Annotated in this window: 60 protein-coding genes and 1 pseudogene (2 of these 61 only partly in view); 23 read left to right on the plus strand and 38 right to left on the minus strand. The window is 66.2% G+C overall.

The genetic code is table 11. From position 1 onward, the window contains the following. The 3 genes from ABD301_RS33535 to ABD301_RS33545 form a co-directional block, all read right to left on the minus strand. On the minus strand, positions 1 to 734 hold the 5' portion of the coding sequence (locus ABD301_RS33535; protein WP_344314233.1) for a benzoate-CoA ligase family protein. The gene continues 811 nt to the left of window position 1, outside the view; 734 of the gene's 1,545 nt are visible here — the first part of the coding sequence; the start codon lies at positions 732 to 734; its stop codon lies off the left edge, out of view. A 189-nt stretch (positions 735 to 923) separates the two neighbouring features. Next, entirely contained in the window at positions 924 to 2,147 is a 1,224-nt protein-coding gene (locus ABD301_RS33540; protein WP_344314293.1) for an amidohydrolase family protein, read from the minus strand. A gap of 16 nt (positions 2,148 to 2,163) precedes the next feature. Then, complete coding sequence (locus ABD301_RS33545) at positions 2,164 to 3,249, minus strand: PucR family transcriptional regulator (RefSeq protein WP_344314234.1); 1,086 nt, start codon at positions 3,247 to 3,249, stop codon at positions 2,164 to 2,166. Between the two features lie 109 nt (positions 3,250 to 3,358). On the opposite strand from ABD301_RS33545, the gene ABD301_RS33550 reads away from it, so the two are divergent. Continuing rightward, positions 3,359 to 4,300, plus strand: a complete 942-nt coding sequence (locus ABD301_RS33550; protein WP_344314235.1) for a TerC family protein — start codon at positions 3,359 to 3,361, stop codon at positions 4,298 to 4,300. 50 nt (positions 4,301 to 4,350) lie between these two features. Here the strand turns inward: ABD301_RS33550 and ABD301_RS33555 are convergent, their stop codons facing one another. After that, a complete protein-coding gene (locus ABD301_RS33555) occupies positions 4,351 to 5,001 on the minus strand; it encodes a TetR/AcrR family transcriptional regulator (RefSeq protein ID WP_344314236.1) in 651 nt (216 codons plus the stop codon). Positions 5,002 to 5,183: 182 nt separating this feature from the next. Here ABD301_RS33555 and ABD301_RS33560 point away from each other — a divergent pair, with 182 nt between their 5' ends. The 4 genes from ABD301_RS33560 to ABD301_RS33575 all read left to right on the plus strand — a co-directional run bounded on the left by ABD301_RS33560 (position 5,184) and on the right by ABD301_RS33575 (position 8,828). Then, positions 5,184 to 5,783 (plus strand): TetR/AcrR family transcriptional regulator, encoded by a 600-nt coding sequence (locus ABD301_RS33560; RefSeq protein ID WP_344314237.1) that lies wholly within the window; start codon positions 5,184 to 5,186, stop codon positions 5,781 to 5,783. Next, positions 5,780 to 6,595 carry an SAM-dependent methyltransferase gene (locus ABD301_RS33565; protein ID WP_344314238.1) on the plus strand — a complete coding sequence of 272 codons (816 nt, stop codon included), beginning with the start codon at positions 5,780 to 5,782 and terminating at the stop codon, positions 6,593 to 6,595. Before ABD301_RS33560 ends, ABD301_RS33565 begins: the two co-directional genes overlap by 4 nt. 249 nt (positions 6,596 to 6,844) lie before the next feature. Continuing rightward, entirely contained in the window at positions 6,845 to 8,185 is a 1,341-nt protein-coding gene (locus tag ABD301_RS33570; RefSeq protein WP_344314239.1) for a sensor histidine kinase, read from the plus strand. Continuing rightward, entirely contained in the window at positions 8,157 to 8,828 is a 672-nt protein-coding gene (locus tag ABD301_RS33575; protein WP_163572405.1) for a response regulator, read from the plus strand. The genes ABD301_RS33570 and ABD301_RS33575 overlap by 29 nt, the downstream gene beginning before the upstream one ends. 139 nt (positions 8,829 to 8,967) lie before the next feature. On the opposite strand, the gene ABD301_RS33580 is transcribed toward ABD301_RS33575, so the two are convergent. The 4 genes from ABD301_RS33580 to ABD301_RS33595 form a co-directional block, all read right to left on the minus strand. Continuing rightward, positions 8,968 to 9,120, minus strand: coding sequence for a hypothetical protein (locus ABD301_RS33580; protein WP_163572406.1), 153 nt, complete (start codon positions 9,118 to 9,120; stop codon positions 8,968 to 8,970). A gap of 65 nt (positions 9,121 to 9,185) precedes the next feature. Then, positions 9,186 to 10,130: a hypothetical protein gene (locus ABD301_RS42630; RefSeq protein ID WP_279582426.1), complete on the minus strand. Its 945-nt coding sequence runs from the start codon at positions 10,128 to 10,130 to the stop codon at positions 9,186 to 9,188. A 1-nt stretch (position 10,131) separates the two neighbouring features. After that, positions 10,132 to 11,400: a molybdopterin-dependent oxidoreductase gene (locus ABD301_RS33590; protein ID WP_344314294.1), complete on the minus strand. Its 1,269-nt coding sequence runs from the start codon at positions 11,398 to 11,400 to the stop codon at positions 10,132 to 10,134. 238 nt (positions 11,401 to 11,638) lie between these two features. Beyond that, a complete protein-coding gene (locus ABD301_RS33595) occupies positions 11,639 to 11,944 on the minus strand; it encodes a trypco2 family protein (protein WP_344314240.1) in 306 nt (101 codons plus the stop codon). A gap of 102 nt (positions 11,945 to 12,046) precedes the next feature. Between ABD301_RS33595 and ABD301_RS33600 the strand changes: the two genes are divergently transcribed. After that, a complete protein-coding gene (locus tag ABD301_RS33600; RefSeq protein WP_279582428.1) occupies positions 12,047 to 12,925 on the plus strand; it encodes a hypothetical protein in 879 nt (292 codons plus the stop codon). A gap of 29 nt (positions 12,926 to 12,954) precedes the next feature. On the opposite strand, the gene ABD301_RS33605 is transcribed toward ABD301_RS33600, so the two are convergent. From ABD301_RS33605 to ABD301_RS33620, 4 genes are all read right to left on the minus strand, one after another. Continuing rightward, positions 12,955 to 13,971, minus strand: coding sequence for a hypothetical protein (locus ABD301_RS33605; RefSeq protein ID WP_344314242.1), 1,017 nt, complete (start codon positions 13,969 to 13,971; stop codon positions 12,955 to 12,957). Next, positions 13,968 to 14,600 carry a hypothetical protein gene (locus tag ABD301_RS33610; RefSeq protein ID WP_163572409.1) on the minus strand — a complete coding sequence of 211 codons (633 nt, stop codon included), beginning with the start codon at positions 14,598 to 14,600 and terminating at the stop codon, positions 13,968 to 13,970. Before ABD301_RS33610 ends, ABD301_RS33605 begins: the two co-directional genes overlap by 4 nt. Before the next feature lie 131 nt (positions 14,601 to 14,731). Further along, positions 14,732 to 14,926: a DUF397 domain-containing protein gene (locus tag ABD301_RS33615; RefSeq protein WP_163572410.1), complete on the minus strand. Its 195-nt coding sequence runs from the start codon at positions 14,924 to 14,926 to the stop codon at positions 14,732 to 14,734. Beyond that, a complete protein-coding gene (locus tag ABD301_RS33620; RefSeq protein WP_163572411.1) occupies positions 14,923 to 15,849 on the minus strand; it encodes a helix-turn-helix domain-containing protein in 927 nt (308 codons plus the stop codon). The genes ABD301_RS33615 and ABD301_RS33620 overlap by 4 nt, the downstream gene beginning before the upstream one ends. Positions 15,850 to 15,988: 139 nt before the next feature. Here ABD301_RS33620 and ABD301_RS33625 point away from each other — a divergent pair, with 139 nt between their 5' ends. The 3 genes from ABD301_RS33625 to ABD301_RS33635 all read left to right on the plus strand — a co-directional run bounded on the left by ABD301_RS33625 (position 15,989) and on the right by ABD301_RS33635 (position 18,397). Beyond that, positions 15,989 to 16,315, plus strand: coding sequence for a hypothetical protein (locus ABD301_RS33625; RefSeq protein WP_344314243.1), 327 nt, complete (start codon positions 15,989 to 15,991; stop codon positions 16,313 to 16,315). Between the two features lie 8 nt (positions 16,316 to 16,323). Continuing rightward, positions 16,324 to 17,031, plus strand: a complete 708-nt coding sequence (locus tag ABD301_RS33630; protein WP_163572413.1) for a hypothetical protein — start codon at positions 16,324 to 16,326, stop codon at positions 17,029 to 17,031. A 64-nt stretch (positions 17,032 to 17,095) separates the two neighbouring features. Then, positions 17,096 to 18,397, plus strand: coding sequence for a cytochrome P450 (locus ABD301_RS33635; protein ID WP_344314244.1), 1,302 nt, complete (start codon positions 17,096 to 17,098; stop codon positions 18,395 to 18,397). Between the two features lie 3 nt (positions 18,398 to 18,400). Here the strand turns inward: ABD301_RS33635 and ABD301_RS33640 are convergent, their stop codons facing one another. From ABD301_RS33640 to ABD301_RS33650, 3 genes are read right to left on the minus strand one after another with little or no spacing between them, the layout of a single operon-like run. Next, entirely contained in the window at positions 18,401 to 18,988 is a 588-nt protein-coding gene (locus tag ABD301_RS33640; protein ID WP_163572416.1) for a TIGR03086 family metal-binding protein, read from the minus strand. Between the two features lie 54 nt (positions 18,989 to 19,042). Beyond that, positions 19,043 to 19,705 (minus strand): response regulator transcription factor, encoded by a 663-nt coding sequence (locus tag ABD301_RS33645; protein ID WP_344314245.1) that lies wholly within the window; start codon positions 19,703 to 19,705, stop codon positions 19,043 to 19,045. Further along, positions 19,684 to 21,000 (minus strand): sensor histidine kinase, encoded by a 1,317-nt coding sequence (locus tag ABD301_RS33650; RefSeq protein WP_344314246.1) that lies wholly within the window; start codon positions 20,998 to 21,000, stop codon positions 19,684 to 19,686. The genes ABD301_RS33645 and ABD301_RS33650 overlap by 22 nt, the downstream gene beginning before the upstream one ends. Positions 21,001 to 21,161: 161 nt before the next feature. Between ABD301_RS33650 and ABD301_RS33655 the strand changes: the two are divergent. Further along, positions 21,162 to 21,743, plus strand: a pseudogene (locus ABD301_RS33655) (DUF998 domain-containing protein); the annotation flags it as partial. 10 nt (positions 21,744 to 21,753) lie between these two features. Here ABD301_RS33655 and ABD301_RS33660 read toward each other — a convergent pair. Further along, positions 21,754 to 22,710, minus strand: a complete 957-nt coding sequence (locus tag ABD301_RS33660) for a dihydrodipicolinate synthase family protein (protein WP_344314247.1) — start codon at positions 22,708 to 22,710, stop codon at positions 21,754 to 21,756. Positions 22,711 to 22,883: 173 nt separating this feature from the next. On the opposite strand from ABD301_RS33660, the gene ABD301_RS33665 reads away from it, so the two are divergent. Both ABD301_RS33665 and ABD301_RS33670 read left to right on the plus strand, forming a co-directional pair. Next, positions 22,884 to 23,060, plus strand: coding sequence for a hypothetical protein (locus ABD301_RS33665; protein ID WP_163572418.1), 177 nt, complete (start codon positions 22,884 to 22,886; stop codon positions 23,058 to 23,060). Positions 23,061 to 23,238: 178 nt separating this feature from the next. After that, positions 23,239 to 24,009: a glycosyltransferase gene (locus ABD301_RS33670; RefSeq protein WP_344314248.1), complete on the plus strand. Its 771-nt coding sequence runs from the start codon at positions 23,239 to 23,241 to the stop codon at positions 24,007 to 24,009. Here the strand turns inward: ABD301_RS33670 and ABD301_RS33675 are convergent. From ABD301_RS33675 to ABD301_RS33695, 5 genes are read right to left on the minus strand one after another with little or no spacing between them, the layout of a single operon-like run. Continuing rightward, the gene (locus tag ABD301_RS33675; RefSeq protein WP_344314249.1) at positions 24,006 to 26,354 is read right to left on the minus strand and encodes a polysaccharide lyase 8 family protein; all 2,349 of its coding nucleotides are present in this window, start codon (positions 26,352 to 26,354) and stop codon (positions 24,006 to 24,008) included. The two genes, ABD301_RS33670 and ABD301_RS33675, sit on opposite strands and share 4 nt — an antisense overlap. A 24-nt stretch (positions 26,355 to 26,378) precedes the next feature. Then, positions 26,379 to 27,830, minus strand: coding sequence for an aldehyde dehydrogenase (NADP(+)) (locus ABD301_RS33680; RefSeq protein WP_344314250.1), 1,452 nt, complete (start codon positions 27,828 to 27,830; stop codon positions 26,379 to 26,381). Then, entirely contained in the window at positions 27,827 to 29,008 is a 1,182-nt protein-coding gene (locus tag ABD301_RS33685) for a hypothetical protein (RefSeq protein WP_163572423.1), read from the minus strand. The genes ABD301_RS33680 and ABD301_RS33685 overlap by 4 nt, the downstream gene beginning before the upstream one ends. 2 nt (positions 29,009 to 29,010) lie before the next feature. Continuing rightward, positions 29,011 to 30,267, minus strand: a complete 1,257-nt coding sequence (locus ABD301_RS33690) for a glucarate dehydratase family protein (protein ID WP_344314251.1) — start codon at positions 30,265 to 30,267, stop codon at positions 29,011 to 29,013. Further along, the gene (locus tag ABD301_RS33695; protein ID WP_344314252.1) at positions 30,264 to 31,175 is read right to left on the minus strand and encodes a 5-dehydro-4-deoxyglucarate dehydratase; all 912 of its coding nucleotides are present in this window, start codon (positions 31,173 to 31,175) and stop codon (positions 30,264 to 30,266) included. The genes ABD301_RS33690 and ABD301_RS33695 overlap by 4 nt, the downstream gene beginning before the upstream one ends. Positions 31,176 to 31,388: 213 nt before the next feature. Between ABD301_RS33695 and ABD301_RS33700 the strand changes: the two genes are divergently transcribed. Next, positions 31,389 to 32,192, plus strand: a complete 804-nt coding sequence (locus ABD301_RS33700; protein WP_344314253.1) for an IclR family transcriptional regulator — start codon at positions 31,389 to 31,391, stop codon at positions 32,190 to 32,192. A 25-nt stretch (positions 32,193 to 32,217) separates the two neighbouring features. After that, positions 32,218 to 33,042 (plus strand): NAD-dependent epimerase/dehydratase family protein, encoded by an 825-nt coding sequence (locus ABD301_RS33705; RefSeq protein WP_344314254.1) that lies wholly within the window; start codon positions 32,218 to 32,220, stop codon positions 33,040 to 33,042. A 190-nt stretch (positions 33,043 to 33,232) separates the two neighbouring features. On the opposite strand, the gene ABD301_RS33710 is transcribed toward ABD301_RS33705, so the two are convergent. Both ABD301_RS33710 and ABD301_RS33715 read right to left on the minus strand, forming a co-directional pair. Further along, positions 33,233 to 33,451 carry a hypothetical protein gene (locus tag ABD301_RS33710; protein ID WP_344314255.1) on the minus strand — a complete coding sequence of 73 codons (219 nt, stop codon included), beginning with the start codon at positions 33,449 to 33,451 and terminating at the stop codon, positions 33,233 to 33,235. A gap of 48 nt (positions 33,452 to 33,499) precedes the next feature. Next, the gene (locus ABD301_RS33715) at positions 33,500 to 33,826 is read right to left on the minus strand and encodes a hypothetical protein (RefSeq protein ID WP_344314256.1); all 327 of its coding nucleotides are present in this window, start codon (positions 33,824 to 33,826) and stop codon (positions 33,500 to 33,502) included. Positions 33,827 to 33,832: 6 nt separating this feature from the next. On the opposite strand from ABD301_RS33715, the gene ABD301_RS33720 reads away from it, so the two are divergent. Beyond that, positions 33,833 to 34,015: an SbtR family transcriptional regulator gene (locus ABD301_RS33720; RefSeq protein WP_344314257.1), complete on the plus strand. Its 183-nt coding sequence runs from the start codon at positions 33,833 to 33,835 to the stop codon at positions 34,013 to 34,015. 117 nt (positions 34,016 to 34,132) lie between these two features. Here the strand turns inward: ABD301_RS33720 and ABD301_RS33725 are convergent, their stop codons facing one another. The 4 genes from ABD301_RS33725 to ABD301_RS33740 form a co-directional block, all read right to left on the minus strand. Then, positions 34,133 to 35,323: an NAD(P)/FAD-dependent oxidoreductase gene (locus ABD301_RS33725; protein WP_344314258.1), complete on the minus strand. Its 1,191-nt coding sequence runs from the start codon at positions 35,321 to 35,323 to the stop codon at positions 34,133 to 34,135. Positions 35,324 to 35,421: 98 nt separating this feature from the next. Then, positions 35,422 to 35,853: a sigma-70 family RNA polymerase sigma factor family protein gene (locus ABD301_RS33730; RefSeq protein ID WP_344314259.1), complete on the minus strand. Its 432-nt coding sequence runs from the start codon at positions 35,851 to 35,853 to the stop codon at positions 35,422 to 35,424. Beyond that, positions 35,778 to 36,398 carry a sigma-70 family RNA polymerase sigma factor gene (locus ABD301_RS33735; protein ID WP_279582128.1) on the minus strand — a complete coding sequence of 207 codons (621 nt, stop codon included), beginning with the start codon at positions 36,396 to 36,398 and terminating at the stop codon, positions 35,778 to 35,780. Before ABD301_RS33735 ends, ABD301_RS33730 begins: the two co-directional genes overlap by 76 nt. A 237-nt stretch (positions 36,399 to 36,635) precedes the next feature. After that, complete coding sequence (locus ABD301_RS33740) at positions 36,636 to 37,838, minus strand: glycoside hydrolase family 5 protein (protein ID WP_344314261.1); 1,203 nt, start codon at positions 37,836 to 37,838, stop codon at positions 36,636 to 36,638. 457 nt (positions 37,839 to 38,295) lie between these two features. Here ABD301_RS33740 and ABD301_RS33745 point away from each other — a divergent pair, with 457 nt between their 5' ends. Together ABD301_RS33745 and ABD301_RS33750 are read left to right on the plus strand one after the other, a co-directional pair. Then, positions 38,296 to 39,135 (plus strand): NmrA family NAD(P)-binding protein, encoded by an 840-nt coding sequence (locus tag ABD301_RS33745; RefSeq protein ID WP_344314262.1) that lies wholly within the window; start codon positions 38,296 to 38,298, stop codon positions 39,133 to 39,135. After that, entirely contained in the window at positions 39,132 to 39,716 is a 585-nt protein-coding gene (locus ABD301_RS33750) for an HD family phosphohydrolase (protein WP_344314263.1), read from the plus strand. The genes ABD301_RS33745 and ABD301_RS33750 overlap by 4 nt, the downstream gene beginning before the upstream one ends. Before the next feature lie 121 nt (positions 39,717 to 39,837). On the opposite strand, the gene ABD301_RS33755 is transcribed toward ABD301_RS33750, so the two are convergent. Continuing rightward, positions 39,838 to 40,914, minus strand: a complete 1,077-nt coding sequence (locus ABD301_RS33755; protein ID WP_163571865.1) for a DUF5937 family protein — start codon at positions 40,912 to 40,914, stop codon at positions 39,838 to 39,840. Positions 40,915 to 40,980: 66 nt separating this feature from the next. On the opposite strand from ABD301_RS33755, the gene ABD301_RS33760 reads away from it, so the two are divergent. Then, positions 40,981 to 42,177 (plus strand): MFS transporter, encoded by a 1,197-nt coding sequence (locus ABD301_RS33760; RefSeq protein ID WP_344314264.1) that lies wholly within the window; start codon positions 40,981 to 40,983, stop codon positions 42,175 to 42,177. 45 nt (positions 42,178 to 42,222) lie between these two features. On the opposite strand, the gene ABD301_RS33765 is transcribed toward ABD301_RS33760, so the two are convergent. The 7 genes from ABD301_RS33765 to ABD301_RS33795 form a co-directional block, all read right to left on the minus strand. Then, the gene (locus ABD301_RS33765) at positions 42,223 to 42,954 is read right to left on the minus strand and encodes an amidohydrolase family protein (protein ID WP_344314265.1); all 732 of its coding nucleotides are present in this window, start codon (positions 42,952 to 42,954) and stop codon (positions 42,223 to 42,225) included. After that, entirely contained in the window at positions 42,951 to 44,078 is a 1,128-nt protein-coding gene (locus ABD301_RS33770) for a mandelate racemase/muconate lactonizing enzyme family protein (protein ID WP_344314266.1), read from the minus strand. Before ABD301_RS33770 ends, ABD301_RS33765 begins: the two co-directional genes overlap by 4 nt. Further along, positions 44,075 to 44,836 carry an amidohydrolase family protein gene (locus ABD301_RS33775; RefSeq protein ID WP_344314267.1) on the minus strand — a complete coding sequence of 254 codons (762 nt, stop codon included), beginning with the start codon at positions 44,834 to 44,836 and terminating at the stop codon, positions 44,075 to 44,077. The genes ABD301_RS33770 and ABD301_RS33775 overlap by 4 nt, the downstream gene beginning before the upstream one ends. Then, complete coding sequence (locus ABD301_RS33780) at positions 44,833 to 45,558, minus strand: creatininase family protein (RefSeq protein WP_344314268.1); 726 nt, start codon at positions 45,556 to 45,558, stop codon at positions 44,833 to 44,835. Before ABD301_RS33780 ends, ABD301_RS33775 begins: the two co-directional genes overlap by 4 nt. Then, positions 45,555 to 46,535, minus strand: coding sequence for a Gfo/Idh/MocA family oxidoreductase (locus ABD301_RS33785; protein WP_163571872.1), 981 nt, complete (start codon positions 46,533 to 46,535; stop codon positions 45,555 to 45,557). Before ABD301_RS33785 ends, ABD301_RS33780 begins: the two co-directional genes overlap by 4 nt. Before the next feature lie 77 nt (positions 46,536 to 46,612). Continuing rightward, complete coding sequence (locus tag ABD301_RS33790) at positions 46,613 to 47,416, minus strand: IclR family transcriptional regulator (protein ID WP_163571862.1); 804 nt, start codon at positions 47,414 to 47,416, stop codon at positions 46,613 to 46,615. A 240-nt stretch (positions 47,417 to 47,656) separates the two neighbouring features. Next, positions 47,657 to 48,385 (minus strand): zf-HC2 domain-containing protein, encoded by a 729-nt coding sequence (locus tag ABD301_RS33795; RefSeq protein ID WP_344314269.1) that lies wholly within the window; start codon positions 48,383 to 48,385, stop codon positions 47,657 to 47,659. 160 nt (positions 48,386 to 48,545) lie between these two features. On the opposite strand from ABD301_RS33795, the gene ABD301_RS33800 reads away from it, so the two are divergent. The 5 genes from ABD301_RS33800 (at position 48,546) to ABD301_RS33820 (ending at position 52,843) form a co-directional block, all read left to right on the plus strand. Further along, entirely contained in the window at positions 48,546 to 49,118 is a 573-nt protein-coding gene (locus tag ABD301_RS33800; RefSeq protein WP_344314270.1) for a sigma-70 family RNA polymerase sigma factor, read from the plus strand. A gap of 183 nt (positions 49,119 to 49,301) precedes the next feature. Then, entirely contained in the window at positions 49,302 to 49,484 is a 183-nt protein-coding gene (locus ABD301_RS33805) for a hypothetical protein (protein WP_163571860.1), read from the plus strand. 118 nt (positions 49,485 to 49,602) lie between these two features. Further along, positions 49,603 to 50,898 carry an aspartate aminotransferase family protein gene (locus tag ABD301_RS33810; protein ID WP_344314271.1) on the plus strand — a complete coding sequence of 432 codons (1,296 nt, stop codon included), beginning with the start codon at positions 49,603 to 49,605 and terminating at the stop codon, positions 50,896 to 50,898. Beyond that, a complete protein-coding gene (locus ABD301_RS33815) occupies positions 50,895 to 52,391 on the plus strand; it encodes a CoA-acylating methylmalonate-semialdehyde dehydrogenase (RefSeq protein ID WP_344314272.1) in 1,497 nt (498 codons plus the stop codon). The genes ABD301_RS33810 and ABD301_RS33815 overlap by 4 nt, the downstream gene beginning before the upstream one ends. Next, positions 52,391 to 52,843 (plus strand): GNAT family N-acetyltransferase, encoded by a 453-nt coding sequence (locus ABD301_RS33820; RefSeq protein WP_163571858.1) that lies wholly within the window; start codon positions 52,391 to 52,393, stop codon positions 52,841 to 52,843. The genes ABD301_RS33815 and ABD301_RS33820 overlap by 1 nt, the downstream gene beginning before the upstream one ends. A gap of 387 nt (positions 52,844 to 53,230) precedes the next feature. Here ABD301_RS33820 and ABD301_RS33825 read toward each other — a convergent pair whose 3' ends face one another. The 3 genes in view from ABD301_RS33825 to arfB are tightly spaced (at most 27 nt apart) and all read right to left on the minus strand, a layout consistent with a single transcriptional unit that may run on beyond the window. Further along, the gene (locus ABD301_RS33825; RefSeq protein ID WP_344314273.1) at positions 53,231 to 53,962 is read right to left on the minus strand and encodes a methyltransferase domain-containing protein; all 732 of its coding nucleotides are present in this window, start codon (positions 53,960 to 53,962) and stop codon (positions 53,231 to 53,233) included. A gap of 7 nt (positions 53,963 to 53,969) precedes the next feature. Next, positions 53,970 to 54,881 (minus strand): bifunctional Delta(1)-pyrroline-2-carboxylate/Delta(1)-piperideine-2-carboxylate reductase, encoded by a 912-nt coding sequence (gene lhpI / locus ABD301_RS33830; RefSeq protein WP_344314274.1) that lies wholly within the window; start codon positions 54,879 to 54,881, stop codon positions 53,970 to 53,972. 27 nt (positions 54,882 to 54,908) lie between these two features. Next, on the minus strand, positions 54,909 to 54,935 hold the end of the coding sequence (gene arfB / locus ABD301_RS33835; RefSeq protein ID WP_344314275.1) for an alternative ribosome rescue aminoacyl-tRNA hydrolase ArfB. The gene runs 402 nt beyond the window's last position; only the last 27 of its 429 coding nucleotides appear in the window; the start codon falls outside the window, past its right edge; it ends in the stop codon at positions 54,909 to 54,911.

The following is a 54,935-nucleotide window of genomic DNA, read 5'->3' on the forward strand; positions in this document are numbered from 1 at the left end:
ACACTCTCCGGCTTCGGCCGGCCGCGCATCAGGACGGACGATCCGCCGGCCCAGTACGGAAACGACATTCCGTTGCCCATGCCGTACGCGTGATAGAGCTTGGTGGACGAAAAAGTGATGTCGTCGTCGCGAATGCCCAGCACTTTGTCCGCGTACGTCTGACAAGTGACGAGCAGGTCGCCATGCGAATGGACGACCCCTTTCGGGTGGCCGGTGGAACCCGAGCTGTAGAGCCAGAAACCCATGTCCTGCGCGTGCGTGTCGACCGGCGAGGTTTCGCCGGCATGTTCGCCAAGCAGTGCCCGCAGGGACAGCGCGCCGTCAACCGGCTCACCGGCGACAATCGCTCGTACGCCCACTTCGTCCAGCACTGGACGGATGTGCTGGTAGCGAGCCGATTCGACAACCACGACGTCGGCATAGCTGTCGGCAAGGAAGAACCGGTAGTCGTCGATATTCAGCGCCGGATTCACCGGCACCGGCACCGCACCGATGCGGGCGGCACCGAGAAAAACCGTCGGAAAGTCCGGCGAATCATCCAGAATCAGCAACACCCGCTGTTCGCGGCGCACCCCGAGCGTGGTCAGTGCCGTTCCCATCGCACAAATCCGGGCGAACAGTTCCGCGTACGTGACCTGTTCGGCACCGGCGTAAATCGCCACCTTCGCGGCCCGGCCGGACAGGCAGTTGCGATCGACCAGGGTCGAGATGTTGAACCGTTCCGGCGTTGTCATGCCGCCCTCCCGAGCCGACTCGCTGGAGACTGGGGCGAGACTACCCTGAACGGTCGGTCAGTGCGCAACCCCCGTTTTGCTCATTGTGTGCCTGACCTGCTATCTTTGCCTGAACAGCCGGTCAGGGCTGTCAGACAAGCTACCCCGGTCGCGGCTGACACAGGTCGTCGCGTCCGGGGTTTTTGACGTTTAGTGGAGCTTTGCGACAATCCGCTGATAGTCCGCGGCGACCTGATGAGCATCGACCCGTACGGGATCACCGTCGCGCAACACCCAGTGGCCGCCCACCATCACCTCACGAACCAGTCCCGGGCCACCCTCGGCGAAGATCGCGAACGCCAGCGTCGAAAGATCCGCGCGGTGCACCGACGGCCGCAGCCGCGCGGCGTCCAGAAAGACCAGATCGGCCGCACGACCAGGCGCGATCTCGCCGAGATCCGCCCGGCCATAACCGACCGCGCCACCACGGGTCGCCATCCGCAACACATCCTCGCGGGTCGCCAGCGGCCGCGAGCCCGTTTGCTGCAACAACCAGGCCGTCCGAATCGTGCCCCACATGTCCACATCGCCCCAGTCCGTGCCCAGCCCGACCGTGACGCCCGCGCGGAACCAGTCGGTGGCCGGCGCAATGCGGCCGTGGATCGAGAGATTCGAGACGGGACAATGCATGATCGAGGCGCCGGCTTTCGCGACCAGTTCCAGGTCGTCGGCGTCTATTTCGCAGCCGTGAAAGAGAACCGTACGGGAGCTCAACAACCCGCGGTCAGCCAGCAGTCGTACGGTCGAACGCCCCCAGTTCTGCTGCACAATCGCCCGCCGCTTGACAGTTTCCAAGCAGTGCAAAGCGAAAATCGGTGCATACTTCACCAGATATCCGGTCGTACGCTCCAACACCGCGGCCGTCAGATCCTCTTCGGAGTCGATGTTGACCGTGTAGCGGGCGGGATCTTCGACCTTGCAGATCCAGTCGTCGTACGCCTGAACCAACGCACGTACGCCAATTTCATCGCCGACATCGGCCAGCACTCCGGGCGGGCATTCGGAAAATCCGCAGTCCGCAACGAAAGTGACGCCCTGGCGCAGCATCGCCACATACTCATAGCGGGCGAGCGCTGCCACGTCGTCAAGATGGGCCGGGTCATCCAGCCATTCGCCGATCTTCGACTGCATCCGACCACCCGGGCTGTCCCCGAACCAGTCAAAGAGCTCCAGCCCGGTGTCGAGCCCACGCACCACCGAGGTCTGGCTGTGGAAATGGCCGTTTACCAACCCTGGCAACACAACATAGCCCGAGCAGTCCATAGTGGACTGTTGCGACCCCGGGTCGGTCACCTCGGCGATCAGGCCACCCTCGACGGCGAGATCCGCGACCCCGAAAGTGCCGTCCGGCCGCAGATGGCACACGTTTGTCATCCACACCGGCCGCACGCTACCGGCCCACCGCGGCGACCACCACTTCTTTACCCCCGGGCGAAAGTTGGGCGGCCATCGCCGCGCAATAGAGCGTGAAGCGATCGGCAGGCTCGTCCAGGCTGCGACCGGTCAGCTCAGCGAGACGCTCCAACCGGTAGAGCACCGTTCGTACGCTCACATGCAAAACGCGGGCCGCCGCCGTGTTGCCGCCGTGGTCCAGCACCGCGAGCACGGTCGAAACAATTGGCTCGGCACCACCTCGTACGGCGGCAAGCGGCGCGAAGACCTCCTCAGCCAGCCGGGTCGCGCCAGCGGGGTCCTGAAGAAGCAGTCGGTACGCGTCGAGCCGCCCGGCCGGCAGCACCGGATCGGGCAGCCGAAGCCGGTGCGCGAGGTCCAATGTCTGGCGCACCTCCTGCCAACTGGTCGCCACCGCGGCCGCCCCGGGCCGTGGCCGGCTGCTCGCGACCTGCCAGCCGGCCGTCGGCTCAGCCCTTTCCACCAGCGCATACGCCAGATCCGCCAACTCCGGCACGCCGATCGTCGGCCGGGTCAGCGCGACCCGCGATGGCACCCCGCCGTCCGAGACGACCGGCAGCAGCACGACCAGCAGGCCGTCCTTGGCGGCCGCCAGCACCGGCTCACGCGTCCGCCGGTGCAGGCCATCGCGTACCACCCGGCCGGCTGGGTCCGCGTCGGTCAGCTCTCGAAGAGCCGCGACGGCGAGCAGGGCGTGCGGCTGCGCCAGCCGGAACCCGAGCGCCTCGGCGCTGCCGGTGGTGTGGCCGGTGACGCTGCCCGCCAGCAGGTCGTCGACCAACTCGCGGCGACGCGCCTCGACCTGCCGCGACCAGGTGGCGCCCGCGGCGACATAGCCGGCGGTCACCGTGGAAACGATGTCGTCGATGATCCGCAAAGTCAGCTGACCTGCGGAAACACCACGCCAGGCGGTCGAGAGATAGAGATCGACCAGCTCCGCGAGCGGCACGCCCGCGTCGCTGGCCCGACGCCCCAGCTCCCCGTACCGACGCAGCGTCGCGGCCGACGGCCGGCGCTCGGCCGTCAAGTCCTCCCGGAAGTCTCCCAGCGCCCAAGCATTCATTGCGTGATCCACGCAGTGAAGGTGGCATTCAACGTCACAGTTCGACTCTACTCTGCGCGATCCAATCCACGAAAGATGGGAGTCACCAAGACAACGAAAGGACAAGCCGATGACCACAGCGCCGCTCTGGGCCTGGGGAGCCGTGCTGGTCGCGATCTTCGCGATGCTCGCGGTCGACCTCTTCCTGCACCGCAAGGACCGCGAGATCAGCATCCGCGAAGCCGCCGTCACCAGCGGCGTCTGGATCGCGATCGGACTCGCCTTCGGTGGCATCCTGTGGCTGACACTCGGCGCCGAACAGGGCGCCGCGTATTACGCCGCTTATGTCGTGGAGAAATCGCTCTCGGTCGACAACGTCTTCGTTTTCGCGCTGTTGTTCACCTATTTCGCCGTACCGAAGCAATACCAGCACCGCGTGCTGTTCTTCGGAGTGCTAGGCGCGCTGGCCATGCGGGCGGTTTTCATCTTCGCCGGCAGCGCGTTGATCGGTCAGTTCCACTGGATCATCTACATCTTCGGCGCTTTCCTGGTCTACACGGGCATCAAACTGGCCCGCTCGAAGGGTGACGACGAGGTCGATCCGGAGAAGAACATCGTGCTCCGCTGGACGCGCCGGCTGGTGCCGGTCACTTCGGACTGGCGCGGCCACAAATTCTGGGTACGCGAAGGCGCGAAGTGGATAGCGACGCCGCTTTTCGTCGTGCTGATCGCGGTGGAGACCACCGACCTGATCTTCGCGGTCGACTCGATCCCGGCGGTTTTCGGTGTCACGAACGACGCGTTCATCATCTTCACCTCGAACGCTTTCGCGATACTGGGGCTGCGGGCGCTCTACTTCCTGCTCTCCGGCGCGATGAAACACTTCGCGTACCTGCAGCTGGGGCTCGCCGCGGTGCTGACGTTCGTCGGCGCCAAGATGCTGCTGACAGATCTCTTCCCGATCAACATCTGGGTTTCGTTGGCGATCATCGTCGCGCTGCTGACGGCCGCCGTGGTGGCCAGCCTGGTGAAAGTACGGATGGAGAAGAAGAAGGAACTGATCGACGCCTAACTCCAAGAACAAGCAGCCCGGGCCGACAAAGATGTCGGACCGGGCTGTTTCTATTTGATGTTGAGCAACCGGAGCAAACCGTTCAGTGCCATCGCTCGATAGCGCGGATAGGCCGCTCGCCAGTCGTGTTGTTGCAGCCAGTTCACGAAAACGCCGTCGATGTGGGCCCGCATGGTCGCCGCGGCCTCGTCCACGTCGGTGATGTCGAACAACCCGCGCGACTGGCCCTCACGCAGGATTTCCGCGTAAAGACCATTGATGATCGTCGAGGTCAGCACCGAGAGGTCGCTGAAAGACGGCGCCCGGGCGGCGTGCTCGACCAGATCCAGATAGAGCAGGTAGAAGTCACGATTCTGTTGTGCGCCAATGAAAACCGCGTCGATCAGCGCCTCGACCGCGCCAGCGGGGTGGTCATCGACCTGGGCGATGTTCTCCCGGATCCGCGAAGCCGTCCGCAGCAACGCCCACCGCATGGTGGTCAGCAGCAGTTGGTCTTTGGACTTGAAATGGTAAAGCAGCAGCCCTTTGCTGACATCGGCGTCGTCGGCGATGTCCTGCAGGGACGTACGATGCACACCCTGCCGGCTTATCACTCGATAAGCACTGCCGACCAGCGCGGCTTCCCGGCCGGACAGCTGGATCTCAGCACTCGAAGGGTCGGTGACCATCGATGGCGTCTCCAGTGGGTGTGCGACTCGCATTCGAGCCGCTCATTGTAGCGGAGTTGGCTGACCGGTCAGTCGTATGCCAGTTCCGGCCGAGCCAGTTTGGCCCCTCTCGCCCCGTACGCCCCGTCCGCCACGCCGCGCCCGAGTCGACCGTTAAAGTGAGTGCTACGTCGCGTACAGTTGTATAGAGCGAATGTTCGTTCTATATTGGCCCGATGGCCCGAGTCTCGCAGGCACACCTCGATGCCAGGCGGCAACAGATTCTGGACGCCGCCCGGCGCTGCTTCGTACGCAACGGATTCCACGCCACCTCGATGGCGGACCTGCTGGCCGAGGCCAAAATGTCGGCCGGCGGGCTTTACCGCTATTTCAACAGCAAAGACGAGATCGTCACGGCGATCGCGGCGCAGGCGCTGCACGGCGTTTCCGGCGCGATCGAAGCGGTCATCGGCGCGCAAACGCTGCCGCCGTTGCACACCATCGTCCGCCGGCTGGCCGGCGAGGGGTCGCCACTGTGCGCGGACCGCGACGCGGCCCGACTGCTGGTGCAGATTTGGGCCGAGGCGGCCCGATCGCCGCGGATCCAGGAACGTTTTCAGGAGGCATTCAGCGGCGCCGAGGCAGTTATCGGCACCCTGATTGCCGAATACCAGCGGCGCGGACTGATTTCCCCTGAGGTGAACCACACTCAGGCCGCCCGGCTGCTGATCGGCCTGCTGCACGGCTTTGTCGTACAACGGGCGCTGTTGCCGGACGCGCATCCAGACACCTTCAACCCCGGCCTCGCCGGACTGATTTTCGGGGGAACTTCATGAGTACGATCAACCCCATCGGCACCACATCTCTCGGGGTGGCCGCGCTGCGCGCGATGGAGTCGATGCGCCCGGACAAGCTGATCGACGACCCGTATGCGATGGGTTTCGTGGCCGCCGCCGGTGGCGGAATGGCACTGCCCGGCGACAAAACCGGATTCATCGCGATCCTGGGACCTGTTGTCGCCGTACGAACGAAATACTTCGACGAGTCGATTCTCGCGGCGGCCCGCGGCGGCTGCCGCCAAGTGGTCATGATGGCATCCGGGATGGACAGTCGGGCGTACCGGCTGGACTGGCCGGCGGACACCGAGCTTTTCGAGCTGGACCAACCCGAAGTGCTGGCGTTCAAGAACGGGGTGCTGGGCGACGCGAAGCCCAAGGCCAACCGGCACCCGGTCGGCGTCGACCTGGTAGGCGACTGGACGGCCACGCTGCGGGTCGCCGGATTCGACCCGGAGGTGCCGACCGCTTGGCTGACCGAGGGCATCATCTACGCGCTGACGCCTGAGCAGGCCGACCTGCTGCTGGAGCGGATCACCAGCGTGAGCGCGCCCGGCAGCGTGATCACCGTCGACCAGGTGCAGGACCACGAGGACCTCAAAGCCGCCCGGCTCGCGGTCAGCCCCGATCTGGTCGAACTGTGGGTGGGCGGCCCGACCGGGCATCCGGCGGACTGGTTGCACAGGTTCGGCTGGAAGGCGGAGGTTACCGAGACCGCGGACCTCGCTCGTACGTACGGGCGCGAGGTTCACAAGTGCTACGACCCGGCCGCCGGCGGCGCACACTGCTGGCTCGCCACCGCCACCCGCTAACCCACTCTCCGTAGTGTCTGTTTGACCGCATCGACGCGATGCGTGCGCCGGTGGGGCTGGGTTTTCGTCGAGTGTGGGATTTTGTACCGCTCTCAGCGTCGAGTGTGGGTTAAAGTCCCGCACTCGCCGTCGGGTCTGTCGCTGGCTGGGTGACGGAGAGTAGTAGGGGGAGCGACCAGAGAGCTAGCCCGCGGTTGGCTCGTACGGTGCTCCCGCGGCCGGCCACACCCCGCTTACGCTGGGCACATCATGAACACCATCGCTGTTGCCGGTACGGGCAACCTCCTCCAGTCGACCGCCCGTACGCTGCTTGTTTCCCGCGAGGAGCTGCGCCGCCCGATATCGTGGCTGCCGTTCTGGCGGACCGGGAAGCGCCGCTGGTTCTCCATCTCCCTCATGGTGATCTTCGTCGGCGGAATGGTCGGCGGCATCATCGGCCAGACCCTGGGCGGCTTCGAGCCGCCGGTCGGTTTCGCGCTCCCGCTGGCGTACTTGCAGGCTCTCCCGCTGCTGCTGGCCTGGCGGATGCCGCTGATCACGTGGCGGGTGCTGGCGATCGCCGGCGTGATCGCCGCTATCGGCAATCCGCTGTCGCACTGGACCTGGCCCTGGGCGGCATGCGCATGTGTCGTTTATGGGGTCTCGATCCTGATTGTGTCGATCCGCTATCCGCGGCCGCTCTCGCTCGGAGTTTTCGTTTGTACGATGGTGATTGGCGTGGTCGCGCATTTCACCACCGGGCTGGATCCGATCGCCCTCACGTTCATCGCGATCGGCATGACGGTGATCATGGTGGTCGGCGACAGCATTCGGATCCGGATCGATGCTCAGCGGGATCTGGTCGAGCAGCAGGCGTTGCGCGAGCAGGATCTGGTCCGGCAGGAGCTGCTGGAAGCCCGTCAAGCCGTGTTGACCGAGCGGTCTCGGATCGCCCGCGAGCTGCACGACGTGGTCGCGCACCACATGTCGATGATCGCGATCCAGGCGCAGGCCGCGCCGTACAAGATCCCCGACCTGCCGCCGCCCGCACTGGAAACCTTCGCCGCCATCCGCGGCGCCTCGACCACCGCGCTGACCGAGATGCGCCGGGTGATCGGGCTGCTGCGGGACGAGTCGGAGGACGCCGAGCGAGTGCCGCAACCCGGTCTGGATGGGCTGGATGAGCTGGTCAAAGGGGCTCGGGCTGCCGGCATGTCGGTGGAGCTGACGATCACCGGGCCGCAGGAGGAGGTGCCGCTCGGCGTCGACGTGTCGGCCTTCCGGATCGTCCAGGAGTCGCTCAGCAACGCCAGCCGGCACGCTCCAGGCGCGCGTACTTTCGTGGAGGTCGCCTACGGACCGTCGACTCTGCTCGTACGAGTGACCAACGATCCGGCTCCGAGCGGTCCCCAGCACGTGGGCACCGAGGATCTCAAGCAGACCTCCGGCGGTCACGGTGTCGTCGGAATGCGCGAGCGGGTGGCTATGCTCGACGGCGAACTGGAGGTGGGCCCGACCGAGACGGGCGGCTTCGAGGTCCGGGCAGTTCTTCCAGTGGTACGAGAAACCGAAGGTGGCAGGCGTGACGATCCGAGTAATCCTGGCCGATGACCAGGCCATGGTGCGGGACGGCCTGTCGGCGGTGATCTCCGCGGCCGAGGACATCGAGGTGATCGGCGAGGCCGCGAACGGCAAGGAGGCGGTCGAGCTCGCTCGACAGCTCAACCCCGACGTGGTCGTTATGGACGTACGGATGCCGGTTATGGACGGCCTCGCCGCGACCGGCGAGATTGTCTCCCCGGACGCCGTGGACGGCCCACGAGTACTCATGCTCACCACGTTTGACCTGGACGAATACGTCTACGAAGCGCTGAGTCTGGGCGCCAGCGGCTTCCTGTTGAAAGACGCCTCCACCGAAGAGCTGGTCAACGCCGTACGAGTGGTGGCCGCCGGCGACGCGCTGCTCGCGCCGTCGATCACCCGCCGGCTGATCGCCGACTTCGCCGGCCGCCGCCGGCACGAACGACCCCGCCCGGAGGCCACCTCCGCGCTGACCTCCCGCGAAATCGACGTGCTGCGCCTGATCGCCCGCGGCATGTCCAACATCGAGATCGCCAAGGAACTCTTCCTCGCCGAGCAGACCGTCAAAACCCATGTCGGCCGCATCCTCGCGAAGCTCCAACTCCGCGACCGCACCCAAGCCGTCGTCTTCGCGTACGAAAACGGCGTCGTCGCCGACTCCCCGCCTCGCTAGCCGGCGCGGAACGTCCACACTTGACTCACGGCGACTGGGCCGCTGACCTCGATCGAGTTGCGACGCGGTTTTGTCGGAGCCGCCGAGGACCCTCGATTCGGGGGCGGCATCTTTCGTTCAAGCGCCGCCTGCGTGCGAATCAGCAGCGACTAGGGGCGGCCGGACGGCTCTGCAGGAGCTTGTCCGCCAGTTTCTGTGCGGTCTGTTGGAGGGACGCGGCGGGCTCGCCGGGCTTGCCCTCCGGGTCCGGTCCTTGCGGGCACGACGACTGGCCGTGGTCGGCGGTGCACATCGGTCCTCCTTCGGTGCGATCGGGAACAGGTCCACTGCACGGAAGGTATCCAGCGCGGCCGCGTTCTAAACCCCCACTTCGTGCCAAGGTCCGGCCGGTATGCCAAGGTTCTGGGACAGCTCGTGGATCGCCTGATCGACGGTCTCCGCGCTGGTGGGGGCATCCAGACGCACCTGCCAGGCCACCCGGCCGGTGTGCGCGTTGCGGGCCACCCGCAGCTGCACATGCTGGCCGACCCGTTCGGTCGCGAGGTGACTGGCCGTGATTTCGGCGGTGACCAGGTCCGGCAGGTTTCGCGGCGCGGCGAGGCTCAGCGTCGTACGCTCCGCGTAGTCCTGCACCACCAACTCGCCACGATCAGCCTGCCATCTCGCGCTGCGCAGGTCCTCCCACCCGATCCGCCGCCATTTCTCTTCGGCCACAGGAAAATACAGCCCGCCACTGCCGCCGACCGCCTCCGGCGCCGCACCCGGGACGGCCGCGAAGGTCAGCACTCGCTCCCCCGGCTCGACCACCGACCGGGCCAGTTTTTGGCTGTGCCGCAGCGGTCGGGTCGCGAACCACACCCGGATCGCGTACACGCAACCACTCACCGCGAAAGCCACTAAGACGAAAATGAGCCAGCGCCGCAAATATGGCTGCTGCGTTTGCCCAGTGGCGTTGAGATACGTCTGCGCGCCCTGCTGAATGATGCCCGGCAGGAAGAGAATCAAAGTGAGACCGGACGCGAGCGCTGGCAGCCGGACGTAATTCACCACTGGAATGGGCAGCCACCGATGCGGGTGGTGCCAACGCCGCACGGTGTGGGCGAGAATAACGTCGGCGAGCGCGTAGACCGGGAAAAGCAGCAGATCATGCCCGATCACCGCGCCGAGAAACCACGCGCCAATCACCCATGCCGCCGGGTCTCCCAGCACCTGACCGACCACATAGCCAACCAGCGAAAAACACAGCAACACCAACGCCAACTGCCAAAGGTCAGCGCCATAAAGCTCGCGTGCTCTGCGCATCTCACGACCTCCGGAAGTCGATGGACGCGACCCATTTCGTGCAATGGACTCCCGGCAACGCCGGCACGATGATACGAGCCGGAAAGCCGTGGTCAAGGCTCAACGGCACGCCATTTACCCTCAACGCCAACAAAGCATCCGGATCAAGCACTTGGTTGGATTGTAAGGTCGCCTGCCCGAACAACCCGTTCTTCTCCACTGACCGGACATGCGCGGACCCCGGCGCCGGCATCCCAGCCAGCCGCGCCAAATCCCGCAGCCGTACGCCCGACCACGACTGGACGGTCGACCATCCTTCCACGCAGGCGAGCGGAAGATCAGCGGTGTGTTGGCTCATCGAACGCAAGGTGGCCAAGTCCAGTTGTACGTCCCTTTCGCCGCCAGTCAAGGAAAGTCGCCAGGTATTGTCGACTTTCACGCCAGCCGCCACCGCCGTACGGTTAATCTGAAAGCTGGTTGGACCATTCCCGTACGATCGGCCGCGTGGCAACAGGAACGCGCCCCACCGGGAAATCCCACCGACGGTCTGGCCCGCGGTGATCGCCGCGACGAAAAGCGCACCACCAGCCACCAACCCGAGCGCTCCCCGTCGACTGATGGTCGCCGGCCGCGGATTCACCGCTACCAGCCCCTCTTCGTCAAGTGGTTCGGGTTTGGTATCGGCTTTGGCAATCTTCAACTCGGCCCACAGCGAACGCGATCGCAGCGCCTTCACCATCGTCCGGAATTTGAAGGACACATGGACGACGAACCCGCCGATAAACACCCAGGCGCCGTAATAGTGGCCCTCGTAAAAACTGAACCCGAAAACATAGTCGTACTGGATGTTCAACACCCCAGTCGCGACCTCGAAAAGAATCCCGCCGACCAACAGCAGCAGCGAAAGGCGTTCCAGGATGTTCGCGAGCGACCGGGCCGGCGGCCAGGCGAAGAGTTTCGGTACGACAGACCAGAGTTTGGCCAGGATGACCGGAACCAACACGATCCCGAGCCCGACATGCAACCCCTGCGTCAGCCGGAAAAGCCACGCCGGCCTCGTCGGCCAGTCGAAAAACGGGAGGTGCAGCCAGCCAACATCGCCCGGGAATGCCTGACCGAACTGCGGCCCGTACGCGATGAAGTCCAACAGCCCGGTGACAGTCACCAGCGGCAAACAGACCAGCAAGGTAACGCCGAATATCGAGGTCAACCAGGGTCCCCGCAGCGGACTCCGCCACCGATTCAGCTGGTCAAGACCGGGCGGCGGGTGCTCCTCGACCGTCTTCCACAGCCGCTGCGGAAAACCGTGACGGGGCACTTGCGGCCGTCCAGTACGCTCCTTCAATGCGGGCACGCTGCCACCGTACGACAACGCCGTGCCCTAACGACCCCTACGCAACCATCGGTAAGATACTCGCAAGATCTCCCGAATCACCCTGAATCAAGTCGTTAGTCGAGCTCGCGAAACCACCATTTCTCGATTTTCGCCATACCAAACCCATCGCGCGGACCAGTTCGCACTTGTAGTGTCACCGCTCGCCGGCCACCTCGGCACCGGAGATGAGGGCCCGTTGGGTCGGGTCGGTGGCCTTGCGCGGATCGAGTGTCAGCTTGATCCGCTGGGTGGTGGCCGTCGCGGCCCTCGCGTCGGCGCCGGCCTCCACGACCCAGAACCGCACTTTCGCGCCGGGTGCTATCGATTTCTCCACGACAATGCTCAGCTCCAGCTCCACTGGCCCGACCTCGAACCGCAGGTCCGCCTGCTGGCCGGCATTCATCGCGGTAGTCAGCTCAGCCCGCAACTGCCCGATCAGCTCCGCCAGCTCTACCGCCATCGGCCAGATCCCCTCGTGAGGTCGACTTCGTCCGCCCCATTGTTCCAGGTAAACAGCCTACGCATCCCCCCATTCACGATGCGGATGGCGCACAATCGCGAGATGGCAGCAGGTGGGTACGAATCGTGGTTCGTCAGCGCGCGCGAACCCGGCGGCAGGCGCGCTTTATGGATCCGGCACACGCGGCACGAGCCGGCGAGCGGCGCACCGTCGGCCTCTTACTGGTGCACGACCTTCGACCCGGAACCCGCGGCGGTCAAACAGATTCTGGCCACCGACGACACTCCCGGCAACCCGGATTCCTTTGAGGGCACCGCAACTTGGGGCGGTCACCGCAGCTCCTGGTCGCTGCGCGTCGCGTCCGACGAGCCGACGCTGCGACCCTTGCGGCCATCCGTGCTTTATCGTCTTCCTTTGCCACGTACAAAAGTGGAGGTGCCTGTTCCGGACGGCACGATCAGCGGCACGGTCGACGTGGACGGCCGGCGCTGGGCGATCGACCGATGGAGAGCGACCGTCGGCCATAATTGGGGAACGGAACACGCCGAGCAATGGATTTGGCTGCATGCGGCGGAATTCACCGGACCGGTGACCTGGGTTGACCTCGTGTTGGCCCGGGTACGCGTCGGCGGCCGGCTCACCCCGTGGGTTTGCTCGGGTTCGGTGCGGATAGGCGCCCACATCTTCGCGCTCGGCGGCCTCGGCCGACGGGCCCGGGTCGAAACCCTGACCGACAGCGGCGCGACGCTCGCCATCCCCACGCCCGGAGGGCACCTCGACATCGAAGTCGCATTGAAGCACACGGCCGCGTTGACATATCGCGACCCGTCCGGCAGCACCCGCCATGTGCGACACACGGCCAGCGCCACCATGGAAATCCTTACGAACGGAAGACAGTCGACCACCACGACCGGCGCCGCTTTCGAGGTGGGCTCCCGGGAAACAGACCTGCCAACGCTTGATCTTCCGTTGGAGGACTGAGAAATCACCCTCCTGAAGCAAAGTGCGAGCTACTGCCGGGGCCGGTGTGGGCTGGGTGGCGCGGGCGGCTGGTTGTACGGCTGACCTGGCGTCGGCGGATTCACCGAGGGCGGAACAGCGCGCTGCTCGTCGCGGCTCCGCCGGGCGTGATTAAGCAAATCCTGACCACGCGCCACATCCGCCGGCGGCAGCAAGGGCGGTGGCTGCTGACGAGCCCGCTGCTCCAACTGATCAATCCGCGCAGCATTCGTGTTGTGCCCAGACTGCGCCAATCCAAGCCCCGAATCATGCCGATCCAGCCGCTCATCCGCTCGATCAAGCCGACTCCGCACACCACTGGTATGCGCATCAAACTCACTACGCACCCGCCGCTCCCCAGCCGCGAACCGTGCCTGAATCGTATGATCCTGCTGCGCCAACCGCCCCTCAAAATACTGCCGCTGAGCAGCCAACTGACTCTGAGATTCCTGCCGTACGGCCGCCAGCTCCGCCGCGAACTGCGCCTGCAGCGCGTCGACGCGCTGATTCGTACCGGTGAGCCGCTGGCTCAGAGCGCGGATCGCCCGGGACGTGACGCCCAGCAAACCTCGGTGCTTGCGCGCTTGGGCGGCGATTGCGTCATCGTGCTGCTTGAACTTGTCCAGCGGCTCGGTGTCGGGATCCTTGCCCTCAGCGCGATCCTTGACCGCCTGCTTGCTGGCCTTGCGCACTTCTCGATATTTGCTGAAAAGTGTCTGCGCTACGCCAACCGCAGAGCCGACAACCACCCCCGGAGTGGCGCTGATCGCTGCGTCAATGAGCTTCTCATCGAATGTCTGAGGGTTCAGCGCTATCCAAACGCCTATTGATGTCAAGGTGCCAGCAACGACGTTGACCGGCGTAAAGATCGCCGTGGACAACCCCGCGTTCTTGGCCTCTTCAACGAATTGCTTCTGGTATTTCGGCTCGGTGACATTGCCACGCTCAAGGGCCCGAACCACCATGCTCTTGTGGCCATTGCCCTGTCTTCGGCCACCATAGCGGCTGCCGCTCGGGCCGCTGGTCATGACTGCTGCAAGTACGCGCAGCGATTGGCCACGATCGCTGGAAGCGACCGCGCGACAAGCACGCCGATTTGCTCGGCGGTCATCTGCGGATCATCCAACCCCGCGTGGAACTGACTGACGCCGTCCCAGATCGACGAGTCGTAAACACTCCTCGACCAGATCGTGTAGATGTCGGAGTAGACCTTGAGCAGAACCCGGCCTTCGCGGCCGATGCGAAAGTAGAGACGGTCGTCAAGACTGTTACCGAGAGCATCGCCAGTGGGGAACAGCCGGTGCGATCGAAGGAACTCAAGCCCGGATTCGGTCTCGGGATCGAACTCCGCCAGCGTGCCCCACTTCGACAGGTTGTCGACAACAGCCGGAACGTCGACTGGTGGTTTGTCGGGCGCCTGCGTTGCCACCGTCTCGAGGGTAGCCAGCTCTTCCAGGGTCGAACGGCCAAACTCACAGCGGCTCGATGCCTCCGGGTCAGCGTAGGTGAGCTGCCAGATCGTGTACTCGTCCTTGCTGAGCGTAACCGTGTCAGTTGCTGTCACGACCTCGTACTCCGCGATTTCGGAGTCGGCGTCCGGGGCGGTGTCATACCAGGTCCCGCCGTCGAAGCCGATGGGGACGATGACCTTGGGCACGAAAGAACCTCCGTGTGTGTACGCGGCAGCGAGGCCTCAGCGTACCAAGTAAGCGCGCGTTAGCGGAGGGTTATGAAAGCCAGCAACCCCGCACCGGAGTAGGCCGGGCGGGGTGCTGATAAGACGGACCGTCAGGCCGTGAAGCCGTGGGCCTTGGTGCTGGAGACAAATGTACGCCACTGCTCTGGGGCGAATCGCAGCACGGGTGAGGACTCGCCGAGCTTGGTGTCCCGTACCGCTACAACCGCGCTCGCGTTGCCGGCTTCCACGCAACTCGCGGTGTTGCCGCTGCGACTGCTCTTGCGCCAGTTACTGACATTTGTCATGTGTCGACTCCTTGAATGAGCTCGATGGATTTCTCCGGGCTCAAAGACACTTGGAAAATCCGGTCCCACAGAACTTCGTACCGCTGGACTTGGCTCTTGTCGGTAACCGTCAGTTCATTGGTCTCAGCTTCAACGACCGCCACGCGCTCCGAAGCCCCCACATCGAAGAGAAAGAAGGCGGTCAAGGGAGGCGAGTACTGGCTGAACCTGACATTCAACGGAACCACTCGCAGGTCGACTGTCGGCAGCGACGCCATCTCTACGAGGTATCGAAGCTGCTTGGTCATAACACGCGAAGGAGCTGTTTGCCGCCGGAGTAGACCTTCGTCGAGAATGGCCGTGTATTTGACCCGATCGCCTTCCCGACGAAGGATCTCCTGCCGCTTAACGCGTCCGGCTGCCGCTGCTTGCCCATCGACCGCGATCGCCGACTCCCTGTCCGCATATCGGATCTCGACATATTCAGGACACTGCAGCAATCCGGGAAAGAACACCATTGAATACTCGCAGATTCGGCGAGATGTTCCTTCCAGTTCAGCGAAAGCAGCCTGACGCTCGGGCATTCCGCTGGTCTTCCACCACATTTGTTCGTTGGCTTCGCGGGCGACCAAAATCAGCGTACTGGTGAGTTCCTTGTCGACCTTCAGGGCTTCCAGGATGTTCATGACGAGGGCGAGGTCGGGGGCGGTTTCGCCGGTTTCCAAGCGGGAGATGCGGGCGCCGGAGGCACGTACGAGCTTGCCGAGTTGACCCTGCGACAGCATCGCCTCATTGCGCAGCCGGCGGATCTCCTCGCCGACCCGCTTGCGGCTGAACTTCGGTCCCCCGCTGCTCGGCAAGCTGCCCTCCGTTGTGACCGTACGGTCCCGTAAACGTTCCGGTGGCGTAAAGGCTACCTCATCCGACTGGCCGCCGTTTTTCATGACCCAACCCTCCCGTGCTGGCGCGGCGGATAAATCCGCCCGAACTGGTTGCAGAGCGCGGCCGACTGTGCCATCGTCCGGATGGTAGCGCAAACTTACGCGGCCTTACGATACCGCAAGCGCATATTTGCTTCTTATTATGAGCACACAGGAGGGCGAGATGCAGCTGTACGAGCACCGGCTCGACGGGCCTCTGTCCGTACGTGGGATGCGGGCGATGTTCGCCGTCGCGATCACCCGGCCGATCAGCGAAAGGGCTCGGGCCGAGCTTTTCGACCGGTGGTGCACGGGGCTGCAGCGGCAGGCCGCGGCGCGCCGGATCGTGTGGATGCCGGCGAGCGGCGAGGCGTACACGGCGGCCGAAGTCCCGACGACCCGCGTCGAGGCCGTTTTGCTTCGAATCCTGGAGCAGTCGCCAGTGCTGCCGCCATCGCCGCGGCAGCCCGCCGACGCGCAGACCCGATAGGGAATCCGATGCCGTACAAGGAAAGACGCCTGCCCAGCATCCGTATCCAAACCGCGAGCGACCTGTGGACGTGGGCCGGCGAAATCTCCGTCACTACTCAACTGCTTCGCCGCGCGGAGAGCACGTGGGGCGCCTCCCTACCCAACGCCCGGTCGGCACGTGTGCTGCTCTTCAAGGCGAGCGACCTGCTCCGCGAACGCGCGCATATCGAAGCCGGCGAGTGGAATCGGCGCTGGCGACCTCTCCGGCACATCGTGCTTGGCGTGCTCGGCGGTCCGATCGTCGTGCTGGCGGGCAGCTCTCTCCCGCTGCCGATCTACCTGGGCGTGCCGATCGTGCTCGTGCCCGCGTTGCTGGCGAGTGTGACGATCGGCTGGCTCGCGATGACCTGCCGCTTCCGCCGCCTCGACCACACAGCCACACCTTGCGAGGCCGCCGACGCCATCCTGGCCCAGACCAGCCCGATCGGCGATGAATCGGGGCGATCGGAAAGATCGCGGCTGGACACCCGCATGAACGTCCTCATGGCCGGACGCAGAGCCGGCGCGATGCGTACGAAGGTGCGGCTGCTCGAAGAGCCAGAACGCATAGCGGCCGCGCGTTTCCCTTCAGCGTTGCTGAAAGACTGCACCGACGCGAAGTCACATCTGTACGCGGCAATGGTTTTGCTTGAAGAGTTGGAAAACAGCCTGCGCAAATTCCCCAAGCGACCCTGACCCGGTTCGCCGGCGAAACTGGAGGGTAGTCTGGGCTTCGCAGCGCAAGGCGAGGAGGAAGTCGTTGGTACGAGCGAAAACCGGGCTCGGGGGGATGGCCGACCGGCTCGGTGGGATGGTGGACCTGGCCCGCGACCAGTTCAGCGGCTTGGAGGGGCTCTACCGGCGGTTCGGGCCGGTGTGCCGGCTCGGCGGCTACACCTACTTGCTGGGCCCGGAGGCCAACCAGTTCGTCTTCGCCCATTCCGAGCTTTTCAGCTGGCGCGAGGCCTTCGACGTCCTCGTGCCGGTCGACGGCGAGACCGCGATGATCGTCAGTGACGGCGACGATCACCACCGGCGCCGCCGGCTCGTGCAACCGGCCTTCACTCGGCGGCGGATCGACGGCTATGTCGCCATCATGGCCACGCATGCCCGTAAGACGGTGGATTCTTGGCACCCCGGCAGCGAAATCGACCTCTACCAGGAATTCCGGCGGGCGATCCGGCATGGCACGATCACCGCGCTCTTCGGCGAGCGGTTGGCCGCCGATGAGCCGGTTTTCGGTGCACAGCTGCAGATCGCGCTGGACCTGCTCGACCAGAGCCCGCTGCTGCTGCCCATCCGGAAGAACCTTCCCGCGTACAAGCGGGCGATCACGGCCCGCGAGAAGGTCCGTGACCTCGTCCAGACCGAGGTGGACCGCCGGCGGTCCGCCGACGAGGACTCGGCGGACGTGCTCACCGCTTTGGTGCGCGGCCGCGATGAGGACGGTTCAGGGCTGTCCGACCTGGAAATCGCCGACCAGGTGATCAGTCTTATCGCCGCTGGCTACGAAACCACCAGCGCCGCGATGGCCTGGGCCACCCGAGCCGTGCTGGTCGACCCGGCGATTTTCGAGCAGGCGCGAGCCGAAGTCGCCGCCGCCGTGCCGGCCGGCCGCGACCTGACCGCCGACGACCTGCCGCAACTGTCCTATCTGGACAACGTGGTCAGTGAGACTCTCCGGCTTTATCCACCTGGGCCGATCGACCTGCGCAAATCCATCAGCGCCTTCGATTTCGAAGGCCACCACATCCCGGCCGGCACCTCGATCATCATCAGCCCGTACGTGACCCATCGGCTGCCGGAGCTCTGGCCAGAGCCCACCCGGTTCGATCCCAGTCGCTGGTCTCACCAACGCAAGCCCGCACCGTACGAATATCTGCCCTTCGGCGGCGGCACCCATCGCTGCATTGGATCGATGTTCGCGACAACGGAAGTGAAAACGATGCTGGCTCACTTCGTACGAGAGCGCCGCGTCGAGCTTCTCAGCACGTCCGACGCGGCCGTTGGGCTTGCGACGATGCGACCCAAACACGGAATTCCCGCACGCGTTCTTTCTTGAAGCCTACGGATGCCGGCCGACGAAACAGAGGAATTCGGTCTGCAGGTCGGCGTCCGGCGGCGGCGTGACCTTCGGGCCGAAAGCCCAGGGCTGGCGCAAAAACTCGTCCATTGGCTTGAAATGCTCGTACACGTGCGCGACCACTTCCGGGTCCAGTTTCTCGTCGCCGCCGGTGGCGCGGGCCAGATCCCAGGTGTGGATCAGTACGTCCTCCGGCAGCGCTTCGAGGCTGTCCTTGAAAGGCAACGGACCGACCGGTGTCGGCAGCGCGACCTTCAGGCAGTCCGGATCGTCGATCGCGACCGTCATACCGGCGCTGATCCGTGCCCAAGCGGCCGCCAGATCGGCATCAGGCCGCACTTGCGGCAGCTTCCCCATGTCGGCCACCGGCACGCCGTACACCTGCTCCGGCTCCAGGCCACGCACGGTCGCGAGCACGCGGCGGGCCTCGTTGATCACATGCGCGACCACATCCCTTGCCGTCCAGTCGGGGCACGGCGTCGGCGCCTCCCACCGATCCGCCGGCACCGCCTCAACCCGCGCCTGAAACCCGTCGGCGGCCCGCCGGAACCGCTCCGCCTGCTCGGACATCGTCATCCTCGTCCCCCTCTGATCTTGGTGACTCCAGTTTAGGTAGGAGAAATCCTACCTGTCAATTGTCCGGAGGTACGCGAGGACCGCGAGGACGCGGCGGTGGGAGTCCTCGGTGGGCGGCAGGTCGAGCTTGGCGAAGATGTTGCCGACATGCTTGCCGACGGTGGCCTCGGAGACGACGAGCAGCCGGGTGATCGCCGCGTTGGAGTGGCCTTGCGCGATCAACCCGAGCACTTCCAGCTCACGGGTGGACAGTCTGGCCAGCGGGTCCGAGTTGCGGCGCAGCAACTGGCGTACGACCTGCGGATCGACGACGGTGCCGCCGTCCAGGACCTGGCGCAGCGAGCCAATGAAGTCCTCGATGTCCACGATCCGGTCCTTGAGCAGGTAGCCAACCCGCTGGCCACCGGCCGAATCGAGCAGCTCAGCGGCATAACTCTGCTCGACATACTGGCTGAGCGCGACCACCGCGAGCGTCGGGTCGGCTTGGCGCAGGCGTACGGCCGCGCGCAGGCCCTCGTCGGTGAAACCGGGCGGCATCCGGATGTCGGTCACCACCAGATCCGGCCGGTACGCGGCGACCGCACTTTCCAGCGCCTCGGCGTCCCCGACGGCGGCGACCACCTCGAAACCGAACCGGGTGAGCAGGCCCGCGAGGCCTTCGCGCAGCAGCACGCCGTCCTCGGCAAGGACTACTGAGCCGCTGGAAGGCACGGGATCTCCACGCGTACGAGGGTCGGACCGCCGACCGGACTGGACAGATACATTTTGCCGTCGGCGACCGCGACCCGGTCGGCGAGCCCGGTCAGGCCACTGCCGCCGCGCGGGTCTGCGCCGCCATGACCATTGTCGACAATGTCGATTTCGACGACGTTGTTGTTCAACCGTAGGAAAACTTCCGCTCTCGTGGCGCCGCTGTGTTTGACGACGTTGGTGAGGGCCTCGGAAATCACGAAATAGGCGGCGCCTTCGAGGTGCGCCGGCAACCGGCCGGGCAGGGCCGCGTCGACGCTCACCGGCACCGCCGTACGATCCGCCAGCTCGGCCACCGCGGCCGGCAGCCCGCGGTCAGTGAGCACCGGCGGATGAATGCCGCGGATCAGCTCCCGGAGCTGTTGCATCAGCTCTTTGGCCTGGTCATGGGCATCGGCGACGGCCTTGCCGGCGGGTGAGTCGGGTGCCGTGTCGAGCTTGGCGAGGCCCAGCTGCATGGTCAGACCCAGCAGCCGCTGCTGCGCGCCATCGTGCAGGTCACGCTCGATCCGCCGGCGCTCGGCCTCGAAAGCGTCCACCAACCGGGCCCGCGACCGGGACACCTCCACCAACTCCGCCCTGAGCTGATCGGTGTCCGCGCCCTGCAACAGCGCCCGCGCCACGATGGCGTGCAGTGCGGCCAAAACACTCCACGCGTACGGTACGAGCGGCAGCAGGATCAAGCCAAGGAGCGCGTACGGTAGCGCCTGGCCGGCGCTGGTGAGCTGCCCCAACCCGAAGGCGATCGGACCTTCGCCGGCGCCCACCAGGAATGGGCAGAAAAGCAGGATCGCCTCGACCCCGATCAGCAGCCAGACACTGCCGTACGCGAGCGGGATAACAGTGACGAACAGGGCCGCGTACGCGCATTCGCGCCAGGTCGCGGGATCGGTGTAGAGGTTTCGCAGCCACTGCCACGGATCGGCCCGCCAGGCCTTTTTGGGTAGTGGACGGGAATCCACCAGGGCGAGCCGCCGGCGCTCCACCCATCCCAGCGGCGCGGCGACCAGCGGTCCACCGGCCGCGAGCATGATCGCGCCGATCAGGAACCAGATCGCGATCGCAGGGACATTGCCTTGACCGCTCACATGCACGGCGACCAGCCAGGGAATGGCCAGGAACCCGAGCGGAACGGACGCGAAAGCGACCAGGATCGGGGTCGTCACGAGATATGCCAGCGCGCGCCAAGGCCAGCTGGTGAGCAGGAAACGCTTCGAGAGCAGCGCCTGCGCGACAGTTGTCGGTTGAGTTCGCATACCGGTCACGCTAGCCATCCTGCCCTTAACCGACATCGGGGCAAAACGTAATCCTGTGGGTATAGCCAGCCCTACCTCGCGATGGTGGTCCAGCGTAGTGCGGCCTGACCTCGCTTTTCGGTTGGCTGCAGATGCCCAACGCGTTTCACCGAAGGAACCCCATGAAATCTCGCATTGCAGCGGTGGCCTGGATCGTCGGCGCCGCCCAGTTTTTCGTCGCACATATCGTCACCCAGCTCGACTGGCCCACCCCGTACAGCTGGGCCGGCAACAATATCAGCGACCTCGGCAACCTGCATTGCCAGATCTGGGACGATACAAGGCCGCGGTATGTCTGTTCTCCTGCGCATGCCGTCATGAACACGGGTGTTTTCGTCGAAGGCGCGCTCGTCATTCTCGGCGTTCTGTTGACGGTTTCACTTTGGAAACGTGGTCTTCTTTCGTGGACAGCTCGGATTCTGCTGCTGATCGACGCCGGTGGCTATTTGCTGGTCGCGCTCAAACCCGCTGACCTGGACGAAAACCTGCACTTGTTGGGCGCGTTACTGATCATGGGCGCCGGCAATCTCGGCCTACTGCTGGCCGGGTTTTCCCTTCGTACGCGCGCCCTGCGACTCTTCACGTTGGCGACTGCCGCGGTTTCCAGCACGGCCGGCGTGCTGTTCTTTGGCCAGGTCGATCTGGGAATCGGGCTGGGCGGGACCGAGCGGGTCGCCGTTTTCGCGCTGGAGATCTGGACCGTAGTCGTCGCGATCAGTCTACTGCGGGCAGAAAGTCGGAGAATTCGACGAGAAAACAGTCGATCGTACGCACCTCTTCCGCATCCAACTGGCGGCGCGGGGCGCGACAATATGCGCTCTCAAACCACCCACGGCGTACCGAAATCAGCTTTTCGGCGGCGATGATCAGCTCGATGTCGAGCATCCAGTACGAAATGTAGGGCAGCAGCCGGCGGTGCAGATCCCACGCGCCGGGCTGGTCGCCGGCGGCGAACCGGCGCCAGATTTCCACATAGATCTCGGTAAAGGAGCAGCCTGGCTGGGTGCCGACCGCGCCCCGCCGGGCCGCGTCGGGCAGCTGTACGCCGGCATAGCCCTCCAGCGCCGGCAGCGCCGGATCGCCGGCCGCGAGCTCGCTGATCAGCTGGCCAGGCGGGCTCGACTCGACCTTGACGAACCGTAGGTTGCGATGGTCGCGGGCGATCGCGGTCAGGTCGGCGGCGGCGAGGCTGCTGCCGGTCTCGGTCGGCGCGTACTGCAGCACCACCGGCGTCGGGGCGACGGCGGCCAGGACGGCCCGGATGTGGTCACTGACCGCCGCACGCGACGGGGACAGGAAATGCGGCGGTAGCAGATTGATCAGGTCCGCGCCGGCCTCGACGGCCCGCTGGGCGCGCTGGACGGCGAGCCGGGTGGCGTGGTCCTGGACCGCCACGATCGCCGCCACACCCTTGTTGTGGCGCGTCTGCGCCAGCAGCACCTCGGTCAGCGTGGCCCGCTCCGGCTCGGAGAGCTTGTGATATTCGGACGCGAAGCCGGGGAACATCACGCTGCTCACGCCGGTGCCGAGCACATGCCGGACGACCCGGCCGAACCCGGCCACGTCGATCGCGCCGTCCTGGGTGAACGGCACCTCCAGGACCGGGCTGACGCCTCGTACCAGCGCTTCCGCCGTCTCGGGCGCGGCCACTTCCGCTTCAGTAGTGGTCAATCCAACCCGCCCCCGCCATTGGTCTTCCGGGATTTCAATGTCATGTTCGGTATCCCGAAGCATAACTCATGCGGCCTGCGTGTTGAAGCAAGTCTTTGGCTGTTCGATATGCCATGCTTGCCCTGATTCAGCATGTTTCGTACCCCGCGGCAACACCCGGGAGGTATGGCGAAATGCCAGAACGTACGCAGACGGCCGAGCTCATCCGGTCGGAGCTGGCCCGCGCGCTCAGCTCGGACCCGCAGACCGCTCACCAGCGGCTCGCCGCCCTGATGGCCACCCTCGACGACGAGGGCCGCCAGGTCCTGTTGGAGATGTTCAACTCGACCTCCGCCCTCGTCGACACCTAGCCGCCCCACCCCGCGTGACGGGACCTCAGCGCAGAGCGAGCGGACAAAGAAGGGCGTAACGCCGGGGCGAAGATCGACGAACCAGGGAAGGGACTGGTTCGTCGGCAGTGAGGATGATCTTGAATCGGCAGGCGCGTGGTGACTGGGCAAGGGCGCCCCGGCGGGGTCGGCGGCAGCCATGCCGCTGATCTCCGTGCTGACGGCGGCGCATGGCGACCGGGCCGATTTTCTGGTCGAGGCTGGCGAAAGCCTCGCCGCGCAGGTGCTGCCGGCCGGCTGGGAAATGGAGTGGGTCGTCCAGGAGGACGGTGAGAAACCGCAGCTAGCGGACGCGGTCACCGCCTTCGGCTTCGCCCGCCACGAGGCGCATGGCGCGGCGCTGGGCGCGGCCGCGACGCGCAACCTGGCGTTGGCCAGGGTCGGCGGCGAGCTCCTGCACGTGCTCGACTCCGACGACCTGGTGGTGCCCAACGGACTCGCGGTCTCCATCGAGGCGTTCCGCACCCGGCCCTGGCTGCACTGGGTGTGCGGGCAGGCCGACGACCTGATGCCCGATGGCACCCGGGTGCCGGTTTCGGCCATGCTGCCGCCCGGCCTGATCGAGCCCGGCATGGTCAGCGACCACCTCACCGCGTACGAGCTGCCCCCGATCCACCCGGCTGGCATGACCATGCGCACCCTGCTCACCCGGGCCGTCGGCGGCTGGGCCGGCATCCCACGCAACGAGGACAACTCGCTGCTGATCGCCGTCACCGAGCTGAGTTTTGGTTATCTGCTGCCGGAAGTGACCTGGCTGCATCGCAAACACGAAGGCCAGATCACCACCGGACCGCTCTATTCCGATCTGGTGCCGACCTCACTTTTGGTCGTGAGACAACGCATCGCCGCCCTGCGCGAGATCGGCCTGCAGTTCCCGCCGCCCCCTCCCGAGAAAAAAGCCGCCGGTTAACCGACTGTCACCCGGTGGGTGGCGCCCTGCGTGCCACCCACCGCAACGTCAACGACAAGCGGACGCAACGAAACCACCTGCACCGCTGGATCCGCGTGCACGATCCGGCGGGCATGGGATCGTACGGTGACCCGCACGGTTGACCCGAGCTGACTGGGATCGGCGACGGCCAGCGTGCCGTTTCCCCAGCCCACCGCCGAAGGTGCCGACGCGGTCACCGATCCGGCCGTGCCAGCACCGAAAAACACCGCCAACTCCTGGCCGGTGATCGTACGAACGGCCTGCACGTCAGCGGTGTTGGTCAGCACTCGGGTCAGCCGGGCGATGGCCAGCCCGGCCACCGTCGGCGCGGGCACCACGCCGTACGCATAATGCGCGCCAACCGGATTCGTGCCGTGGTCAAGGAAAACGCTCTGGTAGTGCCGGGTGTACGGGTCGGTGGAGCCCTTGGTGTTCGCGCCGGTGTCCACATCTCGCCAGGCTCCGGTACGAGATTCTCGCTTCAGCGCGACTTTCCCCTTTTCCAGCAGGAAATATCCAGCCACTCCCGGAAGGTCCAGCCACCGCGGGTCCGACGCGGTCCAGGAGCCGTCTGACGCGTACGAGCGGCCGTCGACCAGCAGTGGCGCGCTGGTGCTCCGGTTCTCGATCGTCGTCCGTACGACTGCGCCGGACGCGTCCGTGATGCCCGCGCCAAGGCAGATCACCGCCTCTGGCGTGAAGAACCACGACTTGTGGGCCGTCAGCGTGCCATCCTGCGAAACGAAGTCCAGCGCCTGCGCGCCATGCCCGCTGTCGAGGCCGACGCCACCGACGAAGGCCTTCGAGGACAACGGTGTCGAGCCCAATGCCGGTGGTGTGGACGCTTTCGTTGTCGTACCAGGCAGCAGGGTCGCGTCCACAGTTGGCCAGTACGCGTCGGAGTAGTGACCTTGTTGGTTCGGCAGGAAAACGTAAAGGCAGCCGTCGCCGACGTACCAGCCGTGCAGGTTCTGCCCGTTGATGGACTCGTAGCGGCAGATCCGCGTCGACCCCACGCCGAGGGACGCGGTCCACCGAGCGGTGGTGTGCACCATTCGGTCTTCCTGCGGGAAAGTGCGGTGCACCGGGACGGCCGCGGCGGCCTTGCCCGCGGACCCGGCGAGCAACTGCTCGGCGAACTCGACACCCGGCACGCCGACCGGATCGTTGAAAGGCGCGAACCGGTGTACGTCCGGGACGTCCAGATAGGGCGCCCAGGTGTCGTCGGCGATCCACTTGCGTACCAACGAAGTCAGCTCCGTGGAGCCAGACCGCAACGCGAGCAGGACGACCGCGGAGATCAGGATGTGCCCGGCGTCGTGGCCGGTTTCGCTCTGCCGGGACAACATCCGGCCGCGTACGGTCTCGAGCATCGCGCCCTGCGCGACGAAAGGCGCGTACACGTCCGAGACGGTGGCGATGATCTTTTGCTGTACGTCCGCGGCCAACTGCCGGGATGCCTTCGCTGTCACGTACATCAGTGCGGCGACCGTGGTCAGCAGCACCAGGCCGTAATGTCCTTGATAGGGAACGACATCGTGCTGGATGAACGACCCGTCCGGGTGGAATCCGTCGCTGCGGGTCACCCGGGCGACCACGTTCGCCGCGCCGCCGCCGGCCACGTCGGTGACCGCGTCCATCGCGGCCGACACCCGGACCGCGTCGCCGACCATCGCGCCGGCGATCACCCCGATCAGGGACTTGTCGGCCCGGTTCGCGCCGGTCTCCACCAAACCTGGCGTGTTCGTACGGAAATTCGGGTCCGCGTTGAACCGCAGCACCGGCCGTAAATACCGCGCACGGTCCTCAGTGGACACCTTGTCCCCAAGCGCGGCAAGGATGTGCAGCACCCAGTAGGGCACGCCGATCTCGTACGAATACCAGTTGCCGATCTCCGCGGTGTTCTCGTTGTATTCAGTGGCGTAGAGAATCTCCAGCGCGGCGACGATCCGGGCGTCCATCCCGGCTTTTTGGCTCAGCGCCGAGCCGGGAGTGGCCCAGTCCACCGCGATCGCCCGCAAACGCGCGTACATGGTGGGGAAATAGTCGCTGCCGTGCCCTTTCGGCAGGTCTACCCAGAGCTGAGTGGATCCGGCCGCGGTGTTCATCGTCGTCTCGTACTCACTGGCGATGTCGTCCAGCCGCCCCAATGCGCTCGTACGCTTGGCCGAAACCCTCCCCTTGCCGACCTGCAACTCTCGGTACGCCGCGACTATCCCAGCGAAGTCGTCCGTCGCCCCCAAGGAGATCTTGGAGGCGAGCAGCGGAACACCTCCCGCGGCCGCCGATGAATACTTCAGAAAATCTCGCCGACTAGCCGCCATGGGGGGCACCCTTCAGTCAGATGGCTACAACTTTCCGTTCACCCGCTGCGGAATGCGCCACGGGTTGTCGTCTCGTACGGCTGGCGGCAGGAACTCGGCCGGCACGTCCTGGAATGCCACTGGGCGCAGGAACCGCTCGATCGCCGCGGTGCCAACCGAAGTGGTGGCGGACGCGGTGGTGGCCGGGTACGGGCCGCCGTGCTGCTGAGCCCAGCTCACCGTCACCCCGGTCGGCCAGCCGTTCCACAACACCCGGCCGGCCTTTGCCTGCAGAATATCCAAAACCGGCTGAACGAAGTCGGCCTCGCTGACCTCGCCGTGCACGGTCGCGGTGAGGCTCGGCTCCACCCGCGCCAGCAGCGCGGCCAGTTCGGCGGCGTCCGAATAGGACACCACCACCGAGGTCGGACCGAAGCACTCGCTGCCGAGAACGTCGTGCGCCGCCGTGAAAGTGGCCGCATCAGCCGCGATCAGAGTCGGGCCGAGGTCCTGCTCGGAAACGAAAAGCACGTCGACGCCCGGAGTTTCCCGCAGCCGCGCGACCCCGGAGCTGTAGCCGTCGGCGATTTTCGCGTTCAACAACGGCTGCACGGCAGCACCTGAGGCGGCCTTCACCAGCGCCGACTCCAGACCATGGCCGGCCGGCAGGAAAAGCAGCCCCGGCTTGGTGCAGAACTGGCCGGCGCCAAGCGTGAACGAGCCGACATAGCCGGTGGCGATGTCGTTCCCGCGATGGGCGACCGCCGCCGGAGTAACCACCACAGGGTTGATGCTGCCCAGTTCCCCATAGAACGGGATCGGCGTCGGCCGCGCGTTCGCGATGTCGAACAACGCCCGGCCGGCTCCCAGCGAGCCGGTGAAGGCTCCGGCCGTGATCCGCTCGTCCTTCAGCGCGGTCACCCCGGGCTGAACACCGGTGATCAGCGCGAAAACACCCTCGGGGGCGCCGGCCGACACCAACGCGGACGCGAGGATTTCGGCCGTACGAGCGGCCAGCCGCGGATGTCCTGGATGTCCCTTGTGGACGACCGGGCAGCCGGCCGCCAGCGCGGATGCGGTGTCGCCACCGGCAACGCTGAAAGCAAAGGGAAAGTTGCTCGCGCCGAACACCAGCACCGGGCCGAGCGCGACCAGCAGCCGGCGCAGGTCCGGCCGCGGGCCCATCCCCCAGGCCTGGTCGGCGTGGTCGATGGTGGCGCCGAGAAAGGCACCTTCGTCCAACACAGTCCCGAAAAGTCGCAGCTGGAAGGTCGTACGCTTCAGCTCGCCAGCCAGCCGCGGCGCGGCCGGCAGGTGACTTTCCTCAGCCGCCAACGGAATCAGCTCATCGGCGTGCGCGTCCAAAGCGTCGGCCGCGGCGACCAGCCAGGCGGCCCGCTCGCGCGGCGTCGCGGCGGCCATTGGACCAGCCGCCGCGGCGGCCGCTGCCAGGATGTCTTCGAGCTGGTCAGCGGTGGTCTCCGGTACGTCAGTCATGCCCCTGCCTTCGCGGTTGTGGCTCCTTCGCGCCGGGTCGCCGCGGCGACCGCCGAGCGCAGGTCGGCCCAGCGCGCCGGGCCGGCCAGCCCCAGGTGATACAGGTGCAGCTCACCGGCTCCGGCCGCACCCAAAGAGTCCACATAGGACGCGATGTCCGGCATGCGCGCGGCAGCCACCGCGGTGACGTACGCGCCAACCACCCCATTGTCCGGTACGGCCGCGCGGGCCCGCCGGACGGCGTCCAGCGAGCGCTCGCCGGGCTGCCAGGCGGGGACCACCACGGCGTCGACATCGGCCGCGCTGGTGGGCGTCAGGCCGACCAGCGCGCCGGTCGTCCACGGGTCCGGATCGGCGTGCAGGGTCAGCCGGAGGCCGCTGGGCAGCGCCCCGATGACGGCCTGGCGCAGCCGGTCGACACTCTCATGCCGCTTACGCAGCAGCATCGCGGTCAGCTCGGTCGGCAGCTCGTCGGTGGTTCCGCCGAGATCCCCGGTCGCGATCAATCGGAGAATTTCCTCGCGCAGCAGCAAACGTACGGCCGTGGGCTCCAGCCCGTCGGCACGCCACGAAACCGCACAACCGGCGCAGCAACAAACTGACAGCAGCCGGGCCACCGCCGGCGACCAGATGGCGTCGGTTTTCTCGTGCCGGCACTGGTGAACAGCGCCGTACTGGCCGCACGCCTCCAGGATCGCACCGTCGACTTCCAGCTCGTGCACCGATTCGGCGGCGAGGGTCGCCGCGTAGTCGACAACTTCGGGGTGGGACGGGCACAAAGCCCACTGGTACGGCTCGTCGAAGCAGTTGGTGACCGAAAGATCCGGCGCGCTCTCGCCCAACTGGGAGTTGTGGGTGAGCACGATCCACGCGTCCACCCCGAAATCTCCGCCGGCCAGCGCGCGGATCGCGGCGCCGGCGCTGTCTTCATGGCCGGTCCAGGTGGCCCGGGCCGGTCGCAGCCGGCGGTTCCGCCACACCCGTTCGCGGGTCGGCCGGTAAAGGGCCGCGGTGCTGGCCGCCATCGAGGTCCGGCCGCGCTGCCAGGGCGTACCGGCCCGGGCGCTGTGGTATGCGGTGGCCACCGCGACCCGGTCGACGGACAGTTCCGCCAGCCTGCTGGCAAAACCCTGGTCGTCGGTGATGTCCCAGCTGTACGCGTACGCGGTCGTCAGCATCGCTACCACCTGGCCGTGTTCGGCTCGAAGTCCGGCACATACCGGCGCATGTACGTGGCGTCGTCGCGGCGACGCAAACCGCAGTTCAGGTACGTGGAATGCAACCGACCCAACGCGTCCGGATCGAGTTCCACACCCAGTCCTGGTTTTGACGGCACCGCAACGGATCCGCCCTCGAAATCGAGTGCGCCGGGCACGATCACATCCTGCGTTTTCCAGGGCCAGTGGGTGTCGCATGCGTACGTCAAATGGCCCGTCGCGCCGGCCAGCTGCACCATCGCGGCGAGGCTGATGCCCAAATGACTGTTGGAATGCATGGAAAGTCCCAGCCCGAAGGTCTCGCACATGGTGGCGAGCGCACTGCTTAGCCTTAAACCGCCCCAGAAATGGTGGTCGGACAGCACTACGCTCACCGCCTTCGCCTCAACGGCCGGCGGAATGTGCGCGTACTCGACGACACACATGTTCGTCGCGAGCGGCATCGGCGCGACCGCGGCGACCTGGCTCATGCCGTCAATGCCCGGCGTCGGATCTTCGAGGTATTCCAGGACTCCGTCGAGTTCCTTGGCCACCCACTGGCTGGTGGCCGGCGTCCAGCCGCCATTGGGGTCGATCCGCAGCGGGTGTTCGGGGAACGCATCCCGGAGCGCCTGAATGGCAGCGATTTCCTCGGCGGGCGGGAAAACTCCACCTTTGAGCTTGATCGAACGAAAGCCGTACCGGTCGATCATCTTGCGGGCCGAGCTGACCACCGTCTCCGGCGTCAGCACCTCACCCCACTCGTCCGGCTGAAAACCCTGATGTGCCGCGTACTTGTAGAACAGGTACGCGGAAAAGTCGACCCGGTCGCGTACCTTTGCGCCCAGCAGGTCGACAACCGGACGGCCAAGGAGCTTGCCCTGCGCGTCCAGCATCGCCACTTCGAAGAACGAGTAGACGGTCTGCAACGTCTTGTCGGCGGACACCCCGCCGGTCAGCCCGTGCCGGTCGGCGTAGATGCCGCCGCCGACCGCGGCGACCGCGGCGCGGCGCACGGCGGGCAGGTCGAAGATGTCGACGCCGACCAGCGACTCGGCGGTTTTATTAGCAAGGACAAGAAAGTCCTCGTCGCCGTACGACTCGCCCAGCCCGACGACACCGTCCTCGCACCCCAACTGCAAGATGCTGCGCAGCGCGTACGGCTCGTGTACGCCGGTGACGTTGAGCAGTGGTGGATCGGCGAAGGCGACCGGCGTGATGGTGACCTCGCGGATTCTCATCGGACCAGCGCCAGCCCTTTTTCGATGATCTCGGCCAGCTGGTCGACCTGCGCCGGAGCCGGGTCAACCAGCGGTGGGCGGACGCCACCGACCTTGCTGCCGCGCAACACCGCGGCGGCTTTTACCAGTGCCACGGCGAAACCCGGGGTGGTGTCCCGCAATGCAACCAGCGGCAGGTAGAACGCGGATAGGAACTTGTCCACCGTAGGCGAGTCGTCGGCGAGCAACGCCTCACGGAAGCCGTGCGCGATCGCCGGCGCGAACGCGTGCACGGCCGACGAATACAGCTCGACGCCAATCGCCCGGTAAGCCCGCGCGGACATCTCGGCGGTCGGCAATCCGTTCAGGAACTCGAAACTCGCGGCCCGAGCGTGGCCGCTGGCGCGTACGGTGGTGACGATCTTCGACATCAGCTCGATGTCGCCGTAGCCGTCTTTGAGGCCCACCACCGAAGGCACGTCCAGCAGCCGCACCGCGGCCTCGGGCGTGAAGACCGCGGTCCCACGGTGGTAGACAACGGTCGGCACCTGCGCATCGGCGACCGCGTACCGGACGTAGTCCAACGTGCCCGCTGGCGGACCAGCGACCAAATAGGGCGGCATCAGCAAAACACCGTCGACGCCTCGATCACGCGCCACCCGTACGCACGCGCGCGCACCCGCGGCGCCACCGCCGGCGCCGAGCCAGACCGGCAGCCGACCGGCCGCGACCTCGACCGCGCGGGCGGCCAGCTGGGACAGCTCGTCCAGCGAGAGCGAACCGAACTCACCCGTCCCGCAGGCCACGAAAACCGCGCCCGGACCGGCCGCGATCTGCGCCTCGAGATGGTCGCTGAACACGTCCAGGTCGAGCTCGAGATGGGTGTCGAAGGGGGTCAGCGGGAACGACAACAGGCCACTTAAGGGCATCGGCGACAGACTCGCTTTCGGGTTCGGCATCTCTGCGGCGGCTCGATCGTTTCCATAGTCCCGACGACTCGACAAGAGATCAGTGTTCATATCTGTGAACTTGTACGCTAACATGGCAGCTATTCATATAACAGAATCGTTTCGAAAGTTAGACTGCCACTCGTGGGATGTCAACGCCCGCCGAGCCGATAGGGGATGCCGATGGGGACGCCGATGCCAGAGTCAGCCGCCACCCCGGAGACCGCAACGGGGACCGACGACCGCGGCGGGGTGAAGTCCGCCCGGCGCACCACTGACCTGCTGGAAGCCTTCGCGTCCAGCCCGGAGTGGATGTCGCTGGCCGAGCTGCACGTGCTGAGCGAGATCCCCCGGTCCAGCCTGCATGGCCTGCTGCGTACGCTCGCGGCCGCCGAGTGGATCGAGACGGACGCCACTGGCGCCAAATACCGTCTCGGCGTGCGCGCGCTGATCTGCGGCACCGCGTATCTCGACCGCGACCCGGTCGTCCCGTACGCGACCGAGGTGCTGGAGAACCTGCGCGAACAGACCGGCTTCACCGCGCACTACGCCCGGCTGAACGGCACCGAGGTGGTCTACCTGGAGACCCGCGAGTCGCGAAAGTCGATCCACCTCATCTCCCGCGTCGGGCGCACCCTGCCGGCGTACGCGACCGCGCTCGGCAAGGCGCTGTTGGCCGAGCTCACCGACGATGAGGTGTGTCGGCTGGTGCCCGCCGACCTGCCGGCGATGACCACCAACACCATCACCTCGCGAGAGCAGCTGCTGGAGCAGCTGTCGGCCGTACGACAGCTTGGCTATGCGTCCGAGCGCGAAGAAGGCACGCTCGGCGTGCGGTGCGTGGGTGTCGCGGTGAAATACCGGATCCCGGCTACCGACGCGCTGTCGTGCTCACTGCCGGCCAGCATCTCCGACGTGGAGGCCACCCGGGTCGGCGAGCTGCTGGTCGCCTACGCCACCGAGCTCGGCAGCCAGCTGCAACGCGCCGGCATCCGCTAGTGGTCCTTCAACGAGAGGTAGGGCCGTGACGGCTCAGCGCGTACTCATCACCGGCGCGGCCGGTGGCGTCGGCCAGATCCTGCGGCCGCGGCTGCGCCAGGACGACCGGGTGCTGCGGCTCTTCGACATCGCACCGATCGCGCCGGCGGCCGAGGGCGAGCCGGTCGAGATCGTCACCGGCTCGGTGACCGACCCCGCGGCCGTACGCGCCGCCTGCGAGGGCGTCGACGCGATCATCCACCTCGGTGGACACAGCCGCGAAACGTCGTGGGCGCAAACCCTCGACGTCAATGTCAACGGCACCCAGGTGCTGTTCGAGGCGGCCCGTGCGGCCGGCGTACGACGAGTCGTGCTCGCTTCCAGCAACCACGCCGTCGGCTTTCGTACCCGCGCGGAAGATCCTGGCGACGGCGTACCGGCCGACCTGTCTCCGCGCCCTGACACGTACTACGGCGTCAGCAAAGTCGCGATCGAAGCCCTCGGAAGCCTTTATCACTCCCGATTCGGCCTGGACGTGATCTGCGTACGCATCGGAATGTGTTTCCCAGAGCCAATGGGCGTACGCGGGCTGAGCCTGTGGATGTCACCGGACGACGGCGGGCGGCTTTTCCAGGCGTGCCTTTCGGCGGAATCACCGGGATATCGAGTGATCTGGGGAGTGTCGGCGAACACCCGCGGCTATCTCTCGCTGGCCGAAGCGGAAGCGATCGGCTATCGGTCCAAGGACGATTCGGAAACCTTCGCCGCACCGATCCTGGCTGCCGAGAATGCTCCGCCCGTACCAGCCGAACTGGACCTGATCGGCGGTGGCTTCACCACCACCCCCCTCGGCGAGGCCAACCCCCTCTGAGCCTTCTGATTAAAGGATAGAGTCTTAAACTTTAACGCGGAGGCCGTGGATTAAAGGATAGGCGCTATCCCCGCGGCGGTTCGGCGACGCCGGGGACTTCGTCAAGCGCCAGACCGCTGATCCGCGTCCGCAACGGCCCCGCTGCTTGCGGCTGACGCAAGTAACGGGGCCGTTTGCGGACTAAAGGCGACTACTCGGAGTCGGCGCTGGGGACCTCGTCGAGGAGTTCCAGCGACCACTCCAGGTAGACCTCGCCGTCCTCGTCGGCCCGCTCAGCGTTGCGGAGCACTACCCCGAACCCGAGTCGCTCAGCGGCCCGGACCATCTTGACCGCCTCGTCGAAGCCCATGGCCTCGTACGTACGAATGGCACTGATCTCAGTGGCTTCGGTCTCCTGCACAACAGTCATGTGAACCCTCCCTGGCGGCTACGGCGAGAAGATCCTGCCATGCGCCCATCACGGGCCCGTGCGCGCGTCCTTTCTTTCGGTGGCAAGAAAGGTACGCCGGAAGGTGAGCGCCAATAGGAACAGCAGCACGCCGAACAGCGCGGAGGCGGCGAAGCCGGCGGTCATGCCGGCGACCAGCAGCGCAGGTCCCGAGACGCCGTGCCCGGCGGCCTGCCGAGTGGCGGTCGCGGCGACGGTGACCAGGATCGCCAGCCCGAGCGAGCCGCCGACCTGCTGCATGGTCTGCATGACGCCACCGGCCGCGCCGGCGTCCGCGGCCGGCGCGCTGGCCATGATGATCACGTTCAGCGAGTCCGATGCCTCTGGGTATTGCAAGCGAGCATGAACAAAGCGGCCGAGGTCGTCGTCCGGAACGCGCGGGAGGCGGGCGTCGTACGGACGGATGTACAGCCCGGCGACTTGCTGCGGATGGCCCACGGCATCGGGGTGGCCACCGAGACCGCGCCGGACACCCTCGACCGGATCTTCGCCATCATGCTCGACGGACTCCGCCCCACCGACTGAAGGCGTACGTTCAGAACCACAGCTTGAGTGTGCGTGGGCCTGCGCCCGCGCGCCGGGTGTGACTTTTGGTGGCACCCGCCGAGTGAAACCCCTTTGGGGCTGCATCAGGCGCCCGCCTCACACGCGAGCGGCGACTTCCGTCTGGATGTTTGCCGGAAGCGAGGCTCGGCGCCGCGGCCCGCCGTCCAGCAGCGGAGAACGCGCGGCCCAGATCGTGCTCCGCACGGCACCCTCTTTGATGAGCGCGGCCGTACGTCCAGTGATGACGCTTGACCGTGGCCGATCGTCCGAGTGCAGGATCTGAATCAGTGCGTCCCGGCGGCCGAGGCTGAGATTCTGGGCGTAGTAACGGAATCGGAGCGGCGACACCGAGCGGCCAGTGAGGTAGGCACTGATCGCGTCGGCCGCATAGATCGACTGCGGCATGCCGGTCCCGCAGCCCATCCGGACCGGCGCGCCCGCTGGGGTGCGGGCGAGAGCCGCGTCACCGACGGCATAGATATTCGGGTACGAAATGGACCGTAATCCCGCGTCCACGAGAATGCGGCCGTTTCCGTCCACGGCCATCCCCGCATCCGCCGCGACGGTCGGCACCCGGAAACCGGTCGCCCACAAGGTCACGTCGGCTCGTACGACAGACCCATCCGCCAGGGCCAGCCGGTCCGGTCCGACGGATTCGACGGCGACGCCGGCGCGTACGACGACACCCAACCGGGAAAATGCCTTGTCCAGGTGGGAACGTGCGCGGTCCGAGAGCCACCATCCGGGTTCCTGATCCGACAGCAGCTCCACCCGGGAACCGGGATAGCTTTCGGCGATCTCGGTCGCGGCTTCGATGCCAGTCGCTCCGGCTCCGACGACCGCGATCGTGCCGAGTTCGGCTGCCACCTCAAGAATGCGGTTCCGGGCGACTCGCGCGGGACCGAGCTGAGCCAGCGTGTACGCGTGCGCCGCGACCCCGGACACCAACTCGGTGTCCGCCATGCTGCCGAGAGCGTAGACCAAGGTGTCGTATCGGATTCGTTCCACGCCGAGCGTTGACTCAACCTCAAGTTCGTTGTCATCAGGGCAAAGCGCGGTGATCTGGCCGATCCGCAGCTGGATCGCTTGTGCGGTGGTGAACGTGGAGAGCGCGTACGCCGGCAGCCTTTGGCCAGCTGCTATTTGGTGCAGGCGGACCCGCTCCACGAACGAATCGCGCGCATTGACCAGCGTGATGTCGGCTTCGCCCCGCAGCTGCCAGGCCAGCCGGGTCGCCGCGGTGAGACCGGCATAGCCGGCGCCGGCGACCACGATCCGATGAGTCACGGTCGGTCTCCTTCTCAGCGGGGCGGCCGGAAGGGCCGCCGCTCACCCCTTGAACCGGACAGCGCCAGCTTTCCTGACATCGCTGGCCGTGGCGTCGATCACACGGTGGGGCGGATCCGCCAGGCGGACAGCAGAGTTGCCAGCAGTTCGGCCTCGATCGGGCGCCGCGACAGCTGCCTTGCGAGATAGGCCAACTTCTCCGGATGGGCAATGGTCCGCACGCCAGCCACCCGACCGCCCACCAACTCCAGGACCGTGGCCGCCACGACATATTCGCCGTACGTGATCACCAGTCCCGGTTGCCCATTCAGCTCCACGGGCGTCGTTTCCAGCACCACGTCCCGCACCTCGCCCAACCGGCCCAACCAGGCGAAAAGGTAGCGGGCCACCTTCGCCGGGCCGATGATCGGGCGCCTGGCCACCGGGATCCGGCCGCCGCCGTCCGCCCAGGCGGTCACGTCCTCGGCGAGCAGCCGCTCCAGCCGGGAACGGTCGCCGCCGCCAGGAACTCCGCCACCAGCTCCCGCCATTTGTCCTGGGTGGCGTCAAACCGACGGCTCTCGCCGGCCAACCGTCCACGTGCGCGTACGAGCAACTGCTGCGAGTTGGCCTCGGAGATGTCCAGCACTTCGGCGATCTCCCGGTGCCCGTACGAAAACGCTTCCCGCAGCACGAAAACTGCCCGCTCCGCCGGGGTCAGCTGCTCCAGCAGGACGAGCATGCCGATCGAAAGCGATTCGCGCTGTTCAACGGTGACCAGCGGATCCGACGAGGACAGGTCGGTCCGGATCGGCTCTGGCAAAAACATCCCGACATACCGCTCACGACGGGCCCGCGCCGAGGTGAGCCGGGTGAGGCAGAGGTTGGTCACCACCTTCGTCAACCAGGCAACCGGTGCCGCGATCGCCTCCCGATCGGCCTTCGCCCACCGGAGATAGCTGTCCTGCACCGCATCCTCGGCCTCGCTCGCCGAACCGAGCAGCCGGTATGCGATGGCGAACAACCGGGGCCGGGCGGCCTCGAACTCGGCCACTCCCGCGCCCTCGCCAGGGCCGCCGGAAACCTCGGCTCGCATCCGGTCTCCTTCGTCGCCCGCACTCCTACCTCAGTCTGTCAGGCCTTCAGACCCGGACCGGTTCGGGTCTGCTCCGCGCCAGCTGTGCCGCCCGCAGCTTCCGACACCGCCAGACCGGGTAACCCATCGCGGTCAGGGTGCTGTCAAAGTCCGGGTCCGTAACACGAACGGTGTTACGGACCCGGATAAAAAGACCGTTCGTGATACAGCCCCGCTAAGGACGGAATGAGGGTCTGCTCATGGATTGCCGTTTCGGAAGAAGTTCAGGATGAGTGTTCCCGGGCCGGTGGTGTCGGATGTGCCTTTTCCTGGTTTGGGCGTCGGCCTGTCCTTGCTGAGTTTGGCGGTCTTGTGCGGCGTGCCTTTGTGATGTGGTGTGCAAGGCTGCGTGGAAACGCCCTGATAGGTGGTGGGGTGTTCCAGGTTTCCGCTAATGATCGTGTTGCCGCCCTGCAGTGACCAGACGATCATGCCGAGGTGTTTGGACCGCAGGTAGGTCATCTCCTGCGGTAGGAGGGCAGGGGCGTTCGTGTTGCAGTCGTTGGAGCCTGGCCAACCTTTCCATGCCTGCATCATGATGGGTACGGAGGCGGAGAGGTTTCCCCAGTCAGCCGCCCATCTGGCTGGTGTGTCGTCGAGGCCAGGGCGCAAGCCCGATTCCATGCCGTAGGCGATGTTTGCTCCGGTCAGGGCATATCGGGGGATGCCGGACAGGTCGTGGTCGGTCTGGTTGCCTTCGGCGATGATTACGTTGTCGGCGCCGGCCGCGCGGATGTCGTTGGCGACGGTCTGCATTCCCACGAAGGTGTCATGAATGGCGGGTGGTCCGGGTTCGTCAACGGTGCCGCCGTTGCGCCAGATGTTCCACAGCCAGTCTGACCCGTGGTAGGCCTTGAGGTGAGGTTCGTTGTACAGATCGAACATCACCATGGGGCTGTTCTTGTAGTGGTCGGCCATGAACTGCCAGAATCGGGCGGCGGAGGCAGTGGGCAGCGGCGGTCCTGCCGTCTTGAACGGCTCCTCCTGCAGGGTGACGATGGCGACCATGCCGAGGCTGTTCGCTTCGGCGACTTCGGCATCCAACCGGGCGAGATAGCCGGAGTCATAAGGGGCCTTGTCGAACAGGTCTTCCTGGGCGGCTTGGATCCGATCGGCGGTCGCGTGCCAGAACGTCCCCGCAGCACGTATCCGGGCCAGGTCAGGATCCGCGCCACCAGAGCTTGTCGGCGTGCATCCGGTCTCGGAAAGGTGCGCCAGACAGTAGGTGACGAATCCGTACTCAACGAACTGCTTATTGTTCGCGCCGACAATTTCGTTGCCGCGTACGCGGAATGGTCCCGTTGCTCGGTTGCTTGTCGCGTTCTCCATCGCCGATGCGGCAGAACTGGCGGCCGGCTCGCGGCCCTGGCAACCAGCCAGACCGATCGCCGCAACGAGCATTGCCGGCAACATCACCCCGTACACCAGGGGTCGCCAAACCCGAGACGAGCATTCTTTCAAGGTACGCACTGCTCCTCCAGAATGTGATTCGAAAATGTATCTTTCCTGTCGGTCGCCTTGCTGCCTCAGCCTAGGTATCTATTGTTCGGGGACTGTAATGATCGTGTACGAACGAGACCTACCGGGCCACGATTTGAGTGTCGACCCACAGATGCGTCGAGAGGTAATCACCTGGACAGGCAAGCAGAACGTGAACAATTTCCTGGATAGGCAACGAGCGTATGGCGAAGGGGACGATCGGGGGAAGCCTCTTGCACCCTTGCCAGCGTCCGGGACCGCGGAATTGACCTCATCACACGTAGCGGACGAGATGCGTCTACGGAAACTAGACGCTGACTTATGGAGTTGAGTGTCGCGGACATGGTCGAAGTCACCGATGCGAGTGATCCTGATTCACATGGCAGATACCACTAATGACCAGCGCCCAGTCCTGGTTTTATGCGGCACCGGAACTACCGGAAGCCGGGTCGCGAAAATTCTTGACGATCGTGGCGTTTCGCTGCGGATCGGCTCTCGTTCGGGTACGCCGCCCTTTGACTGGCAGGATCAGTCCACCTGGGCGCCGGCGCTGGACAATGTCAAGTCCGTGTATGTGGTCTACTACCCCGACCTGGTGTTCGCGGGCGCCGTAGAGGCGGTCCGAAGTTTCGCCGATTTGGCCGTAGCCTGTGGAGTACGTCGGCTGGTCTTGCTGTCCGGGCGCGGTGAGGAGCAGGCGGAGCGAGCCGAGCGAGAACTCCGTGCATCTGGTGCTGAGTGGACGATCGTACGGTCCAGTTTCTTCTCGCAGAACTTCAGCGAGAAGTTCTTCCTCGCCTCGATACGTGGCGGAACCTTCGCCTTCACCGCCACAGATGTCCCGGAACCGTTCGTTGACGCCGACGACATCGCTGAGGTCGTGGTGGCGGCGCTCACTGACGACAAGCACATCGGCCGGCTCTACGAAGTCACCGGCCCCCGGCTGCTCACCTTCCCCGACGCGATTGCCGCAATCGAGCGGGCCTCCGGGCAGGCGATTACCTATCAGCCCGTGTCGTTGGAGCAATTTGCCGCGGCACTAGACGGCGAAGGCGTTCCGGGTGACTACGTGGCAGCGTTGAGCGAGGTCGCCAGTGTTGTCCTTGACGGCCGCAACGCGTACGTGACCGATGGAGTGCGGCAGGCGCTCGGGCGGGAGCCGCGAGACTTCCAGGAATTCGCGCGCGATACGGCGGCGACAGGTGTGTGGGCGAGGTGATCGACCTCATCTCCACGCATCCGCTCGCTGAGGAGATTCTTCAGGTCCATCAAGATCACGCCCTCGGCGATGAACGCGGCTGGGCGGGCTACCGCGGTCACCTCTATCGGGTATTCAACCTGGCTAGGGCGCTTGTGGTCAATGATCCCGATCGCGATGACAAGCTTGCCATCGCCGCGGCGTTCCACGACATCGACTCATTTGCCTCGCTCAACTACCTCGGCCGGTCGATCCGCACCATGGACGCTTGGCTGCTCCGCACCGGCCGCGGCGCCTGGGCGGCCGAGCTCGCGGTGGTCGTCGCCCATCACCATCGCCTTACGTCCTACCAAGGCCCATTCTCAGAACTCACCGAGGCATTCAGGCAAGCCGACCTTGCCGAGGTGTCCCAGGGCCTGATCCGCTCACAGCTTCCCCGAGAACTCGTACACGCGGTCCGCCAGAACATCGACGTCGGCAGCTATTTCACCCGCACCGTCCCGGCCGCTATCGGAAGACACGTACTACGTCACCCCATCGACCCGATCCCCATCCTGCGAGCACGCCGAGCGCTACGAGAGGCCGGAAAAACACCTACCTGACCTGCACGCTGGCAGCCATCCCAGCCTGCGGTCGACCGGCGCGTCTTTCCACTGGGGCATCGACAATCCGGCCGACCTGGAGATCTCGTCCCGGGCCTGCGGTTGGTCTCGGAATGGTTTCTCACCGACGATCCGGAGCTGGTTTCTCGGCCAGGCCTTCGGCCGTTCTTTTTCCTGATGCGCCAGGTCCGTGCGTTTGGCCGCGCGATGCGGATTCTGGAATACCGCTTCTAGCCAGCGCGTCGCCCAGCGGCGTACGCCGATAGAGCACCGATCGGCCAGCGCGAGCCCGGTCGAGCAGGCCGGCGCGGCGCAACACGGTGAGGTGGTCACCCACCGCACCGGTCGCGAATCCCAGACTGCGGGCCAATTGGGTGGTGCTGGCCGGCGCTTCCAGGGCCACCAGCAGGTGCGCGCGGGAGCGACCAAGGAGATCGTCCAGCGCGCCGATTTCCGCGTCTGGCGAGGCTTCCCACAAGGCGGCCGCGCCACGAGCCGGATAGATCAGTGCCCGCGGCCATGGATCGTCGGAGACCACGCCGACACCCGGCCAGATGTAAACCGATGGGATCAGCAGCAGGCCAGCGCCTTCCAGCGAAACCGTCTTTAGGCTGGACGTACGCATCATCTCGATAGCGCCATCCCGCCACCGGATGCGTTCGTGCAGCCCGTCGAGCGCGGCCGCCCACCCACGCTGGCCGAGCAGACCAGCTCGATGCACCACGTCCCGCTCACAAATCGCTCTCAACTGCGGCCAGTCCGCGGCGACCAACTCGCGCCAAGCCACCTCCAACGCGTCCGCGATCCGGCCGACCACATCCTTGCGGCGCAACACTTTCGCGGCTCGCTCGCTGGCTGGCCGGAGCGTGCCGCTGTACGCGATCTCTCGACGCGCCTGCGCGAGCGGAGTCGCTCGTACGGCCAGCAGCTCCGCCTCCACCGTCTGCGCGACGCCGGTCGGCGGTGGGGACACGAAATCCGCGCCGTACCCGGGTGCTAACAGAGCGAGCACCGCGTCGAGGTCGGTTTCGGCTCTGAGCCGGCGAAAAGTCGGCATCAACCGACCAGACCAGGCGGCCGGCAGCCGGGTCCGCTCGAAACCAGAGAGCGTTTTGAGCAGGCAGACCAATTCGAACAAGGGGGACAGCGCGAACCGGCTGCGCATCACGTCCTCGGCGCCAGCCAGCAGCCTGATCATCGCTTAACCTTACGTCAGTAGACGTATCATTCGCGTGCCGTACGACGTCTCGGCAAAGCTGACCGCATGACAGTGCTCGACCGCCCCGCCACCTATCGCGAGGTTCTCAGCAGCTCCACCTTCCGCGTCCTGTTCGGCAGTCGCTCCCTCGCGATCGCCGCCGACACGCTCCGGATCGTGGCACTTTCGGTGCTGGTGTACGGAATCACCGGCTCGCCGCTGCTCGGCGCGATCACCTTCGGCATCGGTTTCCTCCCGCAGGTGATCGGCTCCAGCCTGATCGGCTCGCTCGCGGACCGGCTGCCGCCGCGCGGCCTGATCGTCGCCGGCTACGCGGTCGAGTGCGGGTCGGCGCTGGCGCTGGCTTTGGCCGGGCTCCCGGTCTGGGCGAGCCTGCTGCTGGTCGGCGTGATCGCGTGCCTCACCCCGGTTTTCGGCTCCGCGTCCAGCCGGCTCATCGCCGACGTACTGACCGGTGACACGTACGTGCTTTCCCGCTCACTGAACAGCATGATGGGCTCGGCCGCACAACTGGCCGGACTCGGCATCGGCGGCATCGCGGTCGGCGCCCTCGGGCCGCGGCACGCACTGCTGATTTGCGCTGGCTGCCACCTGGTCGCCGGCCTGATTGTCTACATAGGACTGCCACGTTCGGCAGCGCCGGCACCGGCTACCGGATCGGTGTTCCGGCAAAGCTGGCAGGGAAATCTCCGACTGCTGAGCGACCGGTCGATCCGCCGCCTGTTGTTCGCGCAGTGGTTGCCGGCGATGTTCGTGACCGGCGCCGAAGCACTGGTCATCCCGTACGCTGCAGAGCGCGGCTTTCCCGCCGGCACCACCGGTTTCCTGCTCGCATGCGTACCGGTCGGGATGCTCTCCGGCAACCTCGCGGTCGGCCGGCTGGCTCGGCCGTCGACCAGGGAACGACTGGTCGCGCCCCTGATCGCGTTGTGCGGCGCGCCACTGCTCGCGATGTCCCTCGGCCTGCCACTGCTCGCGGTCGGTGCCCTGTTAGCCGTCACTGGCTGCGGTTTCGCATACTCCCTCGGACTCCAGCGACGGTTCCGCGACGCCGTGGACGAGTCCATGCGCGGTCAGGCCTTCGGCCTTCTCTCCACCGGACTGATGACATTGCAGGGCACCGGTCCAGGACTTTTCGGTACGGTCGCCCAGTTTCTGCAGTCCGGGATCGCGATGGCCTGCGCCGGCGCGGCGACGCTGGCGACCGCCCTTTGGAGTTGGTACGCCCTGCGCCGAATGTAACGGTACGGTTCAGTTTTGTGAACCCTACCGCTACATTTGCGGTGGCTAAAGGGAAAGCAAGCGGGTGAGGTTAGCGCCGAAGACGGCCGCGCGGGCGGTTTCGTCAATGTTCCAGTCGCGGATGCGTTTTACTTCGGCTTCGGCGACGGTGTAGGGGAGATCGGTCGAGAACACCACCCGGTCGGTGCCGATCGCGGGATCGGCGGCGAAGCCGGTGAGGACGGTGTCCCAGGGCGCGTAGGACGTGTCCGCGAACAGGTTCGGCGCGTGCCGCAGCGCCGGGACCGCGTCGATCCAGAAATCGGTGGCGCCGCTGCGGCCCATCAGAAAACGCTGCTCCGGATGGCGGCGAGCCAGCGTCGCGAGCGGCAACGGCAACGCGGTGGGCGGGGTGCCGGTACGAACATAGACCAGCCAGTCCTGCTCAGCCGCGAACGCCAGCAACGGTTCGATCAGGCCGTCAAGCAGGTCAAACCCCTGCAGCACCGGATCGACGGCGAGCGCGACCGCGCCGGCGTCGGCCGCGACCCGCACCACCTCCACCGCATCCTCTCGCCACGGATTCGCTACCGCATAAGGCAAAAGTCGACCGCTGGACTCCCGCGCCGCCGCCGCGGTGACCGCGTTTCCGGACACATTGTCGTATGCGATCTCCCGCTCCGAAGGAGCCACCAGCGCTCGATCGATGCCGACAGAGTCCATTGTGGACAGCAGTTCGGCGACGGACAGGGCGGCTTCTCGGCTCGCGCCGATCCGTACGTGCGCGTCGATGATCACCGCTGTTCCTTCCGATCGAAAAGCGCGAGAACCTCGTCCGCGAGCCGGACGCCGAGGCCAGCCGCGTCCGGCAGGCGTATGAAAGCTCCGTCGCTGTCCAACGGTTCGGCCAGAATGTCCTCGGCGTAGTAATGCGCGCCGATGATGTCGGACGGGAATTCGGTTGTCAGCTCTGGCAACGCGCAAGCCACCTGCAGCTGGGCCGCGGCTCCGACTCCCAGCTCACCGTTGGATCCCAGCAACGAGCCCAAACCGAAGGCCGCGGCCGTACGACCAAGCTGCACCGCCCGGCCTGGGCCGCCGGATTTTCCGATGTAGACACTGATTACGTCAGCGGCTTTCGCTCGGATGACCCGGACCAGGTCGTCCATGCCGAACACCGACTCGTCCGCTATCACCGGGAAGCCTTCAGAACGTAACTCCGCCATCCCCTCCAGATCGCCGGGTTGCGTTGGCTGCTCAATGAAAGCCGGACCATACGGCGCGAGCAGCCGGATCGCCCGCCGAGCCTGCGCGCGACTCCACCCGCCGTTGGCGTCCACTCCCAGAAAACCGCGCTCCCCCACCAATTTCCGGGCCAACGCCATCCGGGCCACATCACCCTCGACGCCCAAGCCGACCTTGACTTTGAAGGCCCGGAACCCAGCGGCCGACGCGGACTCGTAGACTTTCGTGAGGTGAGCGTCGTCGCCGGAAAGCGACAGCTTGATCGGGATTTCGGTGCGGTACGGGCCACCCAGCGCCTGCGCCAACGGCACGTCCAACAGTCGCGCGTACACGTCCCAGAGTGCGGTCCCCACCCCCGCCTTGGTGAACGGATTACCAGCCAGCAGCCTGTCCATTGTGGACTCCGTGGCGCCGACCGGTGCCAGTGGTTTGCCTATCAGCGCCGGCGCGAGCACCGTTTGGATGAGGTGGTCCGCGGTCGTACCGTCCTCGCCACTCCACAACGGCGTCGCACTGACCTCGCCGTAGCCAGTCAGCCCGTTGCTGGCGGTCACCCGTACGAGCAGAAAGTCGGACTGGTCGTGAGCCCCTTTCGCGCCCTGGACAACCAGATCCGGATGGGCCCGCATCCGTACGTGCGCGGTGTCGATCGCGCTCACCAGCACCGGGCCTTTCATTGCCGCAGACCCAACAACCGGGCCGGATTGTCGATCAGCATCGCCTGCCGGGCCCGATCGCTGATCCGCCAGCCATCGATCTCGGCCACCCGCGCGACCGCATAATCCTGACTGGCCTTTTCGCTCAGCCCCGCGTCCGTACCGAACAGGATCCGGTCCAGCGGGCCGTTTTCCAGAATGTGGCGGGCCGCGTACGGCGGTGTGCCGCAAATGCACAAATACAGGTTCTCGGTTTCCTGTACGGCCGCAAGCGACTCTCGCCAGGTGTCATGCAGGCCGCCGTGGCCGAGCACCACCGGCAGGTTCGGATGCCGGCGGGCCAGCGCGGCGATCTGCAGGCCAGTCGAGTAGGGCGGAGTTCCGTCGTGGGACAACAAAATCCCACCGGCCGCCTGCACCACTTCACAAATCGGGTCCAGGCTCGGCTCATGCATGCTGAAGCCCTGCAACCACGGATGCAGCTTCAGCCCGCGCATGCCGAGCTTTCCAAAGCATCGCTCCAACTCCGCGACCGCGGTCGGCTGCCGCGGGCTGACCGTACAAAAGCCAAACATCCGATCTGGGTATTTGCCAACGAAATCAGCGACTTCGTCGTTGGCTTGCGGGGTGGGGTGGAAAAGGCCATCGTGGCTCAACACTACCGCGGCGGAGATCCCAGCGGAGTCCATGAAAGCGGCGAAGTCGTCGGCGCCGAAAGCGGCACCGGCCAGCCAGCTGGCGGTGTGCCACGCTGGCGTGTGGGTATGGAAGTCGATCACAGTTGCCTCGCACATTCGACCAGGCGGAGCGCCATCTCGGACACCAACAAATCCAGCCGCGCTTTACCATCCACGGCCGTCGCCTGAGCCGGATCGTCGGTGTAGCCGTCGATGTCGTCCCAGACCGCCGCGGAGTGGACCCCGGCGTTCGCGACTTTCGGCCCGGACGGGAGGTTTTCCCGCGGATGGCGATCTCGTACCAAATCCGGCCGTACGCCCAAAACCAAGGATGTCTCGAAAACACCGGCATGCCCGGGCGCGGTCGGCTCGGGTGGCAGCACGGACCAGTAGTCCAGGTGGGCGACCGCCACCGCATAGCGCGTCGAAATCGCCGAGCCGGCCGCGTGACAAACCCCCTGGTTGCCACCGTGGCCGTTGACGATCACCAGCCGGCGACCACCACCAGCCGCTACCGACCGGCCAATGTCCACCAGCACAGACAGAAGTGTCTCGACAGACAGCGAAAGCGTGCCGCCAAAAGGCAAATGATGGTCGGATGCTCCGTACGACAGTGTTGGTGCGATCACCAGCGCGCGCTCGGCCCGCGCGGCCGCGACCGGCACCGCACGGTCCACGATTTCAGTCGCCAGCAACGCATCCGTACCAGTGGCGAGGTGCGGGCCATGCTGTTCAGTGGCACCTATCGGTAGGACCACCAGCGCTTCCGGGAGCGCCGCTGACAACTCTCCTCGGGTGCACTCGCTCCAGCGCAGCACGCTCATGCCTCCCCCTCCGCACAGGCCCGCGCGACCTGTTCACTGGTCCGCAGCGCCGCCAACCCGTCGGCGAGGCTCGGTGACGGCCTACTTCCGTTGACCAGAGCCACAAATCTTTCCACCTGCCGGTCGAAGCACCGCTGCGTACGCTCGCCGGGAAACTCCACCACCCGGTCACCGTCCTCAGTGGACAGTCGCAGCGCGAACGTGTGACAGTCCAGGACCGCATAGCCGCGATCACCCAGAAGGCTCACCTCACACGGCGGTAGCCCGGCGGTCAGCCAACCGCATTCGACCACTGCGATGTGGCCAGTCGGATAGGTCAGTCGCGCGCCGGTCAGGTTGGGCACTTCAGCCCTGCGATCGGTCCGCATCGACCAGGCGTCGTCGATCCGCATGGGCTCGCCACCGAGCAAATATGCCAGCCAGTCGAAGAAATGTGAGCCCTCGTGCAGCACCGGCAACCCGTGCCGCAACGTGTTTCGTAGCCGTTCGGCATGCGCCGGATCGGCAGGGTCGAGCCGCTCGTCATAGATATGCGCGCGTACGACCAATCGCTCGCCCAGCACGCCGTCGGCGATCCACTCTCGCAACTGGACCATCGCCGGATCGTGCCGGTAAGTCAGCCCAACCTGCACGTGATCGCTGATATTCGGGGAAAGTTCGAGCAGCGGCGCGGCGGCCGCGACACTGGTCGCCACCGGTTTCTCGGCCAGCACGAACTTTCCCGCGGTGGCGACCCGTACGATCGCGCCGGTGGTCACCCACGGCGGCGTCGCCAGCACGACCGCGTCGATGTCGTCATCGGCCAGCACTTCGTCGATGTCCGGGTAGGCCGGCGCGAGGTCGCCAGCGAGCTTGCGACGCAACGGGTCAGGGTCGACCAGCGCGGCGACCCGTACGCCCGCCGCCCGTACGAGAGCCGGCAAATGCGCGGTCAGGCCAATGTCCCCCAGCCCCACCAACGCCACCCGTACGGCCATCACACTTCCAAATCCCGAAGACTCACCCGGCTATTCGAAGACTAATCGCCGCTGTCTTCTCCCACCACCCCCAACTTTCAGGCAGGTGAGTGACCGAGGTGGCGGGACAGCTCGGCGGCCTGGGCGCGGACAGCCTCGACGACGGCCGTGAGCCGGTCGCCGGTCACCTCGCGAGAGAAGCCGGTGACGCCGACCGAGCCGGCGACCAGGCCTTCCGCGTCGAAGAAGGGCGCGGCGACGCAGGCGATCTCGGCCGTCTCCTCCTCGTCCTCGACCGCGAAGCCCTGCGCTCGTACGACTTCCAGCTCGGTCCGCAGCGCCTTCGCGGTGGGCGGCGGCGCTTTCGGGCCGGTGCCGACGGCGAGCTGAGTAAGCAACGGGACGAGGTCCACATCCGGCAGATACGCCGCGATCGCGCGGCCGAGCGCGGTCAGATTGAAGGGCGCGACCTTGCCGGGATACGTGTCGAACTGAATGAAACCGGGCGGCGCGGCCTTCGCCACGTACACGACAGTGCGGCCGTTAAGGACCCCGACGTGCGCCGGCATGCCGAGCGTGTCGGCGAGCGCGCGCAGATGCGGCTGGGCGAGATCGGACAGGTCGATCTTGCGTACGAGCTGCGTCGCGAGTCCATAAAGACGCAGCGTGGGGCGCCAGAAGTGGCTGCGACCGACAATCCGGCGGCTCGCGTACCCACGCTCCTCCAGCGTGTAGACGATCGCCGCGCAGGTGGCCAGCGGGATCCGGGTCTGCTTGGCCAGCGAGGTCAAGGTGAGCGGCTCACTGGCGCTGACCAGGGTTTCCAGCACGGTCAGCGCGCGATCCACGGCCGGCGACGGAGGCCGCCGGTCTCGTCCGCCGGAAGCCTGCTCATCTGCCATCTCGCACCGACCTGTCTCTCGCCCTCGTGCCGCCAGCCCACCGTAGCGAGTCGGACCGCCCGTACCCGCGGATCGACGCCCGTCCAGGCGGGTGGATACTCGGCCTATCTTCACATAAGGGATCTCATCTTCAGCATTTCGTGGATGGTCGGGGGAGTCGTCGTACGCCCCGCTGCTTGCGTCCGGCGCACGCAAACGGGGCGTCGCGGACCTCCCGCCCGGGCCAGAGGCGACAGAGGGTCAGGCGGCGCGGCGGTGGGCGGCCGGCGAGTGGTGCTGGTCGGGCGGGTTGGTGGCGGCCCGGAGGGCGACCTGGTCGCCGGCGGTTGTGGACAGCGGCCCAGCCGCGACCGCGCGGCCGCTCGGGCCCAGCGACGGCCACCCGTACCTGCGCAAAAGCGCCGTAAAGAGCAAGCCCACGACGACCGGCACGTGGGTGGTCAGCCGCGCCCACCCGACCTCCCCGTCCAGCAGGTCGACGGCGACCGCGAAGGTGAGGACGGCGACGAAGCTGAGCAGTACGGGCAGTTGGGTGCTCGCCTGCGCCGGTCGCAGCGCGACCCAGACGAGCACGACCGCGAGAGCGATGTTGAAGGCGCCCGTTTCATGTGACATGTGCCCGCCGGTCATCACGGTGACGCTCGCCGCGACCGAGCCGGCCGGCGCCAACAGCTGGCTCGCGCCGACCGCGAACTGACCGGCCGCGATCAGCCCGAGCCCCCACCGCAACCGCCCTGGCCAGCGGCTCGGCCGGAGCAGCGGGACCCGCGAGAGCACGGTGGCGGTCACGTCCGGGGTAGCCACCGCCGGTTCCAGCCGGGTCATCCGGGTGATCGCCGCGGCCGACTCCCGCCACGCCATGCAGCTAACGCACCCGGTGACATGTTCTTCGACAGCGACTGGCGAGACGCCGGGGTCCTCGTCGTCCAGGAGGGCCGAGATCGCCTCCCGCGCCTGCTCGCAGTGCATGTCCACACCCTTGAAGTCGGTACGGCCGGCGGCAAAGTTCCCGACTGGCGGCGAGAGTTGGCAGGCCCGTGGCAACCGTCCGGAAACGGTCGCGCCGTAGGGTGAGCGCTGGTCACGCTCTGACGCCGATTCGACTGCCGGATGGAGGGCCAGTGTCCTAGTGGACGACCTGGAGATCACCCAGTACGCGCTGGCCGCCGGCCAGGGTGACCGGTTGGCTGCCGAGCGGTTCGTCGCGGCCACCCAGCGCCAGCTGCATCGGCTGCTGAGCTACTTGTCGTCGCCGGCCGACGCCGAGGACCTCGTACAAGAGACGTATTTGCGTGCTTTCTCGTCGCTGCCCAAGTTCGCGGCCCGCGCGCCGGCCCGGATCTGGCTCCTGACGATCGCCCGCCGGGTCGCCGCGGATCACCTCCGGCTGCGCAAGCGACGACCGCAGCAGAGCCAGCTCGACGACTGGGTCGACGCGGCCGACCGGGCCGGCGCGCACACCGCCGACCACCAGCACGAAGTCCTGCTTCGGCAGGTCATCGACGCCCTCCAGGACGACCGCCGAGACGCCTTCGTGCTGACTCAGGTCCTGGGCATGCCGTACGCGGAAGCCGCCGAGATCTGCGGCTGCCCGGTCGGCACCATCCGGTCCCGGGTGGCCCGCGCCCGCGAAGACCTGGTCCGCGCCATCGGCCTGGACACGACCGGCTCGTCGCACGACGCCACCGGCTCCGGGAACTAACGCGGCATCGCGTACGACATTGTCGGTGTGCTCATCGACAATGATGTCGAGGTTGGCAGCCAGCGAGTCGGCGACGTGGTGCTGATCTGCGGCCGTTGCCGCCCGGGGGATGGCGAGGCCTAGGCCCGGCAGATCCGCCAGCGCCTCTACGCGCGCCTCGGGCCGCAGGCGGTCACGGTCACTGTGTCCGGATGCGTACGCACCTGCCCCGCTGGTCAGGTCGCGGTCGTCCTCGCCGGCCGCGAAGGCTGCCGGGAGTGGGCCGTCGAGCCGGCCCGGCAGGAGCAGACCGAGCGGCTGATCGAAGGGCTCGTCTCGCTTTCGCGCGGTAAAGGCGATCGGCGCGGGTTGTCGGTGATCACCTGACAGTCTGTCTTGTCTCGGCAGCCGGAACCGACACTCTGTCTCTTGCCAGCGGGCGCCCTGCCGGCAAGGGTGGTGGGTGGGCGTGTGTGCCCTTCCCGGTGTGACGAGAGGACGGACCATGGCCGACGATCTGCTGGCTCGCCATCGCGCGGTGTTGCCGAGCTGGATGGCGCTCTACTACGAGCAGCCGATCGAGATCGCCAGCGGTGCCGGCGTACGGGTCAAGGACGGCGACGGCAACTCCTACCTGGACTTCTTCGCCGGCATCCTGACCAACATGCTCGGCTACGGCGTCCCGGAGATCAACGACGCGGTCGCGAAACAGCTGGCCAGCGGGGTCGTACACTCCTCGACGCTCTACCTGATCCGGCACCAGGTCGAGCTGGCCGAGCGGATCGCCGAGCTGTCCGGCATCCCGGACGCGAAGGTGTTCTTCACCTGCTCCGGCACCGAGGCCAACGAGGCCGCTCTGCTGCTGGCCACCCAGTTCCGCCGCAGCAACCAGGTTTTGGCTCTGCGCAACAGTTATCATGGCCGCTCGTACGCGGCGATGGGCATTACCGGCAACCGCGGGTGGTCCGCGTCCTCGCTGACGCCGGTGAACGTTTCGTACGTACACAACGGATACCGCTATCGCAGCCCCTTCGGTCAGCTGCCTGACGAGCAGTTCAACGCGGCCATCGCCGACGACCTGCGGGACATCATCGCGACCACCACGTCCGGCGACGTGGCCTGCATGATCGCCGAGCCGATCCAGGGTGTCGGTGGTTTCGCCACTCCGCCGGACGGCTTTTTCGGTGCGCTCGAAGAGGTTCTCGACGAGTACGAGATCCCATTTATTTCTGACGAGGTGCAGACTGGCTGGGGCCGTACCGGCGAGCATTTCTGGGGTTACCAGTCGCACGGCATCACCCCGGACATCCTGACTTTCGCCAAGGGGCTCGGAAACGGCCTCGCGATCGGTGGCGTGGTGGCTCGCGGCGACCTGATGGACTCGCTGTCCGCCAACTCGATCTCCACCTTCGGCGGCAACCCGGTGTCGACGGCCGCCGCGCTGGCCACCTTGGACTACGTACGCGACCACGATCTTCAGGCGAACGCACTGAAAATCGGCAACCAGCTGATGACCGGGCTGCGGCCGCTGGCCAGCGAAGACTCGATTGTTGGGGACGTACGCGGCAAGGGCCTCATGATCGGCGTGGAACTGGTGCGCCCCGGTGGGAAAACCCCAAATGCGGCCGCCGCTGGCGCGATACTGGAGGAAACCCGCCGCCGCGGCCTGCTGATCGGCAAGGGTGGCCTGCACGGAAACGTTCTGCGGATCGCGCCGCCCCTTACGCTGTCCGAGGAGGATGCCGACGAAGGCCTGGCCATCCTCACCGAGTCGATCGCCGCCGTGGAGGGAACCGAGTGAGCAGCAATATCACCCATTGGATCAACGGAAAACTCTGGGACGGCACGGCCGAGCGGACCGGCGATGTCTACAACCCGGCCACCGGCGAGGTCAGCCGGCAGGTCGACTTCGCGTCGGTGTCCGATGTGGACACCGCGGTCGCCGCCGCGAAAGCAGCCTTCGTCGAATGGGGCTCGACCTCGCTGGCCAAGCGGACGGAGGTGCTTTTCGCCTTCCGCGAGCTGCTGCACCGCAACCGCGACGAGATCGCCGCACTGATCACTTCCGAGCATGGCAAAGTGGCGTCCGATGCGGCCGGCGAGGTGCAGCGCGGCCTCGAGGTCGTGGAATTTGCCTGCGGGATCCCGCACCTGCTCAAGGGCGCGTTTTCGGAGAACGTCTCGCGTACGGTCGACTCGTACTCGATCCGGCAGCCGCTCGGCGTGGTCGCCGGCATCACTCCCTTCAATTTTCCCGCCATGGTCCCGATGTGGATGTTCCCGATCGCGATCGCCTGCGGTAACACGTTTGTGTTGAAGCCCAGCGAAAAAGACCCGTCCGCCGCGGTTCGGATTGGCCAGTTGCTGACTGCGGCCGGGCTGCCCGACGGCGTTTTCAACGTCGTCCACGGTGACAAAGTCGCGGTCGACCGGCTGCTGACCCATCCGGACGTACGAGCGGTGTCTTTTGTCGGTTCGACGCCGATCGCCCGCTATGTCTACGAAACCGGGACTGGCGCTGGCAAGCGCGTACAAGCGTTGGGTGGCGCGAAAAACCACATGGTGGTGCTGCCGGACGCCGACCTGGACCTGGCCGCGGACGCCGCGATCAACGCCGGTTTCGGCTCGGCCGGCGAGCGCTGCATGGCGATTTCCGTCGTGGTGGCGGTGGAACCGGTCGCCGACGAACTGGTGGACCGCATCCGTACCCGGATCGCCGACCTCACGGTGGGCGACGGAATGCGGCCGGACTCGCAAATGGGACCGCTGGTCACCAAACCCCACCTGGAAAAGGTGTCGTCCTATTTGGACGCTGGCACGGCCGCCGGCGCCAAACTGGTGGTGGACGGCCGCGGCCACCCGATCTCCGGCGACGAGGGCGGTTTCTGGCTCGGTCCCACACTTTTCGACCAGGTGACGCCGCAGATGAGCATCTACACCGACGAGATTTTCGGCCCGGTGCTGTCGATCGTACGCGCGCAGTCTTATGCTGAGGCGCTGGATTTGGTTAACAGCAACCAATACGGCAACGGAACCGCGATCTTCACCAACGACGGCGGCGCGGCCCGCCGCTTCCAGCACGAGGTGGAGGTCGGCATGGTCGGCATCAACGTGCCGATCCCCGTACCGATGGCATATTTCTCCTTCGGTGGCTGGAAAAACTCGCTGTTCGGCGACACGCACGTACATGGGGCTGAGGGCGTACATTTCTACACCCGCGGGAAAGTCGTCACGCAGCGCTGGCTCGATCCGTCACACGGCGGGATCAACCTCGGCTTCCCGACCAGTTCCTGATGACGCTGGACATTCGGCGGGCCCGCCGCGAGGACGTGCCCGCCATCGTCACGCTGCTGGCCGACGACGCCGTTTCGGTTGCCCGCGGCATCACCGCCGAAGTCGTCGACGGACATTTCGAGGCCTTCGACGCGCTCGACGCCGACCCGAACCAGTTGCTCTGGGTGCTCACCGAGAACGACGAGATCATCGGCACCCAGCAACTCACCTTCATCCCCGGGATTTCCCGCCACGGGGCTTGGCGCGCCCAGATCGAGGCGGTCCGGATCAGCTCCATGCGCCGCGGTGCCGGCCTCGGCGCCTTCTTCATCGAAGCCGCCGTCGAGGAGGCCCGCAAACGCGGCTGCGCGCTCGTCCAACTGACCAGCGACACCCGCCGCACCGACGCGCACCGCTTCTACGAACGCCTCGGCTTCACCAAGAGTCACGCTGGCTTCAAACTCGCGCTCTAGCTGCTTGCTCTTGTGACCAATCTCTACCCCGGGTGCGGCGCGAAATTGTCGTACGTGTCTGTTTTTCTTTCCCCCTCCCTTTGAACGGGCGGGGGGTGGGTCGAGAGGTAGACCTTAATTTTTAGTTGAACATTGGTCCTCAAACCCGCCCCCCACCCGTCACTGGGTGGGGGCAAATCTGCCGGAGGGGTACGACAGTTTCGCGCCGCACCCGGTGAGATGCCTGATGTGGTGGTGGTGATCTTGAGAAAGTTGACATACCCGGCGAGGCATTTGTCGGGGTGGGCCAACTGAACAAGGTCAACCAGCTAGCGTGACCGATGGTGACAGGTCGGACCACTTTCGTTGCTTAGCGTGAGATTGGCCGTTTGAGTGCCACACCCGGAGTCAGGGCCCCGGCAAAAGTCGGGTGTCGGCCTTGGTTCCGACGCCTTGGAACAGCAGGCCGGTCCAGGCCATCGGGACGAGTTTGACCGCGAGCCGGCGGCGCAGCAGGAAAAGCAGAAGGTCCAGGAGACGGGGGCGCAGACCGGTGAGGCGCATGGTGACGCCATGGCGGGCGCAGGTACGGATGAGGCGGCGGCGGTCGACGAAGAGCCGGTGGTCGTGGGTGCCGCGCGGTGGCGTGCCGGGACAGGGTGCGTTTTCCAGCAGGGTGATGCCAAGAACGCGAGCGAGAACGGTGTTCGCGGCAGTGTCCACGATCAGCACACCGCCGGGTTTGAGGATCCGGCAACATTCGGCGACTACCTGGTACGGATCGGGGACGTGTTCGAGGCATTCGCCGGCGACCACCACCTCGGCGCATTCGTCGGCCAGCGGCAGCTGGTTCATGTCGGCGCGGATCGCCCGGACGCCATGCGAACGCGCCACCTGCAGCGATCGCGGGGACAGGTCGACTCCAATGTGGACATAGCCCTTGCCGGCCGCGTACGGCTGCAGGAGACCGCCACCGCACGCGATGTCCACCAACACCGACGAGCCGTTGGCGGCCGGCCGGATTTGCTCGGCCCGACTGGCCGCCAGCCAGCCCAGGCCGGCGAATGGGCCGCGCGGGTCCCACCATCGGTCGGCGAGATCGTCGTAAACCGCGAGATTGTTGCGGACCAGCCGGGGCATGTTTTTCCTATTCCCGGGCGTAGACGAGCGCGGCCGCGGCCAGATCCGCGAGGCCGGTGCCGACTGTCTTGAACAGCGTGATGTCCTGCTCGCCGCGCCGGCCGTCGACCTCGCCCGTACACAGCTGCGCCAACGTTCCGCGGATATCACCGCGGCTGATAGCACCGTTCGCGAGCGCGGTGACCAACTCACCGGCCTCTTCGAGCGCGATCTCGGTGTCGACGAAGACCTGCGCGCGAGCGAGTGCCTCATCGTCGGTTTCGCGCATGCTGGGACGAAAACTGCCGATCAGGTCAACGTGCGTGCCGGGTCGCAGCCAGGCGCCACGTACGACCGGCCGCTCAGCGAGGGTGGCGCAGCTGACAATGTCGGCCCGTTCGAGCGCGGCCGGCAGGTCGGTCACCACCTCAGCGTCGAATCCGGCCAGCCGACCCACCAGCCGCTGGGCGTTTTCGGTCGTACGACTGAAAACCAGCACAGTCTCGATATCTCTGACAGCCGCGTAAGCCTCGGCGACGATCGCGCCGATGTGGCCAGCGCCAACGATCACCAGGGTGCGCGCGTCCGCGCGGGCCAGCTTGTCCGCGGCGAGTGCGGCGACCGCGGCCGTACGCCGGCGGGTCAGCTCGTTGCCGTCGATGACCGCGAGATGCTCGCCGGTCGCGGCGCTCGCCAGCAAATACGCGGCGGACACCGACGGACCGGTGTTTTGTGGGAAAATATTGACCCATTTGACCCCGACGAAGCCGGCGTCGCTCCAGGCCGGCATCAGCAGCAGGGTGGCGTCGGCGGATTCGTCGAGCCGGTGCTGATGCCGCTCGGGCACCGTCGCCGGCCGGGTGAACGCCTCCGCCAGCGCTGGTACGAGGGCACCGAAGGGCAGCCGGCTGGCGCACTCACGGGCATCGATGACCTGCAAGGCATTCCCCTTCGTCGATGGGCCTTTCTATTCGTCGATCGGCCGTCTCCGGTC

The sequence above is a fragment of the Fodinicola feengrottensis genome, from assembly GCF_039530045.1.
In the GTDB taxonomy this organism is placed as follows: domain Bacteria; phylum Actinomycetota; class Actinomycetes; order Mycobacteriales; family HKI-0501; genus Fodinicola; species Fodinicola feengrottensis.

Coding starts and splice junctions, on each gene's coding strand:
- ABD301_RS33675 (WP_344314249.1), bottom strand. CDS start 26,354: ATGGCGGCTAGTCGGCGAGATTTTCTGAAGTATTCATCGGCGGCCGCG.
- ABD301_RS33565 (WP_344314238.1), top strand. CDS start 5,780: ATGAGTACGATCAACCCCATCGGCACCACATCTCTCGGGGTGGCCGCG.
- ABD301_RS33770 (WP_344314266.1), bottom strand. CDS start 44,078: ATGAAAGGCCCGGTGCTGGTGAGCGCGATCGACACCGCGCACGTACGG.
- ABD301_RS33695 (WP_344314252.1), bottom strand. CDS start 31,175: ATGCCCTTAAGTGGCCTGTTGTCGTTCCCGCTGACCCCCTTCGACACC.
- ABD301_RS33795 (WP_344314269.1), bottom strand. CDS start 48,385: ATGCACTGCGAGCAGGCGCGGGAGGCGATCTCGGCCCTCCTGGACGAC.
- ABD301_RS33555 (WP_344314236.1), bottom strand. CDS start 5,001: ATGCGAGTCGCACACCCACTGGAGACGCCATCGATGGTCACCGACCCT.
- ABD301_RS33700 (WP_344314253.1), top strand. CDS start 31,389: ATGCCAGAGTCAGCCGCCACCCCGGAGACCGCAACGGGGACCGACGAC.
- ABD301_RS33670 (WP_344314248.1), top strand. CDS start 23,239: ATGCCGCTGATCTCCGTGCTGACGGCGGCGCATGGCGACCGGGCCGAT.
- ABD301_RS33760 (WP_344314264.1), top strand. CDS start 40,981: ATGACAGTGCTCGACCGCCCCGCCACCTATCGCGAGGTTCTCAGCAGC.
- ABD301_RS33605 (WP_344314242.1), bottom strand. CDS start 13,971: ATGACCAGCGGCCCGAGCGGCAGCCGCTATGGTGGCCGAAGACAGGGC.
- ABD301_RS33745 (WP_344314262.1), top strand. CDS start 38,296: ATGGCAGATACCACTAATGACCAGCGCCCAGTCCTGGTTTTATGCGGC.
- ABD301_RS33630 (WP_163572413.1), top strand. CDS start 16,324: ATGCCGTACAAGGAAAGACGCCTGCCCAGCATCCGTATCCAAACCGCG.
- ABD301_RS33540 (WP_344314293.1), bottom strand. CDS start 2,147: ATGACAAACGTGTGCCATCTGCGGCCGGACGGCACTTTCGGGGTCGCG.
- ABD301_RS33820 (WP_163571858.1), top strand. CDS start 52,391: ATGACGCTGGACATTCGGCGGGCCCGCCGCGAGGACGTGCCCGCCATC.
- ABD301_RS33735 (WP_279582128.1), bottom strand. CDS start 36,398: ATGCGAGCCGAGGTTTCCGGCGGCCCTGGCGAGGGCGCGGGAGTGGCC.
- ABD301_RS33755 (WP_163571865.1), bottom strand. CDS start 40,914: ATGATCAGGCTGCTGGCTGGCGCCGAGGACGTGATGCGCAGCCGGTTC.
- ABD301_RS33615 (WP_163572410.1), bottom strand. CDS start 14,926: ATGACAAATGTCAGTAACTGGCGCAAGAGCAGTCGCAGCGGCAACACC.
- ABD301_RS33740 (WP_344314261.1), bottom strand. CDS start 37,838: ATGCTCGTTGCGGCGATCGGTCTGGCTGGTTGCCAGGGCCGCGAGCCG.
- ABD301_RS33720 (WP_344314257.1), top strand. CDS start 33,833: ATGAACAAAGCGGCCGAGGTCGTCGTCCGGAACGCGCGGGAGGCGGGC.
- ABD301_RS33730 (WP_344314259.1), bottom strand. CDS start 35,853: ATGGCGGGAGCTGGTGGCGGAGTTCCTGGCGGCGGCGACCGTTCCCGG.
- ABD301_RS33680 (WP_344314250.1), bottom strand. CDS start 27,830: ATGACTGACGTACCGGAGACCACCGCTGACCAGCTCGAAGACATCCTG.
- ABD301_RS33650 (WP_344314246.1), bottom strand. CDS start 21,000: ATGCGAACTCAACCGACAACTGTCGCGCAGGCGCTGCTCTCGAAGCGT.
- ABD301_RS42630 (WP_279582426.1), bottom strand. CDS start 10,130: ATGCGCAGAGCACGCGAGCTTTATGGCGCTGACCTTTGGCAGTTGGCG.
- ABD301_RS33550 (WP_344314235.1), top strand. CDS start 3,359: ATGACCACAGCGCCGCTCTGGGCCTGGGGAGCCGTGCTGGTCGCGATC.
- ABD301_RS33690 (WP_344314251.1), bottom strand. CDS start 30,267: ATGAGAATCCGCGAGGTCACCATCACGCCGGTCGCCTTCGCCGATCCA.
- ABD301_RS33685 (WP_163572423.1), bottom strand. CDS start 29,008: ATGCTGACGACCGCGTACGCGTACAGCTGGGACATCACCGACGACCAG.
- ABD301_RS33620 (WP_163572411.1), bottom strand. CDS start 15,849: ATGAAAAACGGCGGCCAGTCGGATGAGGTAGCCTTTACGCCACCGGAA.
- ABD301_RS33825 (WP_344314273.1), bottom strand. CDS start 53,962: ATGCCCCGGCTGGTCCGCAACAATCTCGCGGTTTACGACGATCTCGCC.
- ABD301_RS33625 (WP_344314243.1), top strand. CDS start 15,989: ATGAGCACACAGGAGGGCGAGATGCAGCTGTACGAGCACCGGCTCGAC.
- ABD301_RS33600 (WP_279582428.1), top strand. CDS start 12,047: ATGGCAGCAGGTGGGTACGAATCGTGGTTCGTCAGCGCGCGCGAACCC.
- ABD301_RS33790 (WP_163571862.1), bottom strand. CDS start 47,416: ATGGCAGATGAGCAGGCTTCCGGCGGACGAGACCGGCGGCCTCCGTCG.
- ABD301_RS33780 (WP_344314268.1), bottom strand. CDS start 45,558: ATGAGCGTGCTGCGCTGGAGCGAGTGCACCCGAGGAGAGTTGTCAGCG.
- ABD301_RS33595 (WP_344314240.1), bottom strand. CDS start 11,944: ATGGCGGTAGAGCTGGCGGAGCTGATCGGGCAGTTGCGGGCTGAGCTG.
- ABD301_RS33560 (WP_344314237.1), top strand. CDS start 5,184: ATGGCCCGAGTCTCGCAGGCACACCTCGATGCCAGGCGGCAACAGATT.
- ABD301_RS33665 (WP_163572418.1), top strand. CDS start 22,884: ATGCCAGAACGTACGCAGACGGCCGAGCTCATCCGGTCGGAGCTGGCC.
- ABD301_RS33580 (WP_163572406.1), bottom strand. CDS start 9,120: ATGTGCACCGCCGACCACGGCCAGTCGTCGTGCCCGCAAGGACCGGAC.
- ABD301_RS33640 (WP_163572416.1), bottom strand. CDS start 18,988: ATGTCCGAGCAGGCGGAGCGGTTCCGGCGGGCCGCCGACGGGTTTCAG.
- ABD301_RS33545 (WP_344314234.1), bottom strand. CDS start 3,249: ATGAATGCTTGGGCGCTGGGAGACTTCCGGGAGGACTTGACGGCCGAG.
- ABD301_RS33570 (WP_344314239.1), top strand. CDS start 6,845: ATGAACACCATCGCTGTTGCCGGTACGGGCAACCTCCTCCAGTCGACC.
- ABD301_RS33710 (WP_344314255.1), bottom strand. CDS start 33,451: ATGACTGTTGTGCAGGAGACCGAAGCCACTGAGATCAGTGCCATTCGT.
- ABD301_RS33785 (WP_163571872.1), bottom strand. CDS start 46,535: ATGGCCGTACGGGTGGCGTTGGTGGGGCTGGGGGACATTGGCCTGACC.
- ABD301_RS33810 (WP_344314271.1), top strand. CDS start 49,603: ATGGCCGACGATCTGCTGGCTCGCCATCGCGCGGTGTTGCCGAGCTGG.